51 protein-coding genes (2 of these 51 only partly in view) are annotated in these 56,551 nt (G+C 71.1%); 24 read left to right on the forward strand and 27 right to left on the reverse strand.

All coding sequences use genetic code 11. The annotated features are described in order from the left end of the window. Positions 1-321, reverse strand: partial view of an O-antigen ligase family protein gene (locus RIF65_RS08405; RefSeq protein WP_309065075.1) — the beginning only. The gene continues 984 nt to the left of window position 1, outside the view; only the first 321 of its 1,305 coding nucleotides appear in the window; its start codon is at positions 319-321; the stop codon falls past the left edge of the window. Then, positions 318-1,736 carry an O-antigen ligase family protein gene (locus RIF65_RS08410; protein ID WP_309065077.1) on the reverse strand — a complete coding sequence of 473 codons (1,419 nt, stop codon included), beginning with the start codon at positions 1,734-1,736 and terminating at the stop codon, positions 318-320. The genes RIF65_RS08405 and RIF65_RS08410 overlap by 4 nt, the downstream gene beginning before the upstream one ends. An 83-nt stretch (positions 1,737-1,819) precedes the next feature. On the opposite strand from RIF65_RS08410, the gene manA reads away from it, so the two are divergent. The 4 genes from manA to RIF65_RS08430 all read left to right on the forward strand — a co-directional run bounded on the left by manA (position 1,820) and on the right by RIF65_RS08430 (position 7,885). Beyond that, on the forward strand, positions 1,820-2,935 hold the full coding sequence (gene manA / locus RIF65_RS08415) for a mannose-6-phosphate isomerase, class I (RefSeq protein WP_309065078.1): 1,116 nt from the start codon (positions 1,820-1,822) through the stop codon (positions 2,933-2,935). Between the two features lie 144 nt (positions 2,936-3,079). Next, the gene (locus tag RIF65_RS08420; RefSeq protein ID WP_309065079.1) at positions 3,080-3,394 is read left to right on the forward strand and encodes a WhiB family transcriptional regulator; all 315 of its coding nucleotides are present in this window, start codon (positions 3,080-3,082) and stop codon (positions 3,392-3,394) included. A gap of 73 nt (positions 3,395-3,467) precedes the next feature. Then, positions 3,468-6,509, forward strand: a complete 3,042-nt coding sequence (locus RIF65_RS08425) for a glycosyltransferase (RefSeq protein ID WP_309065080.1) — start codon at positions 3,468-3,470, stop codon at positions 6,507-6,509. Continuing rightward, complete coding sequence (locus RIF65_RS08430; RefSeq protein WP_309065081.1) at positions 6,506-7,885, forward strand: DUF5719 family protein; 1,380 nt, start codon at positions 6,506-6,508, stop codon at positions 7,883-7,885. Before RIF65_RS08425 ends, RIF65_RS08430 begins: the two co-directional genes overlap by 4 nt. 6 nt (positions 7,886-7,891) lie before the next feature. Here the strand turns inward: RIF65_RS08430 and RIF65_RS08435 are convergent, their stop codons facing one another. After that, complete coding sequence (locus RIF65_RS08435) at positions 7,892-8,323, reverse strand: hypothetical protein (protein WP_309065082.1); 432 nt, start codon at positions 8,321-8,323, stop codon at positions 7,892-7,894. A 217-nt stretch (positions 8,324-8,540) separates the two neighbouring features. Here RIF65_RS08435 and RIF65_RS08440 point away from each other — a divergent pair, with 217 nt between their 5' ends. Further along, positions 8,541-8,747 carry a DUF3499 family protein gene (locus tag RIF65_RS08440; RefSeq protein ID WP_309065083.1) on the forward strand — a complete coding sequence of 69 codons (207 nt, stop codon included), beginning with the start codon at positions 8,541-8,543 and terminating at the stop codon, positions 8,745-8,747. Between the two features lie 49 nt (positions 8,748-8,796). Here the strand turns inward: RIF65_RS08440 and RIF65_RS08445 are convergent, their stop codons facing one another. Continuing rightward, on the reverse strand, positions 8,797-9,606 hold the full coding sequence (locus RIF65_RS08445; protein WP_309065084.1) for an RDD family protein: 810 nt from the start codon (positions 9,604-9,606) through the stop codon (positions 8,797-8,799). Between the two features lie 16 nt (positions 9,607-9,622). Between RIF65_RS08445 and RIF65_RS08450 the strand changes: the two genes are divergently transcribed. Then, positions 9,623-10,612, forward strand: a complete 990-nt coding sequence (locus RIF65_RS08450; RefSeq protein WP_309065085.1) for a stage II sporulation protein M — start codon at positions 9,623-9,625, stop codon at positions 10,610-10,612. A gap of 16 nt (positions 10,613-10,628) precedes the next feature. On the opposite strand, the gene RIF65_RS08455 is transcribed toward RIF65_RS08450, so the two are convergent. From RIF65_RS08455 to RIF65_RS08490, 8 genes are all read right to left on the reverse strand, one after another. Then, positions 10,629-11,405 carry an aquaporin gene (locus RIF65_RS08455; RefSeq protein WP_309065086.1) on the reverse strand — a complete coding sequence of 259 codons (777 nt, stop codon included), beginning with the start codon at positions 11,403-11,405 and terminating at the stop codon, positions 10,629-10,631. Between the two features lie 154 nt (positions 11,406-11,559). Beyond that, positions 11,560-13,056, reverse strand: a complete 1,497-nt coding sequence (locus RIF65_RS08460; RefSeq protein ID WP_309065087.1) for a catalase — start codon at positions 13,054-13,056, stop codon at positions 11,560-11,562. Continuing rightward, a complete protein-coding gene (locus RIF65_RS08465; protein ID WP_309065088.1) occupies positions 13,049-13,483 on the reverse strand; it encodes a Fur family transcriptional regulator in 435 nt (144 codons plus the stop codon). The genes RIF65_RS08460 and RIF65_RS08465 overlap by 8 nt, the downstream gene beginning before the upstream one ends. Positions 13,484-13,540: 57 nt before the next feature. Continuing rightward, entirely contained in the window at positions 13,541-14,848 is a 1,308-nt protein-coding gene (locus tag RIF65_RS08470) for a DUF58 domain-containing protein (RefSeq protein ID WP_309065089.1), read from the reverse strand. Then, on the reverse strand, positions 14,849-15,772 hold the full coding sequence (locus RIF65_RS08475; RefSeq protein ID WP_309065293.1) for an AAA family ATPase: 924 nt from the start codon (positions 15,770-15,772) through the stop codon (positions 14,849-14,851). 53 nt (positions 15,773-15,825) lie between these two features. Then, complete coding sequence (locus RIF65_RS08480; RefSeq protein WP_309065090.1) at positions 15,826-17,061, reverse strand: DUF4350 domain-containing protein; 1,236 nt, start codon at positions 17,059-17,061, stop codon at positions 15,826-15,828. Then, positions 17,058-17,726, reverse strand: a complete 669-nt coding sequence (locus tag RIF65_RS08485) for a DUF4129 domain-containing protein (RefSeq protein ID WP_309065091.1) — start codon at positions 17,724-17,726, stop codon at positions 17,058-17,060. Before RIF65_RS08485 ends, RIF65_RS08480 begins: the two co-directional genes overlap by 4 nt. Continuing rightward, positions 17,723-19,081, reverse strand: a complete 1,359-nt coding sequence (locus RIF65_RS08490; RefSeq protein WP_309065092.1) for a glycerophosphoryl diester phosphodiesterase membrane domain-containing protein — start codon at positions 19,079-19,081, stop codon at positions 17,723-17,725. Before RIF65_RS08490 ends, RIF65_RS08485 begins: the two co-directional genes overlap by 4 nt. 166 nt (positions 19,082-19,247) lie before the next feature. Between RIF65_RS08490 and mtrA the strand changes: the two genes are divergently transcribed. From mtrA to hpf, 5 genes are all read left to right on the forward strand, one after another. After that, on the forward strand, positions 19,248-19,928 hold the full coding sequence (gene mtrA / locus RIF65_RS08495; RefSeq protein ID WP_309065093.1) for an MtrAB system response regulator MtrA: 681 nt from the start codon (positions 19,248-19,250) through the stop codon (positions 19,926-19,928). Between the two features lie 9 nt (positions 19,929-19,937). Next, positions 19,938-21,638, forward strand: coding sequence for an MtrAB system histidine kinase MtrB (mtrB, locus tag RIF65_RS08500; protein ID WP_309065094.1), 1,701 nt, complete (start codon positions 19,938-19,940; stop codon positions 21,636-21,638). Beyond that, on the forward strand, positions 21,635-23,371 hold the full coding sequence (locus RIF65_RS08505) for an LpqB family beta-propeller domain-containing protein (protein WP_309065095.1): 1,737 nt from the start codon (positions 21,635-21,637) through the stop codon (positions 23,369-23,371). Before mtrB ends, RIF65_RS08505 begins: the two co-directional genes overlap by 4 nt. Positions 23,372-23,580: 209 nt before the next feature. Beyond that, positions 23,581-24,237 carry a ComF family protein gene (locus RIF65_RS08510; RefSeq protein WP_309065096.1) on the forward strand — a complete coding sequence of 219 codons (657 nt, stop codon included), beginning with the start codon at positions 23,581-23,583 and terminating at the stop codon, positions 24,235-24,237. A gap of 98 nt (positions 24,238-24,335) precedes the next feature. Further along, positions 24,336-25,001: a ribosome hibernation-promoting factor, HPF/YfiA family gene (gene hpf / locus RIF65_RS08515; RefSeq protein WP_309065097.1), complete on the forward strand. Its 666-nt coding sequence runs from the start codon at positions 24,336-24,338 to the stop codon at positions 24,999-25,001. A 60-nt stretch (positions 25,002-25,061) separates the two neighbouring features. On the opposite strand, the gene RIF65_RS08520 is transcribed toward hpf, so the two are convergent. Next, positions 25,062-26,381: a hypothetical protein gene (locus RIF65_RS08520; protein ID WP_309065098.1), complete on the reverse strand. Its 1,320-nt coding sequence runs from the start codon at positions 26,379-26,381 to the stop codon at positions 25,062-25,064. Positions 26,382-26,473: 92 nt separating this feature from the next. Beyond that, positions 26,474-27,106, reverse strand: a complete 633-nt coding sequence (locus tag RIF65_RS08525) for a PadR family transcriptional regulator (protein ID WP_309065099.1) — start codon at positions 27,104-27,106, stop codon at positions 26,474-26,476. Positions 27,107-27,299: 193 nt separating this feature from the next. On the opposite strand from RIF65_RS08525, the gene secA reads away from it, so the two are divergent. Continuing rightward, positions 27,300-30,095 (forward strand): preprotein translocase subunit SecA, encoded by a 2,796-nt coding sequence (gene secA, locus RIF65_RS08530; protein WP_309065100.1) that lies wholly within the window; start codon positions 27,300-27,302, stop codon positions 30,093-30,095. Between the two features lie 58 nt (positions 30,096-30,153). Here the strand turns inward: secA and RIF65_RS08535 are convergent, their stop codons facing one another. From RIF65_RS08535 to RIF65_RS08555, 5 genes are read right to left on the reverse strand one after another with little or no spacing between them, the layout of a single operon-like run. Then, positions 30,154-31,755: a hypothetical protein gene (locus RIF65_RS08535; protein WP_309065101.1), complete on the reverse strand. Its 1,602-nt coding sequence runs from the start codon at positions 31,753-31,755 to the stop codon at positions 30,154-30,156. Then, positions 31,752-33,176, reverse strand: a complete 1,425-nt coding sequence (locus tag RIF65_RS08540; RefSeq protein ID WP_309065102.1) for a DUF1116 domain-containing protein — start codon at positions 33,174-33,176, stop codon at positions 31,752-31,754. The genes RIF65_RS08535 and RIF65_RS08540 overlap by 4 nt, the downstream gene beginning before the upstream one ends. Then, positions 33,176-34,723, reverse strand: a complete 1,548-nt coding sequence (gene fdrA, locus RIF65_RS08545) for an acyl-CoA synthetase FdrA (protein ID WP_309065103.1) — start codon at positions 34,721-34,723, stop codon at positions 33,176-33,178. The genes RIF65_RS08540 and fdrA overlap by 1 nt, the downstream gene beginning before the upstream one ends. Positions 34,724-34,749: 26 nt before the next feature. Next, positions 34,750-35,379 (reverse strand): ankyrin repeat domain-containing protein, encoded by a 630-nt coding sequence (locus RIF65_RS08550; protein ID WP_309065104.1) that lies wholly within the window; start codon positions 35,377-35,379, stop codon positions 34,750-34,752. Between the two features lie 14 nt (positions 35,380-35,393). Continuing rightward, entirely contained in the window at positions 35,394-36,293 is a 900-nt protein-coding gene (locus RIF65_RS08555; protein ID WP_309065105.1) for a DUF2877 domain-containing protein, read from the reverse strand. A 146-nt stretch (positions 36,294-36,439) separates the two neighbouring features. Between RIF65_RS08555 and RIF65_RS08560 the strand changes: the two genes are divergently transcribed. Genes RIF65_RS08560 through RIF65_RS08570 form a run of 3 tightly spaced genes read left to right on the forward strand, consistent with a single transcriptional unit; the run spans position 36,440 to position 39,396 of the window. Then, a complete protein-coding gene (locus tag RIF65_RS08560; protein WP_309065106.1) occupies positions 36,440-37,429 on the forward strand; it encodes a carbamate kinase in 990 nt (329 codons plus the stop codon). Positions 37,430-37,464: 35 nt separating this feature from the next. After that, positions 37,465-38,163, forward strand: coding sequence for a GntR family transcriptional regulator (locus RIF65_RS08565; RefSeq protein WP_309065107.1), 699 nt, complete (start codon positions 37,465-37,467; stop codon positions 38,161-38,163). Between the two features lie 9 nt (positions 38,164-38,172). Beyond that, positions 38,173-39,396, forward strand: coding sequence for a pyridoxal phosphate-dependent aminotransferase (locus RIF65_RS08570; RefSeq protein WP_309065108.1), 1,224 nt, complete (start codon positions 38,173-38,175; stop codon positions 39,394-39,396). Here RIF65_RS08570 and RIF65_RS08575 read toward each other — a convergent pair. Beyond that, positions 39,320-40,543 (reverse strand): AAA family ATPase, encoded by a 1,224-nt coding sequence (locus tag RIF65_RS08575; RefSeq protein ID WP_309065109.1) that lies wholly within the window; start codon positions 40,541-40,543, stop codon positions 39,320-39,322. The two genes, RIF65_RS08570 and RIF65_RS08575, sit on opposite strands and share 77 nt — an antisense overlap. Beyond that, on the reverse strand, positions 40,540-41,154 hold the full coding sequence (locus tag RIF65_RS08580; RefSeq protein ID WP_309065110.1) for an SAF domain-containing protein: 615 nt from the start codon (positions 41,152-41,154) through the stop codon (positions 40,540-40,542). The genes RIF65_RS08575 and RIF65_RS08580 overlap by 4 nt, the downstream gene beginning before the upstream one ends. A 97-nt stretch (positions 41,155-41,251) precedes the next feature. Between RIF65_RS08580 and RIF65_RS08585 the strand changes: the two genes are divergently transcribed. Further along, the gene (locus RIF65_RS08585) at positions 41,252-41,530 is read left to right on the forward strand and encodes a helix-turn-helix domain-containing protein (RefSeq protein WP_309065111.1); all 279 of its coding nucleotides are present in this window, start codon (positions 41,252-41,254) and stop codon (positions 41,528-41,530) included. A 5-nt stretch (positions 41,531-41,535) separates the two neighbouring features. Here RIF65_RS08585 and RIF65_RS08590 read toward each other — a convergent pair whose 3' ends face one another. After that, positions 41,536-42,132: a hypothetical protein gene (locus RIF65_RS08590; protein ID WP_309065112.1), complete on the reverse strand. Its 597-nt coding sequence runs from the start codon at positions 42,130-42,132 to the stop codon at positions 41,536-41,538. A gap of 155 nt (positions 42,133-42,287) precedes the next feature. Here RIF65_RS08590 and RIF65_RS08595 point away from each other — a divergent pair, with 155 nt between their 5' ends. Continuing rightward, the gene (locus RIF65_RS08595; RefSeq protein WP_309065294.1) at positions 42,288-42,671 is read left to right on the forward strand and encodes an Rv3235 family protein; all 384 of its coding nucleotides are present in this window, start codon (positions 42,288-42,290) and stop codon (positions 42,669-42,671) included. A gap of 48 nt (positions 42,672-42,719) precedes the next feature. Next, entirely contained in the window at positions 42,720-44,192 is a 1,473-nt protein-coding gene (locus RIF65_RS08600) for a sensor histidine kinase (protein ID WP_309065113.1), read from the forward strand. Between the two features lie 122 nt (positions 44,193-44,314). On the opposite strand, the gene RIF65_RS08605 is transcribed toward RIF65_RS08600, so the two are convergent. Next, positions 44,315-44,563: a WhiB family transcriptional regulator gene (locus RIF65_RS08605; protein ID WP_071641453.1), complete on the reverse strand. Its 249-nt coding sequence runs from the start codon at positions 44,561-44,563 to the stop codon at positions 44,315-44,317. Positions 44,564-44,764: 201 nt separating this feature from the next. Here RIF65_RS08605 and RIF65_RS08610 point away from each other — a divergent pair, with 201 nt between their 5' ends. Next, a complete protein-coding gene (locus RIF65_RS08610) occupies positions 44,765-45,163 on the forward strand; it encodes a hypothetical protein (RefSeq protein WP_309065114.1) in 399 nt (132 codons plus the stop codon). 51 nt (positions 45,164-45,214) lie between these two features. Here RIF65_RS08610 and bcp read toward each other — a convergent pair whose 3' ends face one another. The 3 genes from bcp to aroA are packed head-to-tail and all read right to left on the reverse strand — an operon-like array spanning position 45,215 to position 48,066. Further along, positions 45,215-45,691, reverse strand: coding sequence for a thioredoxin-dependent thiol peroxidase (gene bcp, locus RIF65_RS08615; RefSeq protein ID WP_309065115.1), 477 nt, complete (start codon positions 45,689-45,691; stop codon positions 45,215-45,217). A gap of 9 nt (positions 45,692-45,700) precedes the next feature. After that, a complete protein-coding gene (rsgA, locus tag RIF65_RS08620) occupies positions 45,701-46,744 on the reverse strand; it encodes a ribosome small subunit-dependent GTPase A (protein ID WP_309065116.1) in 1,044 nt (347 codons plus the stop codon). Further along, entirely contained in the window at positions 46,741-48,066 is a 1,326-nt protein-coding gene (gene aroA / locus RIF65_RS08625; RefSeq protein ID WP_309065117.1) for a 3-phosphoshikimate 1-carboxyvinyltransferase, read from the reverse strand. Before aroA ends, rsgA begins: the two co-directional genes overlap by 4 nt. 51 nt (positions 48,067-48,117) lie before the next feature. On the opposite strand from aroA, the gene RIF65_RS08630 reads away from it, so the two are divergent. From RIF65_RS08630 to RIF65_RS08640, 3 genes are read left to right on the forward strand one after another with little or no spacing between them, the layout of a single operon-like run. Next, complete coding sequence (locus tag RIF65_RS08630; RefSeq protein WP_309065118.1) at positions 48,118-48,768, forward strand: sigma-70 family RNA polymerase sigma factor; 651 nt, start codon at positions 48,118-48,120, stop codon at positions 48,766-48,768. Beyond that, complete coding sequence (locus tag RIF65_RS08635; RefSeq protein ID WP_309065119.1) at positions 48,765-49,010, forward strand: zf-HC2 domain-containing protein; 246 nt, start codon at positions 48,765-48,767, stop codon at positions 49,008-49,010. The genes RIF65_RS08630 and RIF65_RS08635 overlap by 4 nt, the downstream gene beginning before the upstream one ends. Positions 49,011-49,063: 53 nt before the next feature. After that, complete coding sequence (locus tag RIF65_RS08640) at positions 49,064-50,356, forward strand: GNAT family N-acetyltransferase (protein WP_309065120.1); 1,293 nt, start codon at positions 49,064-49,066, stop codon at positions 50,354-50,356. 68 nt (positions 50,357-50,424) lie between these two features. On the opposite strand, the gene RIF65_RS08645 is transcribed toward RIF65_RS08640, so the two are convergent. Next, on the reverse strand, positions 50,425-54,075 hold the full coding sequence (locus RIF65_RS08645) for a multifunctional oxoglutarate decarboxylase/oxoglutarate dehydrogenase thiamine pyrophosphate-binding subunit/dihydrolipoyllysine-residue succinyltransferase subunit (RefSeq protein WP_309065121.1): 3,651 nt from the start codon (positions 54,073-54,075) through the stop codon (positions 50,425-50,427). Between the two features lie 161 nt (positions 54,076-54,236). Here RIF65_RS08645 and RIF65_RS08650 point away from each other — a divergent pair, with 161 nt between their 5' ends. Both RIF65_RS08650 and RIF65_RS08655 read left to right on the forward strand, forming a co-directional pair. Further along, positions 54,237-55,697, forward strand: a complete 1,461-nt coding sequence (locus tag RIF65_RS08650) for a GuaB1 family IMP dehydrogenase-related protein (RefSeq protein ID WP_309065122.1) — start codon at positions 54,237-54,239, stop codon at positions 55,695-55,697. A 265-nt stretch (positions 55,698-55,962) separates the two neighbouring features. Further along, a protein-coding gene (locus RIF65_RS08655) for a hypothetical protein (protein WP_309065123.1) crosses the window boundary here: on the forward strand, positions 55,963-56,551 show its 5' portion. 395 nt of this gene lie beyond the right edge of the window; the window shows 589 of its 984 coding nt (coding positions 1-589); the start codon lies at positions 55,963-55,965; its stop codon lies beyond the right edge, outside the window.

Here is a 56,551-nt window from a genome sequence, read left to right on the forward strand (position 1 = left end):
CGCGTACCCGAACAGGGTCGCCCAGCCGGCGAGGGTGTGCGCACGGTCGGTGGTCCACAGCACGCTGATGAGGGCGAGGGCCAGGAAGGCGAGCAGCGACGACGGCGCGAAGCGCAGCGGCGACAGCTCCTCGCGCCGCGCGGCGAGCACCGCGAGGCCGGTCACTGCCAGCGCGGCGACGATCGTGGCGAGTGTCACCCGCGAGGTCAGCCGCTCGATGAGGAACGACGAGAAGGTCGCCGTGAGCGCCGCCAGAGTGTAGGCACGGGCGAACTCGGCGGACTGCAGGCCGGCAGCGAGCCGTCGGCGCCGTGAGGTCATGGCACCCGCCGCGCCCGCGGGCCGTGCGTGATCAGGGGCGTGCGCTCGCCGACGCCGACACCGATCAGGGGGACGGCTTTGATCTTGAAGGACAGCAGCACCAGCAGCATCCAGCCCCACAACATCAGCGGAGCGGATTCGGCTAGCCCCTCGACGAGCAGCACCGCGACCAGAAGGAGGGGGAGCAGGGCGAGGGGGGAGTAGGGGCGGCGGTCGTCGAGGTCCCATCGGGGCCGGTCGACGGCGAAGAACCACGCCCGCCAGGTGAGCGCCAGCCACGCCACTGCCAGCACGACGACACCGATCGTGCCCAGCTGCAGGAACGCGTCCAACCACATGTTGTGCGCGTGGAACACGCTCAGCCCGTGGTCGACGATCCAGCCGTCGAACGCCGGATCCCACGGGACCCACGGCGACGAGAAGCCGTTGCCGGCGAACGGGCGCTGGATCGCGCGCTGCCAGACCGCGTCCCAGATCTCGAGACGGCCCGTGAGGTCGGACCCCTTGCCGAGTAGCGCGAGCAGCCGATCCCGCAGCAGCAGCGCGGTGAGGATGCCGGCGGCGGCGACCGCGCCGAACACCAGGTAGACAGTCCGGCGCTGCGCAGGGGTCGTGGTGCCGCGCATGATGAGCGCCGCCGCGAGCACCGCCGCCACCACGAGCGCGCTGAGATACACCGTCGCCGAGGCGGCCTTGAACAGCAGCACCACCGCGACCAGCGCCCACACGATCAGGGCGCCGCGCCTGCGCACCCCCGCCGCGTAGAGCACGCCGAACACGATCAGCGCGAACAGGCACAGGATCGCCAGCGTGTGCGCGTTGCCGACGATCCCCTGGATGCGGCCGTCCTCGAACAGGTTGCCGCGCACCCAGTACAGGTGCGGGTCGATCTTCCCCTCCGGCACGTCGACGAAGTTCGGCAGGACGGGATGCCGGACGATCAGCGCGACCCACAGCTCGATCGCGAGCGACAGGCCGAGGACGACCTTCATGGTGGACGACAGCGCGCGGGCGATCTCCTGCCACGTCAGCATGGTCGCCACGAACAGCGCGTTGACCGTCACGGTCGCCAGCAGCACCCACGTCAGCATCGTGGCGCCCGGCCAGCGCGACCACAGCACCGACAGCAGCGCGAGCGCGACGTACGTCATCGCCGCCCAGGGCAGGCGCCGCCACGGGAACCGGGTCGGCCGCTCCTGCGCGATCGCGGTCACCCAGATCGCCAGCACGCCGAGCGTCAGCACGCCGAGCACCACCGCAGCGCCGGTGACACCGAGCAGGTTGTACACGGCGGTGTGCGCGAACACGCCGAACATGGTGAGCACGCTGTAGGCGCGCACGAGAAGGTGGCCGGTCGCCTCGCGCGCGGGGGCGACAGGCGGGGCGGCCACCGGATGCTTGGTGTACACGGCCATCGGCATCAGGCTACCGTGATCGGGCTCGCCGCCGGCGGTGTCATGCACGCTCGCCGCCCCGGGGGCGGCTCTAGGCTGAGGGCATGCTGCTCGCTCTCTCGAACACGCCCCGCGACTACGCCTGGGGGTCGACCACGCTGCTCGCCGAGCTCGAGGGCCGCGCACCGTCCGGCGCCCCCGAAGCTGAGGTCTGGTTCGGCGATCACCCGGGCGACCCCGCCGACGTGGCGGGCTCCGGAACGCTCGACGCCATCACCGGCGGCACCCTGCCGTACCTGCTCAAGCTGCTCGCGGCGACATCACCGCTCTCCATCCAGGTGCACCCCACCCGCGAGCAGGCCGCCGCCGGCTTCGCCAGGGAGACCGGCCTCGACCCCGCCGACCCCAGCCGCAACTACCGCGACGACAACCACAAGCCCGAGCTGATCGTCGCGCTGAGCGAGCGCTTCGAAGCACTCAGCGGCCTCCGCCCGGTGGCGGACACACTGCGCCTTCTCGACGCGCTCCCCGCGACTTCCGGCGTGCGCGCACTGCGCGAGCGACTCACCGGCGACGGCGACGTGCTGCGCGACACGATCGGCTGGGCGCTGTCGGGCGAGGCGCCGGTGGACGACATCGTCGCCGCGCTCGCCGCGGCGGAATCCGACGAGTTCGCCGACACGCTGAACGGGGTGCGCGGCATCGCGGAGCGGTACCCCGGCGACGGCGGTGTCGTGGTCGCGCTGCTGATGAACTTCCTCGTGCTGCGCCGCGGCGAGGGCGTGTTCCTCCGCGCCGGTCTGCTGCACGCCTACGTCTCCGGGCTCGGGGTGGAGATCATGGCGGCGAGCGACAACGTGCTGCGCGGCGGTCTGACCCCCAAGCACATCGACGTCGCCGAGCTGCTCGCCGTGCTCGACACCACGCCGGGGCCGGTGCCGGTGCTGCGCCCCGCCGCCGAGGGACCCGTCACGACCTACGACGTCCCGATCCCGGACTTCGCCCTGCGTCGCGTGCAGCTGGACGGGCGCGTCGAGGTGCGCGTCAACGGCCCCGCGATGGTGCTCGCCACCGTCGGTGACGTCACGGTCTCCAGCGCGGACGCCGACCTGCGCGTTCCGGTGGGGACCGCCGCCTTCGCGAGTGCCGACGAGACCCTCCTCACGCTGGACGGCAGGGGAGAGGCGTTCGTCGCGGAGCCGGGTGCGCAACGCGACTGAGCGGCGCGACACGCCGGAGTGACCCCAAGAACCTTAAACGGCCTCTTGAGGGTTTACGATCTCGCGACTTGACCCCAGCGAATGACACGGGTGTAATTAGTCAAGCGCAGCCCGAGGGGGGCAAGGCGGGGTAGGGAGTTTGAGATGACGGGTTACCGTTCAGACGTTCCCGAGAACTGGTTCGTCGATCCGGTCAATCTCGGCGTGCCGGGCGTACGCCGAGCCGACGCCGACGAGGACAACGCACTCGCATGGCAGGCCGACGCGCTGTGCGCGCAGACCGACCCCGAGGCGTTCTTCCCCGAGAAGGGCGGTTCGACGCGCGACGCGAAGCGGATCTGCACGTCGTGCGATGTCCGCGGCGAATGCCTCGAGTACGCACTGGCGAACGACGAGCGCTTCGGCATCTGGGGCGGCCTCAGCGAGCGCGAGCGTCGCAAGCTCAAGCGTCGCGCCTGAGGGCTCGGCTTCGCGGGCGCGCCGGTCGCGCTGACCCGGGCATCGCCACGGCCTGCATAGGCTGACTGTCGTCATGCCAGCTCGAGTCCATGCCGTCGTCGTCGCGCGATCCGGCCACACCGCCACCGCTCAGCTCACCCGCACGCTCGAGGCTCTGCGCGCGCAGACCCTGCCGCCCGCCGCGGTGACCGTGGTCGTCGCCGGCAACGCGGCCTCGGTGCGCGGACTGCCCGGCATCGGCCGCATCGTCGAGGGCATCATCGAGGCCCGCACCAGCACCACCTTCGCCGAAGCGGTCGCCCTCGCCCAGCCGCGGGTGTCACCGGGCAGCGCCGTCTGGCTGCTCGCGCAGGACACCGTCCCTGAGCCGGAGGCCCTGCAACTGCTCGCCGGCGCGCTGGAGCGCTCCCCCTCCGCCGCGATCTCCGCGCCGAAACTCGTCCGCGACGACGACGAGCGGGAGATCGTGTCGCTCGGCGTGAGCATGAGCACGCTCGGTCGCACCGTCGAGCTCGCCGCCCACGAGCTGGACCAGGGGCAGCACGATGCCACCGAGGACGCTCTCGGCGCCGACGTGCGCGGAATGCTCGTCCGCGGTGAGGCGCCGACAGTGCTGCGGCCCGACCCGGCCCTCGGCGGCGCCGATGAAGGACTCGACCTGGGCGTCCGTGCCCGGTTGGGCGGCGCCCGCGTGGTGCTCGTCCCACAGGCCAGGATCGCCGTGACATCCGATGGCCCCGCGGCGCTGCCGAAGCGCGTCGCGGCGAGGGCGTGGGTCACTCGACGGGCGCAGCTGCACCGTCGACTCGCGTACGCCCCCGCGGCGCTCGTGCCGCTGCACTGGCTGAGCCTGCTGCCCTTGGCACTGTGGCGGTCGATCACCCATCTGGTCGGCAAGCGCCCCGCCGAGGTCGCCCCGGAATGGGGTGCTGCGATCGCCGCGATGCTGAACATCGGCGGGCTGGTGCGTGCCCGCCGCGCCATCCGTGAGTTCCACACCGCCTCCTGGTCGAGCATCGCGCCGTTGCGCGTCTCCCGCACTCAGCTGCGACAGCGGCTCGACGACGGCCACGGCAGCGAGCGCGGCGCGGTCAGCGAACTGCACTTCTTCGGCGGGGGTGGGGCGTGGGCCGTGCTGGCCGCTCTGGTGGTGAGCATCGCCTGCTTCACGAAGCTGCTCGCCTGGCCGGCGCTCGGTGGTGGCGCGCTCCTGCCTATGCGGCAGACGATCGGCGCGCTGTGGGCGGACGCCACCTGGGGACTCCGAGGGCTCGGCGAGGATCTCGTCGGACCCGCGGACCCCTTCGCGGCGGTCCTCGCCGTGCTCGGCACCCTGTGGCCCGGCGCCCCGTCGTTCGCGCTGATCCTGCTGTGGCTCGGTGCGCTCCCGCTCGCAGTGCTCGGCGGCTGGTTCGCCGCCACCCGCGTCACTGATCGCGCCGGTCTGCGGATCCTCGGCGGTGTGCTGTGGGCGCTCGCGCCGACATTCCTCACCGCGCTCGTACAGGGCCGGCCGGCCGCGGTGATCCTGCACCTGCTGCTGCCGTGGGTGTTCCACACCGCCGCGGTAGCACACCGCTCCTGGGGCGCCGCGGGCGCGGCATCCGTGCTCACCGCCGGCGCACTCGCCTGCGCTCCCTCCCTCGCCCCGGCGTTCGTGCTGCTGTGTGCGGTGGCGCTCGTCATCGCCCTGGTCAGCGGCCGGGTGCGCGGTGCGGTCCGGGTGATCTGGCTGCTCATCCCGAGCGTCGCGCTGTTCGCTCCGCTGATCTGGTGGCAGCTCCGACACGGTGAGCCGTGGGCCCTGCTCGCCGACCCCGGCGCGATCCGGCCGCTCGGGCAGGCGGGAGCGGATGCCGCGGGGCGCACCCTCCTCGCCACCGGCTTCCCGTCGCCCGACCGGGCCGGCTGGGAGTGGTTCGCGGCCGCGTTCTCGCCGTGGACGCCGCTGCTGGTCGCGCCGGTGGCGGTCCTCGCCCTGGCGGCTGCGCTGTCCCCGCGCTGGCGGGCCGGGTACGCCCTGCTGCTGGTCGCGTTCAGCGGTCTGGCCACCTCGGTGCTCGCGGTGGGCGTCGTCGTCTCCTTCTGGCAGGGCGCAGGTGTGCCGCTGTGGCCGGGTACCGGGCTCAGCCTGGCGTGGCTCGGCGTGGTCGGCGCGGCGCTGGTGACCCTCGACACGATCGTCGCCGTGCCGCGCGTGCGGACCGTGGCGGCGGCCACCGCCGGTCTGGCGCTCGCCGTGGTCGCGCTGCCCTCCTTCCTCGCCGTGCACACCGCGCACACCGCGTTGGGGAACGGTCCGGAGAGCACCCTGCCCGCTCTGGTGGCCGCTCAGGCCGACGGTGATGCCGACCGAGGCACGCTCGTCGTCACTCCGCTCAACGACGGCTCCCTCGCCGTCGAGCTGGTGTGGGGGCCGAGCGCCACGCTCGGGGCTCAGACCACGATGCTGAGCACCGCCACCCGGCATCCGGACGACGGCCTCGCGGAGAACGCCGTCGACCTCATCTCGGCGCGGGACTTCGACGCGTCCGCCGCGCTCGCCGAGCGCGGCGTCGGCTTCGTGCTGCTCGCCCGCACCGTCGGCGAACAGGACAGGGCCCGCAGCATGCGGGAGGCAGCGATCACCGCCGTCGATCAGCGCACCGGCTTCGTCAAAGCGGGCGAGACCGAGCGCGGCATGCTGTGGCGCATCGAGGGCGACGTCGCACCGCGCGGTGAGCTGACCGCCGCGCAGGAGGCGACCAGCCGGTTGGTCAGCACCCTGCAGATCATCGTGGTGCTGGCCGCCGTCCTGCTCTCCATCCCCACCCGCGCCTCACGTCGCGCCGCCCGGTCGCGCTCCCGGATCGTGGGACGCGCCGCCGAGGAGCCGATGGTGCTGCCGCGGCGGCGCGACCGCGCCGGTCTCGGGGAGGAACACGAGGAGCTCGTTTCGGATGCCGGTGAGCATCCGCCCGAGGACGTCCAGCGCACCGAACCACGACCGCCCGGACCGGAGGCCGAGTCCTCGTCCGCCGCACCGGCACCGGGCGACGAGCATCAGGACACGCAGCACGACGCGCGTGAAGCTTCACATCACGGAGCCGACGCCACGCAGGAGGGACACCGATGAAGCAGCGGACCATCCGGCTGGCGGCGACCGGCTCCCGGATCGCCGTCGGCGCCGCCATCGCGGCGGCGTGCGTCGTCGGAGTGACCGGTGCCGCCGCAGCACCATGGCCGACCGTCCAGACAGAGCCGGCGTACAGCACCGTCGCCCCGGTCCCCGGGGACACCGTGCTGGTGTGCAACGGTTCGTTCCGAGCGCTCGGACGCGACTCCATGCGCGCCGAGCTCATGATCTCGGCCGCCGCCCCGCAGGTGCGCGTCGACGCCGCCGCCGCGCAGCCCGAGTCCGCTGATCTCGCCATGCCCGAGCTGGAGGGCGGAACCGGGGCGCGCGTGCTCACCGGCGTCGTGCAGGGCCGGACCGCACCGCAGTTCGCGGCCGTCGAATCCGTCACCCTCGACGACGAGGATCTGCGCGGACTGGCGGCGGCGCCGTGCCGGGAGCCGTCCACGCGATCGTGGCTGGTCGGCGGCGACGTCTCCACCGGTGCCTCCGACGTCATCGTGCTGTCCAACCCCGGCGACGTCCCCGCCACGGTCCAGCTCGACGTGTACGGCGAGGCGCGGGCGGCCTCCACGGTCATCGTGCCTGCCAAGACGCAGATGGGTGTGCCACTGGCATCCGTCGCTTCGGGTCAGCAGCACCCCGTCGTCGAAGTGAACGCCGAGGGCGCACCGGTGCGGGCGACCCTGCAGTCGGGGCTGGTCCGCACCCTGGAGCCGGTCGGCATCGACATCCAGGACGGCGTCGGCGGCGCGCAGAACAGCCACACCCTGGTAGGCGTGCAGGTCGCCCCCATCACCGAGGGCGACGACGCCACCGGGGCCGTCGTGCGACTGCTGGCGCCGGAGGCCGACACCGAGGCGACGGTGCGCGTGCGCGCGGTGGGGACGACATCCGTGCTGGACGAGTACACCGTGCCGCTCGTGACCGGCACGCCGGTGGAGATCGCGCTCACCGGTCTCTCCGACGGCGCGTACGACGTGCAGGTCGACGCCGCGGCGCCAGTGGTGGCGGCAGCCCGGCAGATGGTGCGCTCAGGAGCGGTGGCCGACTTCGCGTGGATGACCCCGGCGCCGCAGATCGCCGCGCCGACGATGTTCTCCGTGCCCGGCGATGATCCGGCCACGCTGTATCTGCGCAACACCTCAGACGAAGGCGTGACGATCACGCTGGAAGGGCAGGGTGGACGTCGCCTCCAGCTCGGTGCGGGCGGTTCGGCGTCCCTGCCGGTCTCCGCGGGCGGCTACACGCTCACACCGTCAGGGCCCGTGCACGCCGCGATCGGCATCCGCGGGGCGGACGACGAGGCGATCGTGGCCGGATGGCCGCTGTGGGCGTCGGCCGCCACTCAGCAGCCGATCGTGGTGCGACGCTGACGCGGTTCAGTAATCGGGAGCGTCCGGACCGAGCTCCCACGGCTCACGACCGACGTACTCGGCGGCGGCGTGGAACACCGCGCTCTCGATCGCGACGCGTCGGTGGGCGGCGTCGTCATGCCCCTTCGGCAGCAGCCGCTCTATCGGCACGCGGTACAGCGACACGCGCCGTTCGTTGTGATCCACCCGCCACTTCGGGATCCCGTCGCCGCGGTCGTGCAGCGGCATCGCGGCGATCTCGAACCGCACGTCACGCAATTCCTCCCAGGTGCTGCGCAGGTACTCGACCGCGCTGCCGACGGTGAGCTCGAAGCGGTCCAGCCGCCCGTCCAGCGGAGGCAGGGGAGGCCGCACGACCTCGCTGCGACCCAGGCGACCGTGCCGCCCGTGCCGGGCGGGTCGCGGTGCCGCGGGGCGGGAGGGACTGCGACGGGCCATGCTCAAAGTCTAGGTGCTGATCTCCGCTCGTTGGCCGGGTGGTGCGGGGTTCGAGTGAAGGAGATCGCCCGAAACGAAGGGCCGGTTCCCGGCATCCGCTCCTTCGTTTCCTGCCATCTCCTTCAGCTCGGTCGTCGCGGATCTCGGGGCACCCCAACATCGGCCCGCGCCGCGCGGCATCGGGATGCCGTCGCCGACCGCGCCTACGCTGGAGACGATGGACGAACGACTGTGCTCCAAGGTGACCTGCGCGCGCGAAGCGGTCGCGACGCTGACCTACGACTACGACGGCCAGATGGCCGCCCTCGGACCGCTGGGCCCCGCCGGTCACCCGCACGCGCACGACCTGTGCGCACAGCACGCGGACCGGCTCTCCGTGCCCGCCGGCTGGCTGGTCGTCCGCCACGAGGCGCTGCGCGGCTGACGTCCTTCTGACCGGGCGAATCCCTCGTTCGAGGCCGTCCGGGTGACGTTCAGACCCGGACGCGCCGCCCGGAGAGCCGCTCTGCGCGGTCGTCGGCGTTGGCGAGCGCGCGCTTCTCCCGCTCGCGGCGCAACGCCGTGACGCCGAGCAGCAACTCCTCGGGCGAGACCGGGGGCAGCGGCGACACGAAGGCACTGGCCTCGGTGGCGAGCTCCTGCGCGACCCGCACCCTGGCGGCCGGGGACAGCCGCGGAGCGTTGACGAGGAACTGGGACACGCGGCGGGCGAGGCGATCGGGCAGCCTGGCCACGTCGGCGATGCGCGCCCACTCCGTCAGCGATGGCGGCAGATAGGGCAGGTGCTGCTCGAGCCGCGGCGTGCGCACGCGCTGCGCGTAGGTGCCGGCCACCAGATCGCCCAGTCGCTGCGACCGGGCGGTGAGAGCGCCCGCGATCACCGCGGCGCCGCCGAACGTCAGGTAGACCTCCAGCACGCCCAGCAGCCCGCGGATGAAGCTGTGTCGGAACGTGATGGCGCCGCCGTCCACGCGGACGATGCGGCCGCCGACGATGAGCTTCCCGACGCTGCGTCCACGCGTGGCCATCTCCACGGTCACCGGCAGCACCAGGAAGCTCAGCACCATGGCGACGACCGTGAGGATGCGCCCCAGGTGCTCGGACATCAGGTTCATGTTCGACAGCCACAGCTGCACGAAGACGAAGGCGAAGAACACCGCGAAGCTGATCAGCATGTCCACCAGCGCGCCGGCGGCGCGCAGCACGAAGCCGACCGGCTGCACATCGATCGCCACGGCCTCACCGGAGAGGATCTCCTGCTCGTCGGCGATCGGCATGGACATGAGTACAGTAAATCAGGTGGACGCCGATGCTCTGAGCGATGCGCGCCGCTCGGAATGGGAGCGGCTGGATGCGCTCAGTCGCGCCCGCCACCTCGACGGTGCCGGCGTGGACGAACTGATCCTGCGCTATCGAGCGGCCTCCGCCGACCTCGCGGAGCTGAAGACGTCCGTCGGCGACACGCCCCAGGGCGCCTATCTCTCCACGATCCTCGCGGCGGCGCGTTTGCGCCTAACCGGCGCCGGCGACAACCTGATGGCGCAGACCACGCGGTTCTTCGCGCTGCAGTTGCCCGCCGCGCTGTTCCGGGTCCGCCGCACCACCGGGATCATCGCGGCGGCGTTCATCCTCATCTGGGTGCTGAGCGCCGCTTGGATCGCCGCCGACCCGGGCCGGATCGCCGCGCTGGGCCCGCCCGACGTGCTGCAGCAGTACGCCGAGGAGGACTTCGTCGACTACTACGAGCCGGCGGCGTCGTTCGCCGGGATGGTGTGGACGAACAACGCCTGGCTGGCCATGCAGTGCGTGCTGTTCGGAGTCACCGGGATCTGGCCGGTCTGGCTGCTCATGCAGAACGCGCTCGGTCTGGGCGTGGCGACGTCGGTGATGTCGGCGTACGGGCACCTCGACACGATGATCCTGCACATCCTGCCGCACGGGCTGCTGGAGATGACCAGCATCTTCGTCGCCGGTGCGGCCGGTCTGCACCTGTTCTGGGCGTGGGTGGCTCCCGGTCACCGCACCAGGGGGCAGGCGCTCGCCTCCGAGGGGCGGGCCCTCGCGACGATCGCCATCGGACTGGTGTTCGCCCTGGCGCTGTCGGGCCTCGTCGAGGGGTTCGTGACGGGATCGGCGCTGCCGTGGCCGGTGAAGATCGGCATCGGCGCCGCCGCTCTCGCGGTGTTCCTGTTCTACATGCTCGTCACGGGCCGGCGCGCCGTGCGCCGAGGCGAGACGGGCGATCTGGTCGAGTACGAGGCGGGCACGCCCACGCTCACCGCCGGCTGAGTCGACGCGACGCGGCTCACAGCCCGGGGCGGGGCACCTCCGCGCCGGCGACGCCGTCGAACAGGGCGCGGTACGCCACGCCGGCCAGCATCGCGCCGGCGATCGGGAACACGATGAAGACCCACACCTGAGCCAGCGGCTCGATGCCGCCGTAGATGGCCGTGGCGATCGAACGCGCCGGGTTCGCCGCGCCGTTGTCCACCGGAATGCTCACGAGGTGGATGAGCGTCAGCGTCAGGGCGATCACCGCGCCGGCGAACGGGGTTCCCCGCTCGGGATGGGTGGCCCCGAGGAACACCAGCAGCAGGAAGCCCGTCAGGATCACCTCGACGATGATGGCGGCGAGGACTCCGAACCCGCCGGGGGAGAGGGCGCCCCACCCGCTGCTCGCGAAGCCCGCGTCCTGCACGGTCGTGACCCATGTCTCCGGGCCGAACATGCCGATCAGGGTGAGGACGGTGGTCGCCACCACCGCGCCCGCCAGCTGGGCGACGATGTAGGGCAGCACGCCGCGCCACGGCATCCGCCCCGCCGCGGCGAGCCCGAGGGTGACGGCGGGGTTGAAGTGGCCGCCGGAGAGCGGGCCGAAGGCGTACATCGCGATCAGCAGCGCCAGTCCGAATCCCAGCGCGACCGCAACGTGAACAGACGCCGCGGAACCCGGGTCGGTGAAGAGCTCACCCGCGAACAGTGCGGTGCCGATCCCGCCGAACACCAGCAGGAACGCGCCGAATCCCTCGGCCGCGAGCTGGGCACCGAGCGACGGGGTCGAGGGCGTGGTGGGGTCGGTCATCGGATCGTTCCTTCGGGCGGGAAGCGGTGCGGTGCGGGTGAATCACATTCTCGCACTGCCGCGACGTCGGACACTGCCGGGCCGTGCGACACGCAGAGGCGCCCTCCGTCCCGTTCGACGGGGGCGGAGGGCGCCTCGTGGCGTCACCGTCGGGTCACTCGCCGACGCCGACCGGCTCCGGCTCGCCGAGCGGCGCGCCGGCCAGGGCCCGCAGCTGCGCGCCGAGGTCCTGGTCGACCTGCGTCCAGTACCAGAAGAAGCGCTCCTGGATGGCGGGGACGGTCAGCGCGTTGTACTGGCCCACGAGGGTCTGCACGAAGCGGGCGCGCTGCTCGTCGTCGAAGACCTCGCGGTACAGGATGCCGGCCTGACCGAAGTCGCTGTCGTCCGCACGCAGCGTGTAAGCGGCGCGCACCAGCTCGCCGTCGGACTCCCAGCTGGCCTCCACGCCGAGCAGCGGGTCGGCCTCGGGGCCGCCGGCCGCGCCGTAGGAGTTCGGCGTGTACACGCGGTGCTCGGCCGGGTTGAAGTGGTACTGCATCTGGCCCTCGTGCATGTAGTTGCGCACCTCGGCCGCGTGCGGCTGGTTGACCGGCAGCTGGTTGTAGTTCGCGCCGATGCGGTAGCGCTGCGCGTCACCGTACGAGAACACGCGCGCCATCAGCATCTTGTCCGGCGAGATGCCGGTGCCGGGAACCTGGTTGGCGGGCGAGAACGCGGCCTGCTCGATCTCCGCGAAGAAGTTCTGCGGGTTGCGGTTCAGCGTGAACGTGCCGACCTTGATGCGCGGGTAGTCCGACTTCGGCCACACCTTGGTGAGGTCGAACGGGTTGTAGCGGTAGGTCTTGGCCTCCTCGTAGGGCATGACCTGCACGTACACGTCCCACTTCGGGAAGTCGCCGCGCTCGATCGCCTCGTACAGATCGCGGCGGTAGTAGTCCGCGTCGGCACCGGCGATGCGCTCGGCCTCGTCGGCGTCCATGCGCTCCACGCCCTGGTGGGACAGGAAGTGGTACTTCACCCAGAACCGCTCGCCGGCGGCGTTCACCCACTGGTAGGTGTGCGAGCCGTAGCCGTTCAGGTGGCGCCAGCTGCGCGACAGGCCGCGGTCGCCCATCACGTAGGTGACCTGGTGGGCGGTCTCGGGCGACAGGGTCCAGAAGTCCCACTGCATGTCGGCGTTGCGCAGGCCCGAGGCGCCGAGGCGCTTCTGGGAGTGGATGAAGTCGGGGAACTTCATCGCGTCGCGCAGGAAGAAGGTGGGGGTGTTGTTCCCCACGATGTCGAGGTTGCCCTCCGTGGTGTAGAAGCGCAACGCGAAACCGCGCACGTCGCGCCAGGTGTCGGGAGAGCCCTGCTCGCCGGCGACGGAGGAGAACCGCAGCAGCGTCTCGCTCTTCGCGCCGGGCTGGAACACGGCGGCCCGGGTGTAGGCCGAGACGTCCTCGGTCACCTCGAACTCGCCGAACGCGCCACCACCCTTGGCGTGCGGGTTGCGCTCCGGGACGCGCTCGCGGTTGAACGAGGCGAGCTTCTCGACCAGGTAGCGGTCGTGCAGAGCGGTGATGCCGTCGGCGCCGACGGTGAGCGAGTGCGCATCGCTCGCCACCGGGGTTCCGGTCTGTGTCGTGGTTGCGGGCTTGTCAGCCATTGCCATTCCTTTCGCATTCGGGACAGAGGGCTCGATAGATGACCGCGGCTTCGAGGATGCGCATGCCGTGGTCGCCGGACGGATGCAGACACGGGGCGGCGCCCACGGCGCAGGCCACGTCCTCGACGCGACCGCACCGCACGCACTGCACGTGATGATGGTTGTCGTCGGCGTGCTGCATCTCATACAGCGCGCTGCCGACGTCCGGAAGATTGACCCGGCGCACCACGCCTGCTGCCGTGAGATCGCCGAGGATGCTGTGCACTGTGGCCAGGGCGATCCCCGGGACGCCGTCGCGCACCCGCCGGTACACCGCATCGGCCGATGCGTGCGGAGCCGCCTGCAGCGCATCGATGACGGCGATCCGCTGCGCGGTGACGCGCAGGCCCGCGGCGTGCAGGCGCTCGGAGACGGCGTGGGGGGTCATGACGCCAGCCTAGCTAATCCTGAGTCATTCGTGAAAACGAATCGCTCAGGAAAGGAGTCAGAGCCGGCCCGCCGCCTTCAGTTCGAGGTAGCGGTCCGCGATCCGCGGGGGCAGTTGCTCCGGGTCGGCCGCGATGGCCTCGCCGCCGGCGCGCCGCACGGCGTCTGCGACGATCTGCGCGTCGCGCATCGTGCGTTCGGCGGCCGCGGCGAGGTACACGTCCATGCGGGAACCCCGGCGCCGCGCCAGCTGCTCGATGCTGTCGTCGGTGCTCGAGCCCACCAGCACCGTGGTGGCACGCGAGGCGTCCGGGAAGGCGCCGAGGAAGCCGCGTGCGGACTCGGCGGCGTCCTGCGCAGTGAGCACCACGATGAGCGACGGACGGGTGGTCAGGGTGCGCACGGCCGCGAACGCGCCGGCCCAGTCGGTGTCGACGAGCCGGGCGTGCACGGGGGCCATCGCGTCGGTCAGTGCGGGCAGGAGTGCTGCCCCGTCGACGCCCGTCACCCGCGCCCTGGCGATGCGGTCGTACATCAGCAGGTGGACGTGATCCCCCGCGCGCGCGGCGAGCGCCGCCAGCAGCAGGGCGGCCTCCAGAGACGCGTCCAGACGCGTGCTGTCGCCGACGCGCGCGGCCGCCGTGCGGCCGGTGTCGATCAGGATCACCACGTGGCGGTCGCGTTCAGGGCGCCAGGTGCGCAACATGGTCGTGCCCGCTCGCGCAGTGGCGCGCCAGTCGATCGAGCGCACATCGTCACCGCGCACGTACTCGCGCAGCGAGTCGAACTCCGTGCCCTGCCCCCTGACCTGGATGGATGTGTTGCCGTCCAGCTCGCGCAGGCGGGCGAGTCGTGACGGCAGGTGCTTGCGGGAGGTGAACGCCGGCAGCAGCCGAAGGGCACCGCGCACTGTGTGCGTGGCCTGGCGTCCGGCGAGACCCAGCGGACCGCGCGAGCGGATCACCACGAACTCGCTGACGAGCTCGCCGCGGCGCCGGGGGAGCAGCGGGATGCGCACCCGGCGCCGCTCGCCGGGCGGGATGCTGATCCGCGGCCGCTCGGCCGGCGCGCCGGCGGTCGGCTGCCAGGCGTCGCGGAGCCGGCCGTGCAGGGCCCGACGGCCGGTGTTCTGCACGGCGACGGACACCGTCACCTGTTCGCCGAGCCTGGCGCGGGCCGGCACCTGCCTGGTGACGACGACCGCGCGCGGGCCGGCGGCCAGGGCGACGTCCACCGCGACGAGGGCGATGCACAGCAGCAGCCAGGCGCCGAAGACCGCCCAGGCCGACATGCCGAGCGCGCTGAGCAGCACGACCGGCACGACGCCGAGCCCGACCAGCAGCGCGGGGAGCGCGGTGAGGAACATTCAGATCGGGACCCTGGTCTGCTGCACCACCGACTGCAGCACGGCGTCGGCCGACACGCCCTCCATCTGCGCATCAGGACGCAGCTGCAGGCGATGCCGCCACACCGGCATGAGCATCATCTGGACGTGATCGGGCGTGACGGCGGACGAGGAGTTCAGCCACGCCCACGCCTTCGCCGCGCCGAGCAGCGCGGTCGACGCGCGCGGGCTCGCCCCCAGCTCCACCGACGGCGACTGGCGGGTGGCCCGCGCGAGGTCGACCACGTATCCGAGCACGTCGTCGGTGACCTGGACGCGCGCGACGGCATCCTGAGCCGCGCGGATCTCCTCCGGGTTCACCACCGGATTCACGCCGGTGAGCGCGCGCGGTGAGAACCCCTCGGCGTGCAGCCGGAGCACCGACACCTCGGCGTCGCGCTCCGGCATCCCGACGACCAGCTTCATCAGGAACCGGTCCAGCTGCGCCTCCGGCAGCGTGTACGTGCCCTCGTGCTCCACCGGGTTCTGCGTCGCGGCGACCAGGAACGGCTCGGGCAGCGGGCGGCTGGTGCCGTCCGCCGACACCTGCCGTTCCTCCATCGCTTCGAGCAGCGCGGCCTGGGTCTTGGGCGGGGTGCGGTTGATCTCGTCGGCGAGCAGGATGTTGGTGAACACCGGCCCTGCGCGGAACTCGAACTCCCCGGTGCGGGCGTCGTAGACGAGCGAGCCGGTGACGTCGCCCGGCATCAGGTCCGGTGTGAACTGGACACGCTTGGTGTCCAGCCCGATCGCCCTGGCGAAGCTGCGCACGACGAGAGTCTTGGCGACCCCGGGCACGCCCTCGAGCAGCACGTGCCCGCGGGCGAGCAGGGCGACGAGCAGGCCGGTCACGGTGCCGGCCTGGCCGATGACGGCCTTGTCGACCTCGGCCCGCACACGGTGCATGGCCTGGCGCAGGGCGGCGTCGTCGATCGCGGCTGGTGCGGTGGTCTCGGTCGTCACGGGACGTTCCTTTCGATGTGGACGGCGTTCTCAACGGCCGCTTCGAGTTCGGCGAGCTTGCGTGCCAGATCGACGAGATCGCGATCGGTGGCGGGCGGGGGGCCGCCGAGAAGCTCGTACAGCGATCCACGCGGCACGCGCAGGCGATCGGATGCCGCATCGGCGACCTCCCTGACGCCGGCGCGGACGCTCAGCCCGAGCCGGCGCGACAGGCGCGACACCGTGCCCTCGCGGATGGCCGCACCGGCGTGCGCAGCATCCGCCGCCTTCGCGGTCAGGCGTGCACGCCCCTGCATGGTCTCCGAGGCGCGCACGGTGACCGGGAGGGATTCGGCCACGAGCGGGCCGAACCGGCGCCCGCGCCAGCACGCGGCGGCGATGCCGGCGAGCATCAGGAGCAGGATGGCCGGGGTCACCCATTCGGGCGTGAGAGAGCCGAGCGTGTCCTCCTGCTGACCGGTGATGTCGCTGTCCTGGAACGAGGGGACGTACCAGATCACGCGGTCGGTCTGTGCGAGCAGAGCCAGCCCGAGGGCGGCGTTGCCGTCTTCGGCGAGCGCGGCGTTCGAGAAGAGACGGGAGCCCTCGACCAGCGTGACCAGACGGCCGTCGCGCTCGGCGCGCAGCACCGCCGCGTCCCCCGAGCCGTCGCGGAAGCAGCCGTCGACGCCCGCGTCGGGACGGAACAGGCGATCCGCCTCGATGGTCCCCACCCTGGCGAACTCGCTGACGGTGCACCCCGCCTCGACTCGCCCGCCCCCGGGGTCGGCGGGGTCGCCGAGGTCGAGCAGACGCAGCATCCGCGAGCTGCTGGTGAGCAGGACGACGCGGTCGGCGCTGCCCACCAGCCCCTCTGCGGCCGCGTCGGTGAGGGTGAACGGATCGGTCAGCACGAGGGTCGTGTCGTCGTCGACCCCGGCGGCGGCTTCGGCACGGCTGCCGGTGACGCTGACCTCCACGCCCTGCTGGCGCGTCAGCTCGGCGAGGGCCTTGCCGCCGGCGGGCGCGACGCTGTCGGGGTGCAGCGCGCCGGTCAGGTCGGGCTGCGTGGCGACGAACCGCAGCGACAGCAGCGAGACCCCGAGCAGCAGTGCGGCCACGAACACCCACCCGAGGACCTTGCCCAGTCGCCGCGGCCGGGGAGCGGCGGTGGAGGACGGCCCGCGATCGGCCGCGTCGTCGGTCTCGGGGCGCTCGCGCTGCGGGGTCGCGGGTACCAGCAAGGATGTCATGCCGGCACCCCCTGCAGGTCGGGCGCAGCGGATGCCAGCAGGGGAGCAGCACCGCGGAGGGCATCGTCGGTCGCAGCGAGAGCGCGGTACCCGGTCTCGGTGGCGGGCACGCGCAGGTAGCGGACGGAGTCGAACATCACCGCGGCGTCGTGCAGGCGGTCGGCGAAACCCGGGAACGGCACGGCCGCCTCGCGGGCGATGCCCTGGGCGGTGGCGCCCGGCGCCGGGTCGATGAGGTCGCGCTCGAGCAGGTCGCGGGCGAGGCCGCGGAAGCGCAGCACCACGGCTTCGTCCCAGTCCCCCTCACGCGCGCGCTTCTCGGCGTCGGCGCGCAGCTGCGCGGCCGTGCGCTCGTCGCGCACACCGAGCAGGTCGCGATGCCTCCGTACGGCGCGCGACGCGCGCGGCCGCCCCCACACCAGCAACGCCACGATGAGCGTCGCGACGACCACGATGACGATCAGCGTGGTGGCGAAAGGTGCGATGGTGCCGGTGCCCTCGCGGTCGAACAGCTCGAGGAACCAGCGGAACACGTCGGCCATCAGGTTGTCGAACCAGGTCGGCTTCGCCGCCTGATAGGCGGGTTTCGCGAGCTCCTGCTCCGCCCATTCGCGCGCCTCATCCCCGTCGGGGATGAACACGTCGGCCGGGAGGAGCAGGCTCACTGCGACCCGCCGGGTGGGGCCCAGGGGCTCTGCGAGGACGGTGGCATCACCTCGGGCCGGGGCGGCGGTCCAACGGGCGCCGGCGGGACCGGGGGAGTGGCGTAGCCGGGCGCCGGAGGGGTGTGGCCGGGCTGCGCGGGCGGGTACGGCTGCGCAGGCGGGTACCCCTGCGCGGCGGGCGGGTACGCGGGCGGGTACGGCTGCGCGGCGGGCTGGTAGCCGGGCGCGGGCGGGTGCGGCTGCGGCGGGCCCGCCGGGCGGATCGGCGCCTGGACGGGCGGAGGCGCGCTGGAGACGGCGCGTGCGGGGTCGACAGCGAACGGATCGCCGAGCTGCTCGTCCGGGACGCCGAGCGGGCTGCGTTCCACGTGCGCGATGAGGGTCTGGTCGAGCCCCTCGTACCGCATCCGGCTGTCCAGATAGATGAGGGTGGCGGCGGTGCCCTGCACCACCAGCGTGATGGCCTGCACGGCCAGCACGAGCACCTGTGGGAGCACGGTGGCGGCGATGAACCCGACGACCGCGGTCGGCTCCTGATCGGCGGTCGGGGCGATGATGCCGCCGAGGATGCCGGAGAGGATGGTGCCGGGCAGGCTGACCACCTGAGTGGCGAGCCCCATGATCATCCCGACCAGGAACATCACGCCGAGCGCAGGCCAGAACCGTCCGCGGGTGAGCCGCCAGGAGCGCACGATGGCGCCGCGGAGCGTGGCGCGTTCCAGCACCAGCGACGACGGCACGAGAAGCAGCTTGGTGCCCAGCCAGACCGTCAGCGGGATGCTGCCGAGTACGAGAAGCAGGGCGAGGATCACGGCGATGCCGATCGACGCCTCGTCGAAGCCGGATCCCGCCATGATGCCGAACACGACGCCGAACACCAGCGCCAGGGCACCGAGGACCACGAGCGCCTGCAGCAGCGCCCACGCCCACAGTCGCCAGAAGGCCGGACGCACCCGCCCCCACAGCAGTCGCAGGGGCGCCTTGCGGCCGACCGCGGCGAACGCCACGTCGGCGGCGACGAGACCCTGCACCACGGCGGTGAAGGCGACGCTCGCCAGGGCGAGCGCCACCCCGACGATCACGTTGATCGCGATGGTGCCGGCCAGCACCGGACCGTAGTCGGGCGACCCGATCGGCACCGTCTGCAACCGGCCCAGGGTGAGCGCGAGGGCGAGGATCATCAGCCCGACGGTGGCGAACATCACCCCGAGCTGTACGGCGACGGCGAACCCGAAGAGCACCTTGGGGTTGTGGCGCAGCGCGCTGAACGCGCGGCCGAGCAGCATCCCGAATGTCATCGGATGCAGCGGGATCGCACCCCTCCTCGGGGCCGGTGTCCAGCTCTGACCGCTCACGCGCACTCCCTCCGCTGTGCCCTCCCCATCGTGGCACATCGACGTCACGGCGCCGACCGGTCCTGCTTCCCTGGCTGCGGGCGATTTCTCAAGTAGGCTGAAACGAGTTGCGATCGGGCTGGGTCTCGCCGGTCGCTGCGGAACGAAAGATGGGGCTGGGCTGAAGATGACCTCACGGATCCTCGTGGTCGACGACGACACGGCTCTGGCCGAGATGATCGGCATCGTGTTGCGCACCGAGGGGTTCGAGGCGCTGTTCTGCGCCGACGGCGCCCAGGCGGTGGAGGAGTGGCGTTCCTCCCGTCCCGATCTGGTGCTGCTCGACCTCATGCTCCCCGGCATGGACGGGATCGAGATCTGCACCCGCATCCGTGCCGAGTCGGGCGTGCCGATCATCATGCTCACGGCCCGCAGCGACACGGCCGACGTGGTGCGCGGCCTGGAAGTGGGCGCCGACGACTACATCGTCAAGCCGTTCAACCCCAAGGAGCTGGTCGCCCGGATCCGCACGCGCCTGCGTCCGGCGCCGCAGACCGGCACGGAGGTGCTCAGGGTCGGGGACCTCACCATCGACGTCGACGCGCACGAGGTGCGTCGCGGCACCACGCCGATCGCGCTGACCCCGCTGGAGTTCCAGCTGCTGGTGGCACTGGCGTCCAAGCCGCAGCAGGTGTTCTCCCGCGAGATGCTGCTCGAACAGGTGTGGGGCTACCACTACAAGGCGGACACCCGTCTGGTGAACGTGCACGTGCAGCGACTGCGGGCGAAGGTCGAGCTCGACCCCGACAACCCGCGCATCGTGATGACCGTCCGCGGCGTCGGCTACCGTGCCGGGAGCGCCGGCTAGGAGCCCGCGATGATCGCCACGAACGCCGCCGCGGTGCCGAGGGCGCTGTGGCGGGAGCCACGGCGGTGGCCCGACACCCTCGCCGCCGTCTGGACGCGGTCCATGCGGTTCCGCACCATCGCGATCACGCTGCTGCTGACCTCGCTCGCCATTCTCATCACGTGCGTGACCATGGCGCTGGTGATCCGCAGCGACCTGTTCGAGTCCCGCAAGGACGAGGCGCTGGGCAACGCCAAGGGGACGGTCTCGCAGGCGCAGCGGGTGCTGGACTCCGCCGATGTCGGCGACGACCGCACCGCCATGCTCACGCTGTGGCGCTCGGTGCAGGAGGAGCTCGGCCGGGGTGCATCCTCCCGGATGATCGCCGGATTCCCCGCCGAGCTGTACGACGCCGGGTTCGCCCCTCCGGGCTTCGCCAACCAGCTCACCGCCGAGCAGCTCAGCAGCGGGTTGCGGGCGCGCGTGCAGAGCATGAGCGACCGGCAGGCCTGGCAGTCCATCTCCCTGCCGCAGCCCGACGGCCGGGACGCGCCGGGCATCGTGGTCGGACAGCAGCTGCTGGTGCCCGACGTGGGGGTGTACGAGGTGTACATCGCCTACGACCTGTCCGATGCGGAGGAGACGCTGCTGTTCGTCCAGCGCACCCTGTGGCTTGCGGGCATCGCGCTGGTCGCGATCGTCGCCGTGATCTCCTGGCTGGTGCTGCGCTCGGTGTCGTCGCCGATCATCGAGGCGGCGGAGACCAGCGCTCGCCTCGCCGCGGGAGACCTGGAGGTGCGGCTGCCGGTACGAGGTGAGGACGAGCTGGCCACGCTGGGGCGCTCGTTCAACGCCATGGCCGACAGCATCGAGGCGCAGATCAAGGAGCTGGCGGAGCTGTCCCTGGTGCAGCAGCGGTTCGTGTCCGACGTGTCTCACGAGTTGCGCACCCCGCTGACCACCATCCGGCTCGCCGCAGAGATGATCAACGATCAGCGGGACGGGTTCGACCCGACCACCGCCCGCACCGCCGAGCTGCTGCACACCCAGGTGCAGCGCTTCGAGACCCTGCTCGCCGACCTGCTGGAGATCAGCCGGTACGACGCCGGCTCCGTGCAGCTCGAGGTGGAGGCGACCAGCCTCGCCCAGTTGGCCGAGGAGGTGGTCGAGCAGCTGCGGCCGCTGGCCGCCACGCACGACACCGAGCTGCGCTTCGTCGCCCCCGGCGGGTACTCACCAGTGGACATGGACCCGCGGCGGGTGCGCCGGGTGCTGCGCAACCTGATCGGCAACGCGATCGAGCACGGCGAAGGGCATCCGATCGTCATCACGGTGGACAGCAACCAGCACGCCGTGGCCGTGGGCGTGCGCGACTTCGGGATGGGCATGCGCCCGGAAGAGGCGGAGCGGGTGTTCGACCGGTTCTGGCGCGCCGACCCCTCGCGACGCCGGACCATCGGCGGAACCGGGCTGGGCTTGTCGATCGCGCTCGGCGACGCCCGGCTGCACGGCGGAACGCTCGAGGTGTGGTCGGAGCTGGGGGCCGGGTCGCACTTCGTGCTCACCATTCCGCGCACTCCCGACGGTGTCGACGGCGCCGGGCCGGTGCCACTCGAACCGCAGGACACCCTGGGCGGCATCGGCGGGATCGCGGGCGTCACCGAGCCGATCCGCGTGCCGCCGGATGTGGACGCCGCGCGGACGGCATCCGGAGAGGAGGACGACGCATGAGACTCTCTCGCGCACTCAGGGCCGTGCTCGTGGCCGCGACCGCGCTGTCGCTGGTCGCCTGCGCCGGGCTGCCCACCTCCGGACCCGTGAACGTCGGCCTCGCCCTTGGCGACGATGGCGACGTGCCCGACTTCGCCCAGCTCGCCTCAGGGCCGATGCCGGGGGCGAACCCGCGCGAGATCGTGTCCGGCTTCCTGTTGGCGGCCATCACCCCCGCCGACGACTGGGCCACCGCCCGCGAGTTCCTCACCGAGGATCTGCGGGACGACTGGAAGCCGCAGGCCGGTGTGACGATCGACAGCACCGTCTCGTCGCGGGTGATCGATGCCGACGTCGACGAGGAGAGCGAGGAGGCGGAGGACGCGACCGCCGCCGCGGTGCGCGTGCAGCTGGATCAGGTCGCCGAGCTGGACGGCACCGGCGCCTACAGCGAGGCGACCGGCACTGCCAGGACGGCGTTCCGCCTGGTGCGTGAGAAGGGCGGCGAGTGGCGGATCTCCGAAGCCCAGGACGGCATCGTGCTCGATGCCGACAGCTTCAGTCGGGCGTACAAGAAGCACGCCCTGCAGTACTTCGATCAGAGCTGGACCCACCTCGTGCCGGACGTGCGGTGGTTCCCGGCGGCGTGGCCGACGGCCGCCGACGCCAGACGCGGCTCCATGGCGACGGTCATCACTCGGGCTCTGGTGGCCGGTGAGCCGAGCCCGTGGCTCGCTCCGGCCGTCCGCAGCGCGTTCGTCGGCGACGTCGCGCTGGCGCGCGACGCGGTGCCGGTGGACTCCTCGCAGGTCGCGGAGGTGGCGCTCACCCGCGCGGCGCTGTCGGCCTCCGGGCAGGCGCTGGCACGGATGCGCACCCAGCTGGAGGCCAGCCTCGCCGGACTCGGTGTCTCCGAGGTCAGGTTCACCGTCGACGGCACGACCCTCGAGGCCAACCGGGTCGCGCTCGACCCGCCGGCCGACAGCGGGGTCCTGGTGCTCACCGACGACACCTTCGGCAGCACCCGAGGGGTCGAGGTGTCGCCGCTGTCCGGCATCACCGCGCAGATCGCGAAGATCACCGAGCCGATCGCGGCAATCGACGTCGCCGCCGACGGCGGCATGGCGGCCGTGCAGTTGACCGACGGCAGAGTGCTCGCGGTCAGCGACGGTGACACGGTGGTGCTCGACGAGCGCGCCGGGCTGGTCGCGCCGTCCGTCGACCTGTTCGGGTTCACCTGGTCGGTGCCGCGCGACCGGCCGTCCGAGCTCAGCGCCTGGAACCGGGAGGTGGAGGCGAACCGGGTGGCGCAGGCATGGCCGGATGCCGGATCGATCAGCCACCTGCGGGTGTCGTCGGACGGCGCCAGAGTCGCCGCGGTGCTCTCCGAGGGCGGTCAGCGCCGACTGGTCGTCGCCGCCGTCATCCGCGGTGAGGACGGGGTGCCCAGCCAGCTGGGCGAGGTGCGGGACGTCGCCAGGATCGCCGGCACGGTGCAGGGCCTGGCCTGGCAGGGAGTGGATGCGCTCCTCGTGCTGTCCGCCGCCACCGATCCGCTCCTGACCACGCACATCGTGGGCGGCCCGGCTACGGCGATCACGGCTCCGGACGGAGCGCTCGCCATCAACGGCGCCCGCTCGGCCGACGGGGTGCGGGTCCTCGGATCGGACGGTGTGCTGTACGCCCAGCGCGGATCGTCCTGGCAGGAGTGGCTCACCGGCGTGCGCGTCCTCGCCACCCGCGCCGGCTACTGACCCGCGCCCCGGCTCGCGGCCCCGCTCGCGGCCCCGCGGACGAGACTTATCTTTCGGCATGAGACAGGGCCGTAGATGTCATGTCTCACGCAGAAAGATAAGTCTCGCGAGGGGGGTTGTTCCTGCACAGAGCGGATGCTGCAGCGGGTTGTGCACAGCGGCCGGGCCGACGGCCCGACCGGGAACGCCGCATCCGGCATCCTCGGGGGATGCTCTCCGACTCCGCCGCCGTCATCGGGCGGGAGATCCTGGCGTTCCTGCTGGCCGCCGCCTGCCCCGGCTGCGACCGGCCGGGCACGCTGCTGTGCGACGGATGCCTGCTGCGCCTCGCCCCGGTGAACCTGCGGTCGACCACACCCGGCGGTCTGCCCGTTGTCGCGGCGCTGTCGTACGAGGGCGTCGCAGCGCGCTGCATCCGGCGACTGAAGGAGGAGGGCGCCACGCTGCTGGCGCATCCGCTGGGCGAGGCGCTCGCGCAGGCGAGCCGCGAGGCGGGCGCTGCGGGACGAACCATTGTCCCGGTGCCCACCACCGGCTCCGCCTTCCGCCGTCGCGGCTACCGGGTTCCCGAGGTGCTCGCGCGGCGCGCGGGACTGACCCCGAGGCGGCTGCTCGCCCCCGCCCGCGGCACGGCCGATCAGCGGGCGCTGGGCCGGGAGGAACGGGCGAGCAACGTGGCAGGAAGCATGCGGGCGACGGGCGGCGCGACCGGCGTGGGGGAGGTCCTGATCGTCGACGACGTGGTCACCACGGGCGCCACGTTGGACGAGGCGGCACGCGCGTTGCGCGCCGCCGGGATGCGCCCGGTCGGCGCTTTGGCGCTCGCTGCGACGCCGCGCAGGAGACACTCGGGAAACACGGGCTGAACGGGTAGTGACATCGGGGCATCCGGCGACTACGGTAGGGCATCACAAGGCGACCACGGTCCGCCCTTGGCCGGGAGGACCGGGACAAGGAGGCAGTGATGGAAACGAGCATCGTCGGCGTCGGAGTGAGCATCTCCGACCGGTTCCGCTCGGTTGTCGAGGAGAAGGTGGCGCGCATCCAGACGCTCGCGCCGCGCGCCCTCCGACTCGAGGTCAAGGTCACCCACCGCGCCTACCGCAACGGCCGCGTGCCGGACGAGACCGTGGAGCTCACGCTCCTCGGCAAGGGCCCGGTCGTGCGTGCGGAGGCCGTCGACGCGGACAAGTTCACCGCGCTGGATCTCGCCCTCGACAAGCTCGCCGAGCAGCTGCGCCGTGCGAAGGAGAAGAGGATCGACGGACGGCACCATCCCCGGGGCGCGCACTTCGAGAAGGGCAGCGGATCGCTGGCCGGCATCGACGTGCAGCCGGCGTCCGTGGACGTGCTGCAAGCCGTCGCGACCGGCGCCATCCCTGTCCAGCAGGAGGAAGAGGAGCAGTACTCGCCGGTCGTCATCCGCACCAAGACCTTCGAGCCGGAGTGGATGACCGTCGAAGAGGCCGTCGACCGCATGGAGCTGGTCGGACACGACTTCTTCCTGTTCGTCGATGCGCGCACCGACCACCCGAGCGTCGTGTACCGCCGCAAGGGATGGGACTACGGTGTGATCTCCCTCACCACGCAGGCGCCGCCCGACGAGGAGGACGAGGCTCTGGCATCCTGAACGCGAAGAGGCGCCCTTCCCCGCGGGGAGGGCGCCTCTTCCATGTCCGGAGCGGGCGGGTCAGTCGAAGAACCCGTCCAGCAGGCTGCCGATCACGAGGCCGCCGAGCACACCGGAGACGATGTCGCCGCCGCCAGGTCCGCGCCGGCCGCCGCCCCAGCCGTCGCCGCCCCAGCCCGGGTCGCGCGGTCGGGAGGAGTCGATGTCGCGCTGGGCGAGCTGCAGCGCCTCGGATGCCAGCTGCGCGACGCGCCGCGCGGCGTGCAGCGCGTCCTCGCGGGTGTCCTCGGCGGGCAGCAGCGCGGGCACGTCCACGCGCAGTCGCTCGGCCTCGGCGAGCCGGGTGCGGGCGTCGGCGCCGATCCACCCACGGTGGCCGGCGATCAGTCCGCGGGCGACTCCGAGCTGACGGTCCGCGTCATCGAGGGCGTGCTGCACCTGCGCGATCGAGGGGAGCGGATGCTCGGCGCGGTAGCGTGCCTTGGCGACCGCCTGATCGAGCGCGCTGTTCGCGGTGCGCAGCCGGGTGAGTTCGGCGAACGGATCGTTCGGGGTGCCGGGAGGCGCCAGCTCCGCCAGCGCGGACTCCAGCTCGGCGAGGGCGGCCGTGACCTCCGGCGTCTGCGGCACGGCGCGGGCGGCGACGACGTCGCCGCGGGAGTCGGCCACCACATCGGCCAGCGTGGACTCGGCGCGCAGCGCCTGGATCTCGAAGTCCTCGACCGCGTCGATCAGCGCCTCGGCCCGCCGCACCGCCTCGGTCGCGGTCTCCAGCGCCAGGTTGGCCTCCTCGTTCCGCCGGGCGGCGCGGCGGCGCTCGGACACGTCGGCGCTGTGCGTGGCGAACGCGATGAGCTGTTCGGCTTCGTCGGCAGACGACGCGATGCGGTGCATCGCCGAGTCGGCGTAGCGGCTGGACAGCCGCTCGATGGTGGTGCGGGCGTGCGGGATGCGGCCGGCGAGGGACTCGGCGTCCCGCCGGACCTGGGCGATGATCTCCGGAGCGCGGCGCACCTTGGCCACGGTCTCGGCGAGCTCGCCGGTCTTCTCGTCCAGCAGGTTCTCGGCCCACTCGCACAGCTGCACGATGCGCGCGTTGCGGGTGCGCAGCTCCTCGACGGTGTCCGGGATCTCGTCGTGGTTCAGCTGGTGCAGTTGGAACGCCTCCCGCAGGTGCGTGCGAACCGCGTCGAGGGCCGCCTTCAGATCCGCGGTGAGCGACTCGCCCAGTTCCGCCTGGGCGAAGGCCAGTTCGTCCGTGGTGGTGCGGATGCGCTCGTCCGCCCCGACGAGCGCCTGCTCTGCGCGTCGGGCGAGGTCGGCGTCCTGCGCCGCGAGCTCCTCTTGATCACGTTTGCGTCTGCCCCAGAATCCGGCCATGGGACGATCCTACGGTCGTCGCCGTCCGGCGCGCCTGAGGTCGGGTGCGCCTTCGGCGAACGCCCAGCGGGCGCGGGCACCCGCCCCGAGCCTCAGACGGTGGCGACCCCGGCGGCGACCCGCTTCGCGGGCCGTCCCCGCTTCGGCCGCTCGGCAGTGAGGGCGAGGCCCATGGCGTGCCGTGGGTGCCGCAACAGACGGTGCTCGATGTGATCCAGCCAGCGCAGTTCCGCCTCAGCGGCGAAGATCATCGAGTCGACGACCACAGACCGCGCGAACTCCTCGGCGGTCGCGTCCTCGCGATCCGGATCCGCGCCGTCGGGGCGTCCGGGTCGGGCGGCGCGCAGCGATTCCAGCCGTCGTAGCGAGGCCGCACGCTGTGTGCGGATCGCCTCCGCCGCGTCGACACCGGGGAGCGTCGCGGCGACCGCCAACTTGATCGCGAGCTCGTCGCGCGTACCGCGCTCTCGTTCGACGGGGAGACTCAGCCAACGCGCCACCTCTCCGGATCCGGCGTCGGTGATGCGCCAGTACACGTGACCCTGGGCGTCGGGTTCGCCTCTGGCGACAAGACCGTCGCGTTCCAGGCGCTCCAGAGTGTTGTAGATCTGACCCACGTTCAGGGGCCACACCGATCCGGTGCGCCGGTCGAACTCGGCGCGCAGCTGGTACCCGTAGCAGGCACCCTGATCGAGGATCGCCAGGATCGTCTGGCGTACGGACATGGGAGCTCCTGCGGGTTTCCGGGTAATTGATTTCCCAGCATAGGACGTGTCCCGCTCGCCTCGCGGCGGGCCGTGCGGTTTCGCGCCAGGGCGGCGCGCGGTTCAGGGCATGCCGAGGTCACGGGCCGGTAACATGGCACGGTATGCCCGGCCCGACTCAACGGCGGGCGAGACCCACACAAGGGAGACATCCGTGGCGAATCCTCTCGAGAAGCTGCTGCGCGCGGGCGAAGGACGCATCCTCCGCCGCCTCAGGCAGGTCGTGAAGGCCGTGAACGCGCTGGAAGAGGACTTCGAGAAGCTCACCGACGAGGATCTCCGCAACGAGACCGCCGAGCTGCGCGCCCGCTTCGACAAGGGCGAGACCCTCGACCAGCTGATGCCGGAGGCGTTCGCGGCCGTCCGCGAGGCGGCCAGGCGCACCCTCGGCATGCGCGCCTACGACGTGCAGATCATGGGTGGTGCCGCGCTGCACTTCGGCAACATCGCCGAGATGAAGACCGGTGAGGGCAAGACGCTCGTCGCCACGTTCCCGGCATACCTGAACGCGATCGCCGGCAAGGGCGTGCACGTCATCACCGTGAACGACTTCCTCGCCTCGTACCAGTCCGAACTGATGGGCCGCGTCTACCGCGCACTCGGCATGACGACCGGCACGATCGTGTCGGGGCAGAACCCCGAGGTGCGCCGTGCCCAGTACGCCGCCGACATCACCTACGGCACGAACAACGAGTTCGGGTTCGATTACCTGCGCGACAACATGGCGTGGCGCAAGGAGGATCTCGTCCAGCGCGAGCACTTCTTCGCGATCGTCGACGAGGTGGACTCGATCCTCATCGACGAGGCACGCACGCCGCTGATCATCTCGGGCCCGTCGTCCGGCGAGGCGAACCGCTGGTTCACCGAGTTCGCGAAGATCGCGCGCACGCTCGAACCCGGAGTCGACTACGAGGTCGACGAGAAGAAGCGCACCGTCGGCGTGCTGGAGCCGGGTATCGAGAAGGTCGAGGACTACCTCGGCATCGACAACCTGTACGAGTCGGCGAACACCCCGCTGATCTCGTTCCTCAACAACTCGATCAAGGCTCTCGCGCTGTTCAAGCGCGACACCGACTACGTCGTCATGAACGACGAGGTGATGATCGTCGACGAGCACACCGGACGCATCCTGGTCGGCCGGCGCTACAACGAGGGCATCCACCAGGCGATCGAGGCGAAGGAGGGCGTGCCCGTCAAGGCGGAGAATCAGACCCTCGCGACCGTCACGCTGCAGAACTACTTCCGCCTGTACGAGAAGCTCGCCGGCATGACCGGTACGGCCGAGACCGAGGCCGCCGAGTTCATGTCGACCTACAAGCTCGGCGTGGTGCCCATCCCCACCAACCGGCCGATGATCCGCAAGGACCAGCCCGACCTGGTCTACAAGAACGAGCAGGCAAAGTTCACGCAGGTGGTCGAGGACATCGCCGAGCGGCATGCGAAGGGCCAGCCCGTGCTGGTCGGCACCGTCAGCGTCGAGAAGAGCGAGTACCTGTCGCGGCTGCTCGCCAAGAAGGGCATCAAGCACGAGGTCCTGAACGCCAAGAACCACGCGCGCGAGGCCGAGATCGTCGCCCGCGCCGGAAAGCTCGGCGCGGTGACCGTCGCCACCAACATGGCCGGTCGTGGAACCGACATCATGCTCGGCGGCAACGCGGAGTTCCTCGCGGTGCAGGAACTCAAGGCGAAGGGCCTGGACCCGGAGGAGACCCCCGAGGAGTACGAGGTCGCGTGGGACGAGACCTACGAGGCCATGAAGAAGCAGGTCGCCGAGGAGGCCGAGAAGGTCATCGAGGCCGGCGGTCTCTACGTGCTCGGCACCGAGCGGCACGAGTCGCGCCGCATCGACAACCAGCTCCGGGGGCGTTCCGGTCGTCAGGGTGACCCCGGTGAGAGCCGCTTCTACCTGAGCCTCACCGACGACCTCATGCGGCTGTTCCAGTCCGGCGCCGCGGAGGCCATTCTCGCGCGCACCAACTTCCCGGACGACGTGCCGATCGAGTCCACCCTGGTCAGCAGGGCGATCCGCAGCGCGCAGGCGCAGGTCGAGGCGCGCAACGCCGAGATGCGCAAGAACGTGCTGAAGTACGACGACGTTCTCAACCGGCAGCGCGAGGCGATCTACGCCGACCGCCGTCACATCCTGCACGGCGACGACATCGCCGACCGGGTGCGTCACTTCATCGAGGACGCGATCGGCGGCATCGTCGACGACCACACCGCAGAGGGGCACGCCGACAGCTGGGACTTCGACGCGCTGTGGGCGGAGCTGAAGACCCTGTACCCGGTCGGCGTCACGATCGACGAGGTCGTCGCCGAGGCCGGCGACCGCAAGGGCGGCATCACCGCCGAGGCGCTCAAGCGCGAGCTGCTGTCCGACGCGCTGATCGCGTACGAGCGCCGCGAGGAGGCGCTCGGCGAGGCGGCCACCCGTGAGCTCGAGCGACGAGTGGTGCTGCAGGTGCTGGACCGTCGCTGGCGCGACCACCTGTACGAGATGGACTACCTGAAGGATGGCATCGGCCTGCGCGCGATGGCGCAGCGCGACCCGCTGATCGAGTACCAGCGCGAGGGCTACGCGATGTTCCAGTCGATGATGGGCCAGATCAAGGAGGAGTCGGTCGGCTACCTGTACAACCTCGAGGTCGAGGTGCGCCGTGCCGGGTCGGACCAGGCGCAGGTGGAGGCCAAGGGTCTCGCGGATGCGCAGCCCGAGCAGAAGCTGGAGTACTCCGCGCCCAACGACGCCGGCGACGTGGAGGTGCGCAACGAGCGCGGTCAGGTGCAGCAGGCGGCTACCGCTCGCCTGCGCCAGGCGGCATCCGCGGCACAGACTCCCGCAGCGGAGGAGGGCGCCCGAGGTGCCTTCGGCCAGCGGACGGATGCCGGTGGCGAGGCGCAGGGCGGCAACCGCCAGCAGCGCCGCGCGCAGGAGCGCAAGAAGAAGTAACCGCACGACGTGAAGAAGGCCGGACCCCCGAGAGGATCCGGCCTTCTTCACGTTGCGGTCAGAGCGAGGCGACGGTGATCTCGTCCGATGCGGAGAACACCGCCCTGTCCCGGGTGACCCGGTCCTGGAACCACTTCGCCAGGAACAGCGCGGCCACCATCAGGTAGGCGACCGCGAACATCACCTGGGAGTCGCCGAGACCCTGGCTGAGATCGGCGAGCCGGGGGACCGGGGCGTGGATGACGCCGAAGAACGACACCACGGCGGCGATCACACCCACCACCGCGCCGCTGACGGCCCTGTTGCGGATGGCGAACACCGCGATCATGCCCCACAGCAGCGACGACAACGGGGCGCCGTTGCCGAGGTGGCTGATCCCGGTGTAGTACGTCCCCGCCGCGTTCAGGGTCTGCGCGCCCACCTCACCGGCGTTGGTGCCGACCGACTTCAGCACGTTGTTCACCAGGCTGTTCGCCCAGCTGGCGATCCACGGGAACAGCGCGATGAACACCACAGGCATCTCCACCTTCGGCGTCTCCCGCACCGCCTGACCGGCCGTGACGACACCGATGTAGATGAGGATCGGCGCGATCGCGGCCAGCGGCACGATCGACAGCATCACCGCGCTGAGGCCGAACAGTCCCATCAGGAACATCGTGATGCCGTTCAGCATGGTGTAGCCGATGCCCGCACCCATCTCCTTGTACGCGGTGTGACCGATGTACACGGTGACCGGGTACGGGTTGCCCATGAGGGCGCCGATCATGGTGGCGGAGCCGTTCACGAGCATCACCGGGCGCGCCCGGTACGAGTCGCCGGCGGCCTCTGCGGCCTCGATGTTCTCCAGGTCGAACACGTAGTTCGCCAGGGCCAGCGGCACTGCGGATGCCAGGTAGGGCGCCGAGTGCCCGAGACCCTCGAGGAAGCTGCCCACAGAGACCTGCGGCGGGTTGAAGCCCGCGTTCGCCAGAGCCGTCTGCACCGCTTCGGGGCTCTGCAGCCCGAACAGCCAGGCGGCCGCGCTGCCGACGATGAGAAGCAGCAGGCCCGTCGGGACCTTCCCCAGGAACGGCACGCGACCGAACCAGTTCATGAACACCAGCACCAGCACGATGAACGCGACGACGGGGAACTGGAAGCTCTGCAGCATCGGGTTCATCGCGAGCAGCAGCAGGCCGAGGCCGGCGAGGCACGCCAGCAGGACCGAACGCGGCACGGTGCGCCGCAGCACGTCGCCGAAGAACGATCCGACGAACAGCATCATGCCCTCGAGGAAGCCCCAGACCAGACCGACGCCGACGGCCAGCTCGGCATCCTGCGTGGTGGAGTACACCGGCAGGATCACCAGGAACGTAACAGTGAAGATCGACGGGGCGCTCGGGCCGGACGGAAGCGCCACGACATCGCCGCGGCCCTCCTTGGCTGCCAGTCGCCGCGCGAACCACACGTACATCGACGAGGTGATCAGGATCGCCAGGCCGAACGCCGGGGCGATGCGCCCCACCACGATCTCGGACGGCAGGCCCGCCATCGTGAGCAGCGCCGTGAAGGTGATGATGTTGGTCAGGTTGTTGGTGAACAGCGCGAAGAACGCCGCGATGTCACCCTTCTTCCACCACTTCAGCTGGGTGCCCGTGGCGGTGGGCGCGACGGCGGTCATGCCTTCACCGCGTCCGCGAGGGCGCGCAGCGCCTTCTGGAATGCCTCGACGGGCGGGTAGGTGATGCCAGCGCCGATCATGCCGATGCCGGGATCCTTGTGCGCGATCGCCGTGTTGATGACGGGCAGGATGCCGGTCTCCATGACCTTCCGCACGTCGATGCCGGTCGGAACGCCCATGAAGTCCAGCGCCGGGATGGTGATGTTCGGGTTGTTGCCGGTGGTGATCGCGTTCATCGTCCGGGAGTAGCCCATCGCCTCGTCCACCGTGCCGCCGACCAGCGCGACGATGGCGGGTGCCGCCGCCATCGCGAAGCCGCCGATGCCGAAGGTCTCGGTGATCGCCGAGTCGCCCATGTCGAGCCCGGAGTCGGCCGGGGTGTACCCGGCGAACATCGGACCGACGACCTGCTGGGCGGGGCCCGTGAACCACTGGCCGCCGGTCCCTGATACCCGGATGCCGAACTCGACGCCGTTACGCGCCATGGTGGTGACCACGGTGGAGTTCTCGATGCCGTTCGCGGCGTCCAGCGCCGCCTTCGCGGTGACCATCCAGGTGGGGCCGGAGAAGTAGTCCGAGGAGGCGACGAAGTCGAACACCTCGCGCTTCTCCTTGGTGGAGAAGTCGGTCTCGAGGATGTACGGCGCGAGCGCCTGGATCAGCAGCGTGGTGCCGGCGACGTTGCGGTTGTGCGCCTCGTCACCCATGTGCAGGGCCTGCGACAGCATCAGCCGCAGGTCGATGCCGTCTGTGTTCAGCGCCATCGCGGCCGACAGGATCGGGCCGAACACGTCCCGCATCCAGTTCAGACGGTCGATGACCGACTGGTCGTTCGCGCCGAACCGGAGGATCTTCGACAGCTGCTCCGACAGGTTCGTGTAGGCGGTGTTGCCGTGGGTACGGTTGGTGACTTTGTGCACCCACATGCTGGCGCTGGTGACACCGGCCATGGAGCCGACGGACTGGTGCTCGTGGCACGGCGAGAAGGTGATCTCACCCGACGATGCCAGCTCGAACGCCTCCTCGAGGTCCTTGGCGAGGCCCTCGAACACCAGCGCGCCGGTGACGGCGCCCTTCATGGGGCCGGACATCCGGGGGAACTCGATCGGCGGGCCGGCGTGCAGGATGGTGGTCCTGGTCATGCCCGGCACGGTGTCGATCGCCTGACCGAAGCCCTCCAGGAACGGCTGCGCGGTCAGGATGCGCTCCAGCGCGACCTGGTTGGCGGCGTCGATCTTCGCGGCGATCTCGGGGTCCTCGAGGCGGCTGAGTGCCGCGATCACCTCTGGGTCGCCGCCGCCGGGCGGTGCCCAGTCCATCAGGACGGGCGAGACGCCCTGCGCCTGCAGGTCCTCGGCGAACATGTCCAGGCCGAGGTTCACCGGCCGCAGGTCGGACGTGAACAGGTCGTTGACGCTCATCAGTTGTCACCCTTCGCGACGAATTCCCGGGCGAGCAGCCCCAGGTTGGTGGAGGAGGAGGCGATAGTCACGCCGGCGGCCTCGAGCTTGGCGATCTGCTCGGCCACCGACGGCGTGTCCAGGTCCGTGCCGAGCACGTAGCCGAGGATCTCGAGGTGCTGGCCGCGGGCGGCGGCCTTGGCCTTGGCCTCCTCGATGGCGGGGACGGTCACGCCGACCGGGTCCTCGTGGGAGCCGTACCCGACGATGAAGTCCATCGCGATGACGCCGACTTCGGGGTCGTCCGCCTCCTCGACCAGGCGCTGCAGGCGCAGCGACGGGTCGATCATGGGGTGCGGTCGGCCATCGGTGAAGTCGTCGTCGCCCATGTCCAGGTAGGTGTGCTCCCGGGAGGGGTCGGTCGCCTTCAGCAGGTAGGCGGCGTCCTTCTGGATGTTCGAGTACACGTTGTCGTACTTGGCGAGCGCCGCGAACATCGCCTCGTCGCACAGCGTGCCACCGCAGAACAGGCCGCGGACGTACTTCTGCTCCGGGGCGAGCTTGGCCCGGACCTCGGCGATGAGCGGCAGGTTGAGCGGGTGCAGGTCGAGCGTGGACTCGTCCACGCCGGTGGCGAGCACGGCCGCGAGAGCGGCCGGCTTGGTGCCGGAGACCAGCTTGACGTTGTCGTACCCGGACTCGGTGCGGTCGGAGCCCAGGAAGGTCACGATGACCGGCTTCGACGCGGATCCCGCGACCGCCAGCACCTTGTCGGCGACCTCCTCGGCCGGGGGCTTCGAGACGACGACGATGACCTCGGTGCCGGGGTCGGCGTCCAGGGCGCGGATGCCGTCGATCATTGAGATGCCACCGACCTCGGTGGACAGGTCGCGGCCGCCGGTGCCGATGAGCTGCGAGATGCCGCCGCCGAAGTCGTGGATGCGCACCGACAGCTCCTGGCTGCCGGTGCCGGAGGCCCCGACGATGCCGATCGTGCCGCGGCGCACCGCGTTGGCGAACGCCAGGCCGGTGCCGTTGATGATCGCGGTTCCGCAGTCGGGGCCCATCACGAGCAGGCCCTTCTCGTGGGCGAGCCGCTTCAGCGACACCTCGTCCTCGACCGGGACGTTGTCGGAGAAGATCATCACGTGCTTGCCGGCGTTCAACGCCTTGCGCGCCTCCCGTGCCGCGAACGCCCCGTTCACCGAGATGAGCACGAGGTTGCTGTCCGGCGCTTCGGAGAACGCGCCGTCCAGGGTGCGGTATCGCACACTCGCGGCTCCGGCCGGCCCCGCGCTCTTGCGGGCGAGGATGTCCTCGATCCCGGCGATGGCGTCGTCCAGGCGGGCGTCTTCCACGTCGACGACGATCATGAGGTCGCTGGGGCGAGCCTCCTCGATCGCGGGGTCGACGATGTCGAGGTTCGCCAGCACCTCCTTGTTCATCGGGGTCGCCATGGCGATGAACGCCTGGGAGACGCCCTCGATCCCGTTCGCCTTGGTGCTCATCGACATGAGCGAGACGGAATCGAGGTAGGTGTTCTTCCTGATGTCGATGTGCCGTGTCATCAGTGTCCTTTCGGGCCGGGTGGGGGTCAGAGGTAGCGCTCGATGATGGCGACGATCTCGTCGAAGCCCCGCTTGCGGGCGAGCTCGATCGGGGGGACGCCCCACTCGTCGGTCATGCCGGGCTTGGCGCCGTGCTGCAGCAGCAGCTCCACGGTCTGCTGGCGGACCGGGCCGCCGTCCCCGAGGATGATCGCCTCGATGAGCGCCGTCCAGCCCAGCGTGTTCGTCAGGTTGACGTTGATGTTGGTGTTCTCGAGCAGGTAGCGCACGATCTCGAGGTGGCCCTTCTCCGCGGCCGGCGTGAGGCCGTTGCCGCCGAAACGGGTGAGCCGCTTCAGGTCCGCGCCGGCCTCCACCATGGTCTTCACCAGCTCGAAGTCGTTGAAGATGCAGCCGTGGATGAACGGGTTGAAGCAGGTCTGATCCTGCGCGTCGATGTCCACGCCCTCCGCGATGAGCGCCCGCACCACGTCCAGGTGCCCTCCGCGTGCGGCGCGGAGGATCGCGGTGGCCTCCTCGCGGTCGACGGCGTTCTTGTCCGCGCCGTCGGCCAGGGCGGCGCGCACGCCGTCCAGATCGCCGGCCGCTGCCGCCTCCAAGTACCGCTCGTCGGCGGTCGCGCCGGTCTCCTGCACTCGGGTCAGGGCGTCGGTCATGTCGTTCTCCTTGTTCATTCGTGGACGGGGTCGTGGGGCGACGGGCGCAGCGCGTGCTCGACCGTCAGAGCGAGGCGGATGCCGGTGAGCAGGTCCTCCCCGGAGGTGTGCCCGATCTCGCGGACGCGTGCGATCGCCGCGCCGGCGGCGGGGGTGTCGCGGCGGCTGAGCGCGTGAGCGAGGTCGTGCATGCGCTGCCGTGAGCGCCCGTGCAGCGCGTGGTTCAGCGTCACCGCGCTGAGGAGCGTGGTGCGCTGCCCGGCACCGGCGATCGCGGCACGAAGCGTGTCGAGGCGCGCGCCGAGCCGCATCCCCGGCTGGGCCGCGAGGAACGTCGCCCCGGTGAGGATGTCGTCGCCGGCCGGCGTCAGTCCCTCGCCGAGCCCGATCAGCGCGTGCGCGGCGGTGCTCACCGTCCGGTCGTCGCCGCGCAGAAGCGTGCGTTGGAAGGTCTCCGCCCGTCCGCGCAGCAGCGCGGCGCTGGCGCGGCCGAACGGCGTCACCGGCTGGGGCGCGGATGCCGGGAGCAGCCGCAGCGCGCGGGCGATGTCGGCGCGGGACAGCGCGGAGAGATCGGCCGGCTCCGGGTGCCAGGCCGTTGCGCTCGTGACGTCGATCAGGCAGTTCCGGAGCACGAGGCCGCCCGGTCGGACGAGGACCGGGTCGGCGGGGGAGGCGCTCACGTCACGCGGGAAGGGGACGCGGATGCTGGCGGGCGCATCGTCCAGCGAATCGTCGATCACGGCGACCAGGTCGGCGCCGATGCGGACGTTGAGGACTCGCGCGTGCACGGAGTGGACGTGCGGACCGGGGACGCCGGGGGACGCGGGACGCGCCGCGCGTGAGAGCGTCTCCTCAAGCGCAGCATCCCAGCTGGTCGCGCGTACGGCGACCGGGGTTGCGACGGGGGTCATCGTCTTCTCTCCGTGCATCCGGGCCGCCACGGGTCGAGCGGCACGAATGGCTGTGACTTTTCAGGATCAGGTATACCATCTGTCGTAATGGAATACCATTCCTTCATCTGGTACACCAGATCTTCCGACCCGAACAAGGAGAACACATGCGCGTCGTAGTGGCACTCGGAGGCAACGCCCTCGCACGCCGGGGCGAGCCGATGACCGCCGAATACCTGCGGGCGAACGTCAAGTCCACCTGCGAGGCGCTGGCGAAGCTCGCCCGTGACAACGAGATGGTCATCACCCACGGTAACGGTCCGCAGGTGGGTCTGCTCGCACTGCAGAACCTGGCCTATCAGGACGTGGCGGCCTACCCGCTCGACATCCTCGGCGCCGAGACGCAGGGCATGATCGGCTACGTCGTGCAGCAGGAGCTCTCCAACGCGCTCGGAGGCGAGCGCGAGGTCGCGGCGGTCATCACCACTACCGTCGTCGACGAGTCCGACCCGGCGTTCGACCGTCCGACCAAGCTGATCGGACCCCAGTACTCCGCCCACGACGCTGCCGAGGCGGCGGCCGAGTACCGCTGGACGATCGCGAAGGACGGCCAGGCGTTCCGCCGGGTGGTGCCCTCGCCGAACCCGATCTCCATCGTCCAGGCGCCGCTCATCCGGAGGCTGCTCGAGGACGGCAGCCTGGCGGTGTGCGTCGGCGGCGGGGGCGTGCCGGTGCGCGAGGACTCCAAGGGGCGCCACATCGGCGTGCAGGCCGTGGTGGACAAGGACCTCGCGAGCGCCGCGCTCGCCGCCGACATCCAGGCCGACACACTGATCATGCTGACCGACGGAGACTACGTCAGTGAGAACTGGGGCACTCCCGAGCAGCGTGACATCCACACCGCCTCCGCCGACGCCGTCGCCGCGATGAAGTTCGCGGAGGGCTCGATGCAGCCGAAGATCGACGCGGCGATCCGCGTGGCGCGCGCCGGCGGACGCGCGCTGATCGGTCCCCTCGACCGTCTGGACGACCTGCTCGCCCGGCGTGTGGGCACGGAGATCGTGCCGGAGCTCGCCGAGGGCGTCATCTGGGTGGAATCCGTGCCCGCCGAGAAGCCGGCTCCCGCCGACAAGCCGGTTCCGGCCGGGAAGGGCTGACCGGCGGCGCCGGAGCGCAGTGCGAGAATGAGCCTGTGAGCAGATCAGAGGACCGCGGGCTGGAATCGACCAGGGTCGCATCGGCGTTGCGCGACGCGATCCTGGACGGCACCCGCGAACCGGGCAGCCGGCTGATCGAGCGCGACCTGGCGGCGGAGTACGGCGTGAGCCGTGTGCCGGTGCGTGACGCCCTGAAGCTGCTGGAGGGGGAGGGGCTGATCGAGCTGCGCCCCCGCACCTGGGCGGTGGTGCGCGAGTTCACGCCCGCCGATCTCGCCGACCTGGACGAGGTGCGGCAGGTGCTGGAACCGATGGCGTTCCGCCTGGCTGCGGAGCGTCACCGTCGCGACGGCCTCGAGCGGCTGCGGACCGTGCTGGAGAACGAGCGCGAGAGCGCCCGGTCGGCGAACAGCATCGGCTCCAGGCGCGCCGCGGCCGACTTCCACGAGATCGTCGTGGAGCTCGCCGAGAACGGGCTGCTGCGGGAACTGATGAACACGATCCGCAGCCGCCTGCGCTGGGCGCTGTCCCAGCACGACGACCTGCAGCACATCGCCGAGGAGCACGTGGCGCTGTTCGAGGCGATCCGTGATCGTGACGGAGACCGGGCGGCCGCTCTCGCCTACGCGCACGTCGACAGCAGTCGGCAGCAGCGGGCCGCGCACGCGGAAGCGCTGCGCACCGGCGCGCTGCCGGTGGTGACTCCGCGCGAAGACGCGAGCATCGGGCGGTAATCTTCAGGGATGACTCCTCGCACCCTCGACCAGTCCTCCAAGCTCAAGAACGTCCTGTACGAGATCCGGGGCAAGGCACTGGTCGAGGCCGCACGTCTGGAGGCCGAGGGGCACCAGATCCTCAAGCTGAACACGGGCAACCCGGCGATCTTCGGGTTCGAAGCCCCGCACCAGATCGTGCACGACATGCTCGCAGCTCTCCCCTCCGCGCACGGCTACAGCGACAGCAAGGGCATCATCTCCGCGCGCAGGGCCGTGGTCAGCCGTTATGAGCAGATCGAGGACTTTCCGCGCTTCGACCCCGACGACGTGTATCTGGGCAACGGGGTGTCCGAACTGATCACGATGGTCATGCAGGCGCTGCTGGACCAGGGCGACGAGGTGCTGATCCCTGCACCCGACTACCCGCTCTGGACGGCGATGACCTCGCTCGCCGGCGGCACGCCGGTGCACTACCTGTGCGACGAGAACACCGGCTGGCAGCCGGACCTCGACGACATCCGCTCCAAGGTCACGCCGCAGACCAAGGCGATCGTCATCATCAACCCGAACAACCCCACCGGGGCGGTGTACTCGAAGGAGGTCCTCGAGGGGCTGGTGCAGATCGCCAGAGAGAACCAGCTGCTGCTGCTCTCCGACGAGATCTACGACCGCATCGTGTTCGACGGCGCCGTGCACATCCCGACGGCGACGCTCGCTCCCGACTTGCTCTGCCTGACCTTCAACGGCCTCTCCAAGACCTACCGCGTGGCGGGCTACCGTTCCGGCTGGCTCGTCGTCACAGGGCCGACCGAACACGCCAAGGGGTTCATCGAAGGCATCACACTGCTCGCCTCCACCAGGCTCTGCCCGAACGTGCCGGCTCAGCACGCCGTGCAGGCGGCGCTGTCCGGGGTGCAGACCATCGACGCGCTGGTCGCCCCCTCCGGTCGGCTGCACGAGCAGCGCGACATCGCCTGGGAGGGGCTGGAGGCGATCCCCGGCGTCAGCTGCGTGAAGCCGACGGGGGCCCTCTACGCATTCCCCCGGCTGGACCCGGAGGTGCACGAGATCCACGACGACGAGCGCCTGGTGTACGACCTGCTGGTGTCGGAGAAGATCCTCCTGGTGCAGGGCACCGGCTTCAACTGGCCGACCCCCGACCACCTGCGCGTGGTCACGCTTCCCGAGGCGCGCGTGCTGAGCGAAGCCGTCGAGCGGCTCGGGAACTTCCTGGCGAGCTACCGGCAGTGAGCTCGGGTCGCGCTCCGAGGCCGGCCGCGACCCGCCGCACCGCGGCGACCAACGCCGAGCGAGGGGCGACGTCCGCGATCGGCCGGGCGTGCAGCGCGGCGGCATCCGCTCCTCGCTGATCGAACGGGACGAAGGCGACGTCGTCGATGCCGGCGAACCTCTCCAGGGTGCGCCGGATCTGTCCCCTGGCGTCGATTCCCAGCGGGCCGGGGCGGACGCGGTTCGCGACGACGGTCACCGGGGTCGTGCCGATGAGATGCCGGAGCTCGGCGTGGCCGCGCAGGAACCGGCTGGCGCCGAGCGGGTCGGCGGAGAGCACCGCGACCACGGCGTCCGCCTCCAGCAGGGCGGCGGCGGTCGCGGCGTGGCGCAGCGGCGCGCCGGGGTCGAGCGCGTCCTCGTCCTCGTCGAACTCGGCCGCGACGTCGACCACGGTCTCATCCACCCAGGTCCGGCACGCGGAGAGAGTTCCCCGCAGCCGGGCGGCGGCCAGTTCGGGCCACCGGCTCGGACGGTTCAAACCGGTGAGGACCTCGACCGTGCCTGCAGAGGTCTCCACGGGGGTGGACAGCCTGGCCAGCTCCGCGGTATCCAGACTGCCCAGGCCGGCGCGGCGGCACGCGGCGGCAAGGCCGGGCGCATCCTCCGCGAGACCCAGCTGCAGCGCCAGCGACGGCGCCACGCTGTCGGCGTCGACGAGCGCGGTGCGCCGCCCGGCACGGGCGAGCTCCACGGCCAGCTGCACGGCGAGCGTCGATCGGCCGGGCGCACCGGCCGGACCCCACACCGCGATCACACGGGCGGGAGCGGCGGACGGAGCGGCCGGGGCGGCCTGAGCGAGCGTGGCGAGGATCCGCCACGCCGGCGTGTCGAGGGGGAGTGGCTCGGCCAGTCCGAACCGTGCGGCGAGCCGCGAGTCGCCCGGACCGATCGGCACGACCCGTACGCCGGCGCGGTCGCAGCGGCGGACGAAGGCGGGATCCAGCACGTCCCGTGACGCGGCGAGGAGCACGGCGTCCACCCCGACCAGGTCGGCGCCGGCGAGCTCATCCGGGGTCAGCGTCAGGACCGTCGCGCCCTCGAGCTCGAGATCGGCCGCGACCGCCACACCCTCCTGCGGCGGGAGGGCCACGATCACCGTCGTCACGACCCCGCCCCCGCCGGCACGATCGAGAGGGCGGCGCCTCCCGTGATCGCCGCCAGCACGTCGGCGACGTCCGCGCGATCGATGACCAGCTCCACGTCGACCTCCGCCTGGCTCAGCATCCCCTCACTCTCGGCGACCGTCGCGACGACGGCATCCGCAATGAGGATCCGCGGTGCGTCGAACGAGCGGCCGTCCTCGAGCAGCGGGGCGTGCCACAGCTCGACCACCGTCCCGGCATCCACCCCGGCCGGCAGGGCGGTGCTCGCCACCACCACCGTCGTCCTGCCCGCCTCCTCCGCGGTGCCGGTCGCGGTGCGCGGAACGAGCTCGCCCTTCGGCACGGTGCGGGTCGCGACCATCCCGGCATCGAGATCCTGCGGAGCCAGGTAGGAGTCGGTCAGCGCGCCCAGACCCACCTCCACCACCTGGAAGTCGGCCGAACTGATCTCCTCGCCGGGCACCAGCGTGCGCGTGGTCTGCAGCACGGGCGTCGTCTGCCGTGACGACGAGACCAGCAGCCACACTCCGGCGACGGAAAGGATCACGAGCACGACGCCCACCAGGAAGCGGACATCGCCGAACCAGGCGCGGCGGGTACGGGGCGGCATCATGCTGCCATCGTCACAGATCCGCGACCCGCGGCAGGAAAGTTATCCACAGGGAGGATTCGCAGGGGCGCGTTCGGCGTCGGCAGGGGAGAATGAATGCATGCCAGACGCATCCGCCCCTGCTCCGCGCTTCCTGGCACCCGCGCAGGTCGCCGAGCTGCTCAGCATCGAGGTCGACGAGGTGATCGCCCTCGTGCAGGAGGGGCGGCTGCGCGGCTCCCAGCTCGGCTCGCCGCCGCGCTGGCGCGTCGAGGAGGCCAGCCTGGCCGAGTACCTGGCGGAGCAGTCGGAGCAGTCCCGCCGGATGGCGCTGTGGCGTCAGGCCAACGAGGCCAGCTTCCCCGAGCTGTGGGGCACCACGCCGTACCGCAGCAGCTGACCGGGTCAGAGCAGCTCGGCGGAGCCCGACTCGGGGCGCACCCACGCGACGGTCTCGAACGGGATCATCCGGAACCCCCTCACCGTGCGCGCCAGCCGCGCCTCGCCTGGCTCGTGCAGAGCGAGATCGAGATGGTCGGCGCTCGCCCTGTCGATCGTGCCGTGCAGCGGTGCGTCATCGACGCCGCCGACCCGGACGGGCATCCGCCGGCGCGCCAGGTCGCGCAGGACGAACCCGAACGACATCCGCTCCCGCAACCCTGGTTCGGCTCCCGCATCGGCGAGACTGGCGAGCAGCATCCCGTGGTCCACGCCGATCGCTGCGACCGCGTGCAGCGGCACGATGGACAGCGGTGCGGCGCCGGCGATCGTGACGCCGATCCAGTCGGCGCCGAGCGCGCGCAGCACGGCATCCCACCTCTCACCACCGCGCAACGACAGCCGCAGGCGCCCCTGCGCGGGCAGCAGCGTGCGCAGCCGGTCGCGCAGGGCGAGCTTGGCGATGCGCAGCCGCTCGGACTCCGCGTCGAGGGCGGCGCGCTCGGCCTCCCACTCGGCGGCGAGCTGGCCCTCCAGGTCGTCGAACAGATGCTCCCAGGACACCCCACCGAGGGTAGGGGAGCGCGGCGGATCCCGCGCCGAGTTATCCACAGATCGCCCCGGTACCCTTCCGCTGTCCGGCGCCTCGTGCTGTACTGCTGAGAACTTCGCAGGCTGCTGATGCGGACGAACACCGGGGGGATCTGGGAATGACATCGATGCTGAGTGAGTTCTTCGCGCCTCAGCCCACGCCCGCGGCGCAACTGCCCGATCCCGAACCGCTGCTGCGCAGCCTCACCCAGGGGGCGCTCGAGGTTCTCGCCGGCGTGCGGGAGGTCGACCAGCTGGCCAGGTGGTTCACCGAGGACGCATTCCGTGCGCTGATGACCCGCGCCAACCTGTCGGCCCGGGCGCGCAGCGCGCGCGGGGTCGCCCCGGCGCGGCCGAACTTCCGCATCCTGTCGATCCGGCACTCCGCGCCGGCCGACGGCGTGGTAGAGGCGGTCATCGTGGTCGCCGGGCCCGGGCGCACGCGCGCCGTGGCGATCCGTCTGGAGGGGCTGGACGGGCGCTGGCGGGCCAGCTCGCTGGCCGTCCTCTGACGCGTCACCACACGCGGATGCCGGGGCGCGCACCTCTAGGCTGGTGGGGTGTCAACGCTCAGTGATCTCGTCCACGCCCAGGGACGTCTGAACGACGCCGACGTCGAATGGCTCCACCGTCTCGCCGGGGACGGGCAGTTGCTCGCCGACCTGGCGTCGGCCGACATCGTGATGTGGGTGGAGTCCGCCGACGGCTCGTTCATCGCCGTCACGCACTCCCGCCCGAGCGGTGCCGCCACGCTGTTCTACCGGGACATCGTGGGCGAGAAGGTACGTCCGCAGTGGCGCACCCAGGTGCACTCCGCCTTCGAGAGCGGCGAGATCGTCGACTCGTCGTCGCCGGACTGGTTCGAGGAGACGCCCACTCGGGTGCGGGCGGTGCCGATCGTGCGGAACCAGGGCGAGCGCACCGTGCTGGGCGTGCTCACCAGGCACACTAACCTCGGTGAGGCGCGGATGCCGTCGCGTCAGCAGATCAGCTTCGACGAGTGCGCGAACGACCTGTTCCGCATGATCGCGTCCGGCGAGTTCCCCGACCTCTCCGCGCCGACCGCCCCGCGGCGCGGTGCGCCGCGCGCCGCCGACGGCCTGATCCGGATCGACGTCGACGGGATCACCACGTTCGCCAGCCCGAACGCACTGTCGGCATTCAACCGGATGGGCTTCGACGACGAGCTGGAGGGGGAGTCGCTGGCCGAGGTCACCACGCGCATCGTGCCCCCGTCACGGCAGGTCGACGAGTCGCTCCCGGTCGTGGTCACCGGTCGCGCCCCGTGGCGCACCGACATGGAGGCCCGCGGGGTCACCGTCTCGCTGCGGGCGATCCCGCTGAAGGACCACGGAACGCGCATCGGGGCCATCCTGCTGTGCCGGGACGTGTCGGAACTGCGCCACCAGGAGCAGGAGCTCATCACCAAGGACGCCACGATCCGTGAGATCCACCACCGGGTCAAGAACAACCTGCAGACGGTGGCGTCGCTGCTGCGCATCCAGGCCCGCCGCACCCACTCCGACGAGGCACGGGACGCGCTCACCCAGGCGATGCGCCGGGTCGAGTCCATCGCGGTGGTGCACGACACGCTGGCCAGCGGCCTGGCCCAGACCGTCGACTTCGACGAGGTGTTCGACCGGGTGCTGAAGCTGGTCGCCGAGGTGGCGGCCGCGCCGAACACCAGGGCGCGCACGCAGCGCGAGGGGCGGTTCGGCGTGCTGCCGAGCGAGTACGCCACACCGCTGGCGTTGGCGCTGACGGAGGTGGTGACGAACGCCGTGGAGCACGGTCTCGCCGGTCAGGAGGGCGTCGTCACGATCGAGGCGTTCCGCACCGAGGAGAACCTGCGCGTGATCGTCAGCGACACCGGCCACGGTCTGCCCGAGGGGCGGGTGGGTCAGGGTCTGGGAACGCAGATCGTCCGCACCCTCATCCAGGGCGAGCTGGGCGGCACGATCGACTGGAAGGGCCAGGACGGCGAGGGGACCCAGGTCACCATCGTCATCCCGCTGCGCTGGATCACGAAATGACCCGCTGACGGAACCTCCATTAACGGGTTTGGGGCGGATTTTCGCGTTTGGGGCGGCGGAGAACCGCCCCAAACGCGAAAATCCGCCCCAAACGCACGGAAGAAGGGGACCGACCGGGGAAGTCAGCCGGCGCGGCGCGCGCGGGCAGCGCGGCGCTTCAGAGCGCGGCGCTCATCCTCGGAGAGACCGCCCCAGACGCCGGAGTCCTGGCCGGACTCGAGCGCGTACTGCAGGCAGATCTCCGTCACGGTGCACGTGGCGCAGACGGCCTTCGCCTTCTCGATCTGGTCGACGGCCGGTCCGGTGTTCCCGACAGGGAAGAACAGCTCGGGGTCGACGGTCAGGCAGGCCGCTTTGTCGCGCCAGTCCATAAAGGCTCCTCAATAGATGGGTTCGGTGTGGGTGGTCGCCTTCGCGACACTCGAATTCGGGGAGGGATCGGGGTTCCGCTACCCTGGTGATGCGAGCGATCGCTCGCCCCACTCCGATGTGGGAGCACATGGCCTTGACCATTGTGTTACAGAAACAGTCTGAAATCAAGGGTTTTCCGACATCCCTTGGGAGGAGTGCGCGTGCGTCCGTCCCGCCCCGCGATGGCAGCAGCCGTCGTCCTCGGCCTGGAGGCCGCCGCGTTGACGGGCATCGCGCTGCTGGAGCTGTTCGCGCTCGTCACCGGCGACGTCTCGTCGACGCCCGCCGGCCTGGCGCTCATCGTCCTCACCCTGCTGGGCGCCGCCGCGCTGGCCGCCTTCGCGATCGGCACGCTGCGCCGCACCTCGTGGGCGCGCTCCGGGGGAATCGTCTTCCAGGTGCTGGCCGTCGCGCTGGGGTTGGCGTCGCTCACCATCCAGCCGGTGTCCTGGCCGTTCACCGTGGGCGTCGGCGTCACGGGATTGGTTGGGCTGATCCTGCTGATCGCCGCCGTCCGCCGCGACGGGGCGACCGACCCCCGCCTCCGCCGCGAGGACTGAGCCGGGAAGCCTCCGCCGCGAGGCCGGCGCCGCGAGGACCGCGCCGGCGGCTCAGGCGGCCAGACCGAGTGTCTTGCGCAGCCGCGCGACGTGCCCGGTCGCCTTCACGTTGTACTGGGCGTGCGTGATGACGCCGTCCTCGTCGAGCACGAACGTCGAGCGGATGACGCCCTCGATGACCTTGCCGTAGTTCATCTTCTCGCCCCACACGCCGTAGGCGGAATGCACCGCGTGGTCGGGATCGCTGAGCAGGGTGAACGTGAGCCCATCGCGCTCCCGGAACTCGGCGAGCTTGGCCGGCTCGTCGCGCGAGACGCCCACCACGCGGTAGCCGGCACCCTGCAGCGAGGCGATGCTGTCGCGGAAGTCGCACGCCTGCGTGGTGCAACCGGGGGTCATCGCCGCCGGGTAGAAGTACAGGATCGTCTTCTGTCCTCGCAGATCGGCGAGGCTGACCCGCTCGCCGTCCTGGTCGAGAAGGGTGAAGTCGGGGGCAGCGGTTCCGGGTTCCAGGCGCACGTTCGTCACGCCACCAGCCTAGCCGCCGAAGGTCTGCAGCAGCCGCTGCAGCGACTCCAGCCGGGCGGCGCCGGTCCGTCCGAGCCGGCCGTCGGCGGCGGCCTCGTTCAGCGCGCAGTCGCTCGCATCGGGCAGGTGCGTGCAGCCGCGCGGGCAGTCCTCGGCGATCTCGGCGAGCTCGGTGTACGCGGCGAGGATGTTCGCGGGATCGACGTGCCCGAGCCCGAACGACCGCACACCGGGGGTGTCGATCACCCAGCCGGTGCCGTGCTCGCCTCGGTAGCGCAGCGAGACCGTCGAGGACGAGGTGTGCCGTCCACGGCCGGTGACCTCGTTCACGTGCCCCGTCGCCCGCCCCGCCCCCGGCACGAGCGCGTTCACCAGCGTGGACTTGCCCACCCCCGAGTGCCCCACGAACACGGTGGAGTGTCCCACCAGCGCCTCGCCGATCTCCGCCACGGGCATCCGGCCGCGTGCGCTGGTGAACACCCGCAGGTCGAGTCCGTCGAAGTGCGACAGGAACGCGGCGGGGTCGGCGAGGTCGGTCTTGGTGACGACGAGCAGGGGCCGGATGCCGGCATCCAGAGCGGCGACGAGGTAGCGGTCGACGAGTCGGGCGCGCGGCTCGGGGTCGGCGGCGGCGACCACGATCAGCATCTGGTCGGCGTTGGCGACGATGACCCGCTCCACCTGGTCGGTGTCGTCGGCGCTGCGCCGCAGCAGCGAGGTGCGCTCCACGATCCCGACGATCCGTGCGAGCGTCCCCTCCGCGCCCGACGTGTCGCCCACCACCCGGGCACGATCGCCGGTGACGATCGGCGTGCGGCGCAGTTCGCGGGCACGGGTCGCGGTCACCGTCCGCTCGTCGGGGGTGTCCTCGCCGACCAGCACGCTGTACCGGCCGCGGTCGACACCCAGCACGCGCGCGATCACGGCATCCTCGTGCGCGGGGCGGCGCTTGGTGCGGGGCCGGTTCGCCTTCGGGTTGGGACGGGTGCGGATGCTGCTCTCGTCGTACTCGGCGAAGTCGTCGTCCTCGTCGTCGTCGCCCAGCCAGCTCACGACGCAGCGCCTCCCAGCATCCGCTCCCACAGCTGCACGAACTCGGGCAGCGTCTTCGCGGTGGTGCCGATGTCGTCGATCTCGACGCCGTCCACGCGCAGGCCGATCAGCGCGCCCGTGGTCGCCATCCGGTGGTCGTGGTGCGCCGGCCACGCGCCGCCGCTCAGCGGACGCGGCAGCACCCGCAGCCCATCGGGCAGCTCCTCCGCCTCGCCGCCCAGACCGCGGATGCCGGAGACGAGCGCGGCGATCCGGTCGGTCTCGTGACGGCGGATGTGACCCACGCCGCGGATCGTCGTGGGGGCGTCGGCGAAGACCGCCAGCCCGACGATCGTCGGCGTGAGCTCGCTCGCGGCGGACAGGTCGAGATCCAGACCGCGGATGCGGTCGCCGGCGCGCACAGTGAGGGCGCCGCCGTGGCGCGAAGTGTGCGCACCCATCGCCTGCAGGATCTCCGGCAGCAGTGCACCGGGCTGGGTGGAGTGCAGCGGCCATCCGGTGACCGTCACCTCGCCGCCGGTGACGAGCGCCGCGGCCAGGAACGGGGCGGCGTTGGACAGGTCCGGTTCGATCGCGACGTCCTTGGCGCGCGGCACACCGGCCTCGACCAGCCATTCGCCCACGCCGGGCCGCTCGATGCGGATGCCGCGGCGGCTGAGCGCCTCGATGGTCATGTCGATGTGCGGCAGGCTGGGCAGGTGCTCGCCGGTGTGCACGAGGTGCAGGCCGACGTCGAAGCGAGGCGCGGCGAGCAGCAGGCCCGAGACGAACTGGCTGGAGCCGGAGGCGTCGATCTCGACGCGCCCGCCGCGGATGTGCCCGTGGCCGCGGATCGTGAACGGCAGCGACCAGGTGCCCTCGTCGTCCACGTCCACCCCGAGATCCCGCAACGCGGTGATCATCGCGCCCATCGGCCTGTGCAGTGCAGTCTCATGGGCGGTGAGGTGGATGTCCTGCGGGGCGAGGCCCGCCAGCGGCGCGACGAAGCGCATCACCGTCCCGGCCTGACCGCAGTCGATGGTGACCCCGCCGCGCAACGGGGCGGGAGTGACCACCAGGTCGGGGCCGAACTCGCCATCCGACGGGGCCTCCTCGATCTGTGCGCCCAGCAACCGCAGGGCCTCGATCATGTGACGGGAGTCGTCGGAGTGCAGCGGGCGGATCAGGCGCCCGGGGCCGTCGGCGATCGCGGCGATCATCAGCTCGCGGTTCGTCAGGGACTTGGACCCGGGGATCGACACCGTGGCGTGCAGCGGCGCGTCGGCCAGCGGCGCGCGGTAGGCGCCGCGGACGGGGGAGGGGGAATACCGTGGAGCGCTCATCGGTTCCTACCCTAGTGAAGCCGCCTTCGAAGCGGTGAGAGGGAGACACGGATGCCGGCCACGCTGACACGCGAGGACATCGACATCACCGGCCTAGACTGGCCCGTGATGGACGACACAGCATCTGGTGACCCTCGACGCGACTTCGAGGAGCAGGCGATCCCCTTCATGGATCAGCTCTACGCGGCGGCGATGCGCATGACGCGCAATCCCGCCGACGCGGCCGATCTCGTGCAGGAGACGTTCGTGAAGGCGTACGGGTCGTGGGCCACGTTCACGCAGGGCACCAACCTGAAGGCGTGGCTGTACCGCATCCTCACCAACACGTACATCAACATCTATCGCAAGAAGCAGCGCGAACCGTTCCAGGGCACGATCGACGAGCTCGAGGACTGGCAGCTGGGCGGGGCCGAGTCGACCACCGCTTCGCACAGCCGTTCGGCCGAGGCGGAGGCGATCGACCGGATGCCGGCCTCGGTCGTCAAGGACGCGCTGCAGGAGGTGCCGGAGGACTTCCGCCTCGCGGTCTACCTCGCCGACGTCGAGGGATTCTCCTATCAGGAGATCGCCGACATCATGAAGACCCCCATCGGCACCGTGATGAGCCGCCTGCATCGTGGCCGGCGGATGCTGCGGGAGCTGCTGGCCGACTACGCCGCGGAGCGAGGGATCACCGCGGCAGAACCGAGGAGTACGAAATGAGCGACTGCGGCTGCGAGAAGGCGCGCCGGGACCTGGAGGAGTACCTCCGCAACGAGGTGTGCAACACCGAGCACACCGACATCCGGGAGCACCTGGAGAACTGCCCGTCCTGCAAGGACGAGGCACTCGTGGCGAGGACCCTCACCGAGGTCGTGGCGCGCGCCTGCAAGGAGACCGCGCCCGAGACGCTGCGCGACCAGGTGCTGGCACGGCTGCGTGCCGTGCAGGCCGCCGCGCACTGACCGACTCCGCCGGGGTCGCGGGGCGCGTCCGCGCCCGCCCCTAGGCTGGAGCCATGATCGACGCCCGCGCCCTCCCGACCGACCCGCGATCCACGGCCCGTCTGGCGGATGCCGGTTTCGACTACCGCACGGTCGACATGACCGATCCGGCGCAGGCCGTGCCGTTCTCCAGGGCCGTCACCCGGGGATTCCTCGGCGACGAGCCGACGGATGCCGCCCTGTCGGAGACCGTGCTCAGCATGTCGGCGCGCCGATGCATCGGTGTGTTCCGCCAGGGTGCTGCGTCCGACGAACTGCCCGTCGGCACCATCGACGGCTGGGTCACTCCACTGACCATCCCGGGCGGGGAGATCCCGATGTGGGCGATCAGTGGCGTGACGGTCGCCGCGACGCATCGTCGTCGCGGCATCGCGCGCAACATGCTCGAGGGTGAGCTGCGCACCGCGGCCGCCGCCGGCGTCCCCGTCGCCGGCCTGACGGTGTCGGAGGCCACCATCTATTCGCGCTACGGCTTCGGCCACGCCGTGCCGATGGCGAACGTCCGGGTGGACACGCGACGCGCCGGCTGGGTCGCACCCGACTCGCCCGGCACGGTCGAGTACATCGAACGCGAACAGCTCGCCCGCGATCTGGAGCAGGTGCACGAGCGGTCCCGGCGCGTCCGGTCGGGGCAGATCCCGGGCTGGGCCGGGAGGTGGCGTCGCATGGCGGGGCTCAGCGAAGCGGACACCAAGGCCGCTGCTGTGCGCGGGGTGCGCTACATCGACGCCCAGGGCGAAGTGCGCGGCGCGCTGGCCTACACTCTCGAGGAGCACAAGGACGAGTTCCGCGCCGCGATGCACATCCGCCACCTCGGCGCGGAGACCGACGAAGCGCTGCGCGCGCTGTGGGGGTTCGTCGTGCACCACGACCTGGTGACGTCCGCCGACGTGGACCTGCGACCCGTGGACGACCCGCTGCCGTGGCTGGTCGCCGATCACCGTGCCGTGACCGTCACCGTGCACGATCACGGCTGGCTGCGCATACTGGACGTCCCGGCGGCGCTGTCGGCGCGCAGCTACCGGCATCCGCTCGACATCGTCATCCGCGTCGACGACGCGCTCGGCTTCGCCGACGGGACCTGGCGGCTCACCGTCGACGAGAACGGCAGCGCGTCGGTGGCGGCAACGGAGGACGCGCCGCACTTGCGGATGGGCGTCGTGGAGCTGTCCTCCCTGTACGCCGGGGGAGTGCGGGCGACACAGCTCGCCGCGGCCGGCCGGATCCTGGGGGACGCCGCGGTGCTGGCATCCGTCGACGACGCCCTCCGCACCGCCCAGGCGGCTGCGCTCGGCATCTGGTACTGATCCGACCCGTCAGCACGACGAAGCCCCACCCGCCTTCCTCGGCGCGGGTGGGGCTTCGTGATGTGACGTCAGAGAGTGAGGGCGCGCTTGAGCAGGTCCGCCTGCTCGACCGCGTGCACCTTCGACGAGCCGGTGGCCGGAGAGGCGGATGCCGAACGCGCGACGGCACGGAACCGCCGGTCGCCGGGGACGTCGGCGAACGCGAGGGCCAGGAACGGCCAGGCTCCCTGGTTCTCCGGCTCCTCCTGCACCCAGACCAGCTCGGCGTTCGGGTACGAATCCGTGATCGCCTTCAGGCCGTCGATGGGTGTCGGGTACAGCTGCTCGAGCCGCACCAGCGCGATCTCCGGGTTCGGGTTCTTCTCCAGCTCGTTGCGCAGGTCCCAGTGGATCTTGCCGGAGTGCACCAGCACCCGCTTGACCGCCGCGCGGTCCAGGCCGCGGTCGTCGTCGAGCACCGGCTCGAAACGGCCCTGCGTGAAGTCCTCCACCGCGCTGGTCGCGCCACGCAGCCGGAGCATGGCCTTCGGCGTGAACACGATGAGCGGCTTGCGCGGACGCGCGTACGCCTGGCGACGCAGCAGGTGGAAGTGCGACGCCGGGGTGGACGGGCGGGCGACGATCATGTTCTCCTGCGCGCACAGCTGGAGGAAACGCTCCATCCGTGCGGAGGAGTGGTCGGGGCCCTGACCCTCGTAGCCGTGCGGCAGCAGCATCACGACACCGGACTGCTGCCCCCACTTCTGCTCGGCCGCGGAGATGTACTCGTCGATCACCGACTGGGCGCCGTTCGCGAAGTCGCCGAACTGGGCCTCCCAGAGCACGAGCGCCTCGGTGTTCTCGACGGAGTAGCCGTACTCGAAGGCGAGAGCGGCGTACTCGCTGAGCAGCGAGTCGTACACGAAGAATCGTCCCTGGTTGTCGGACAGGTTCGACAGCGGGAGCCACTCCTGACCGTTCTTGCGGTCGTGCAGCACGGCATGGCGCTGCACGAACGTGCCACGGCGGGAGTCCTGCCCCGCGAGGCGGACCGGCGTGCCCTCCACCAGCAGCGAACCGAACGCGAGCAGCTCTCCGAAGCCCCAGTCGATGCCGCCGTTGCGGCTCATCTCGACGCGCTTGTCGAGCTGCTGCTGCAGCTTCGGGTGCACGGTGAAGCCGTCCGGCTTGTTGGCGTGGGCGTCGCCGATGAGATGCACCACCTCGAGGGGGACGCCGGTGACCTCCGGCTCGCCGATCTGGTCGTCGACGGGCGTCAGCTCCGGAGCGATCGGGGTGGCGCCGGTCTCGGCGGCGTGCGTCTCGGCGAACGCGATCTCCAGGCGGTTCTGGAAGTCGGCCTTCGCCTGCTCGTACTCCTCCTCGGTGATGTCGCCTCGTCCGACCAGCGCCTCGGTGTAGAGCTTGCGCACCGAACGCTTGGCCTGGATGAGGTCGGTCATCAGCGGCTGGGTCATCGACGGGTCGTCGCCCTCGTTGTGCCCGCGGCGACGGTAGCAGACCAGGTCGATGACCACGTCGCGGTGGAAGCGCTCGCGGTACTCGAACGCGAGCTGCGCCACGTGGATGACCGACTCGGGGTCGTCGCCGTTCACGTGGAAGATCGGCGCCTGGATGGTCTTGGCCACGTCGGTGGCGTACACCGAGGTGCGCGAATCCGTCGGCAGGGTGGTGAAGCCGACCTGGTTGTTGACCACCACGTGCACGGTGCCGCCGGTGCGGTAGCCGCGCAGCTGCGACATCTGCAGCGTCTCGACCACGACGCCCTGGCCCGCGAACGCGGCGTCGCCGTGCACCAGGATGGGCAGCCACGAGAAGGTGCCGATGGGCTTGCGGTCCTGCTTGGCACGGACGATGCCCTCGAGCACGCCGTCCACGGTCTCCAGGTGTGACGGGTTGGCGGCCAGGTAGACGGGAAGCTCGGCGCCGTTCTCGGCGACAAATGTGCCCTGGGTGCCCAGGTGGTACTTCACGTCGCCCGACCCGCGCTGGTTCCCAGGGGTCATCGAGCCCTCGAACTCGCGGAACACCTGTCCGTAGGTCTTGCCGGCGATGTTGGTCAGCACGTTGAGCCGGCCGCGATGGGCCATGCCGATGGCGGCGCCGTCCAGGCCTGCGGATGCCGCGCCCTGCAGGATCTCGTCGAGCAGCGGGATGAGCGACTCGCCGCCCTCGAGCGAGAAGCGCTTCTGCCCGACGAACTTCGTCTGCAGGAACGTCTCGAACGCCTCGGCCTCGTTCAGTTTGCGCAGCACCCGCAGTTGCTCGTCGTGGCCCGGCTTGACGTACTTGACCTCGACCTTCTCCTGGAACCAGCGGCGCTGCTCCGGGTCCTGGATGTGCATGTACTCGATGCCGAGGGTGCGGCAGTACGAGTCACGCAGCACGCCCAGGATGTCGCGCAGCTTCATGAGACGCTTGCCGCCGAAGCCGTTCGTCACGAACTCGCGGTCCAGGTCCCAGAACGTCAGCCCGTGGCTCTCGATCTCGAGGTCGGGGTGCGAGCGCTGCACGTACTCCAGCGGGTCGATGTCGGCCATCAGGTGCCCGCGCACGCGGTACGAATTGATGAGCTCCTGCACGCGGGCGGTCTTGTCGATGCGCTCGGCGAGGTCGACGGCGATGTCGGCGTTCCAGCGGATCGGCTGGTACGGGATGCGCAGCGCGGCGAAGATGTCGTCGTAGAAGCCGCGCTCGCCGATGAGCAGCTCGTGCACCTTCTTCAGGAACTCGCCCGATCCGGCGCCCTGGATGACCCGGTGGTCGTAGGTGCTGGTGAGCGTGATCGTCTTGCCGATGCCGAGGGCGGTGAGCGTCTTCTGGCTGGAGCCCTGGAACTCGGCAGGGTACTCCAGCGCGCCGGCACCGATGATGCAGCCCTGGCCCTTCATCAGACGGGGGACCGAGTGCACGGTGCCGATGCCGCCGGGGTTGGTCAGCGACACAGTGGTGCCCTGGAAGTCCGCGGCGGTGAGCTTGTTGCCGCGCGCCCTGGTGACCAGATCCTCGTAGGCGGACAGGTACTCGTTGAAGGTCATGGTGTCGGCCCGCTTGATGCTGGGTACAAGCAGGGCACGCGTGCCGTCGGGCTTGGGGATGTCGATCGCGATGCCGAGGTTGACGTGGGCGGGGGCGACGACGGAGGGCTTGCCGTCGATCTCCGCGTAGAACACGTTCTGGCTGGGGAACTCCTTGAGCGTCTGGATGAGCGCCCAGCCGATCAGGTGCGTGAAGCTGACCTTGCCGCCGCGGGTGCGAGCCATGTGGTTGTTGATGACGATGCGGTTGTCGATCATCAGCTTGGCCGGGATGGTGCGCACGCTGGTCGCGGTGGGGACCGTGAGCGACTCGTCCATGTTCGCCGCGAGAGTCTTCGGCATGCCGCGCAGGACGGTGACCTTGTCCTCGTCGACGGGGGCGGCGTCCTCCTTCGCGGCGGGCTTCGGGGCCTGCGCCGGGATCGGGGCCTGCACAGCGGGCTTCGCGGTGGTGCGTGCGACCGGTTGAGTGCCGATGACGGGGATGGGGGCGGTCATCGGGTGCGCCGGCGACTGAGCGGCGGAACCGGCGGGATCGGGCTGGTACTGCTCCAGGACCGGCCACCACTCCTTGTCGACGGAGTCGCGGTCCTTCTTGAACTGCTCGTAGAGCTCGTCCACGAGCCACGAATTGGCTCCGAACCCCCCGTCGCCCCCGACGCCGGTCACCTGGTTCGACACGCTCGATCGCCCTCTTTCATCGCTGAATCTGTGTGCAGCGACGCGAACACGCGAGGCGTGATCGGGTCGCACACGTTCCGGGGTTCAAGCCTAATGCCATTCGCACCCGAAACGCCCGAGGTCCCCGCCGCGCGCGACCGCCCCGGGAGTACCTTTGGCGCATGGAGTTCTCCGGCGAACGACCCCTGGTGGATCTGACCTATTCGGACGTCTTCCTCGTGCCCCGGCGCTCGGCCGTGACCAGCCGGCTGCAGGTGGACCTGACACCCGGGGACGGCACCCCCGCCACTATCCCGCTGGTGGCGGCGAACATGAACTCGGTGACCGGTCCCCGCCTGGCCGCCACTCTGGCGCGACGCGGTGGACTGGGGGTGCTGCCGCAGGACCTGCCGCTGCAGCAGCTGGACGCCGCGATCCGGTGGGTCAAGGAGCAGCCGGTGCGCTGGGACACCCCTGTGGTCCTGTCGCCCGTGGCCACCGCCGCCGACGCGCTGCGCCTGCTGCCCGCCACCGAGGGACATGGCGTCGTGGTGAGCACCGCGGGCCCGTCGGCTCCGATCCGGCGTGAGGACGTCGCCGGCATCGTGCCGGCCGCGCGGCTGGCATCCGCTCTTCCGGACGCCGTCCTCGGCGACCTGGTGCGCGAGCACTCTCCCGCGATCGACGCCGAGGAGATCGCCGACGGGCGCGCGGCGTTCGACGCCATCGACGCGGCCGACGTCGAGATGGTGCTCGTCGTCGAGCACGACCGCCTGGTCGGCACGCTCTCGCGCCGCACCGCGCTGCGGGCGAACCTGTACCGCCCCGCGGTCGACGGCTTGGGCCGGCTGGCGGTCGGTGCCGCCGTGGGGATCAACGGTGACGTCGCAGGAAAGGCGAAGGCGCTCGCGGCGGCGGGAGTGGACGTGCTCGTCGTGGACACCGCGCACGGCCACCAGGAGGGGATGCTCCGGGCGCTCGAAGCGGTCGCCGGCCTGGGACTCGGCATCCCGATCGTGGCAGGCAACGTCGTCACCGCCGACGGCGTGCGCGATCTCGTCGCCGCGGGCGCCACCATCGTCAAGGTCGGTGTGGGGCCGGGCGCGATGTGCACCACGCGCATGATGACGGCCGTCGGCCGTCCGCAGTTCTCCGCCGTGCTGGAGACCGCCGAGGCGGCGCGCGAGCTCGGTGCGCACGTGTGGGCGGACGGGGGAGTGCGCTATCCGCGCGACGTCGCGCTCGCGCTCGCCGCGGGTGCGGCATCCGTCATGATCGGCTCCTGGTTCGCCGGCACGATCGAGGCGCCGGGCGAGCTGGAGCGCGACGAGGACGGCCGGCTGTACAAGGAGTCGTGGGGGATGGCGTCCACCAAGGCGGTGCAGGCGCGCTTCGGCCGACTGGACGCGTACGAGCGGGCGCGCAAAGAGCTGTTCGCGGAGGGGATCTCCTCCTCCCGCATCTACCTGGACCCGCTGCGTCCAGGCGTCGAGGATCTGGTGGACATGATCACCTCCGGCATCCGCTCGTCGTTCACGTACGCCGGCGCCGGCACGGTGCCCGAATTCCACCAGCGCGCCCTGGTCGGGCTGCAGTCCGCGGCCGGGTACGAGGAGGGCAAGGCGCTGCCGGTCAGCTGGTAGTCCGTCGTCATGTGCGCGGCCGGTTGTGACATTGCGTGACCGGCCGCTGTCACGCGAGTGCGGCACTTTGTGGCATCCGCGCCATCGATCGATGTAGCGGATGCTGGATTCTGGCGCGGACGTGGTGGCTGGCGCGGGCGGGATGCCGGAAACTGGCGCGCACGTGGTGCGCCAATCGTTCTGCACAGACGCCGTCTTGGCCGGATCCGTCCACAATCGCCGCATTCGGCGAGTGAGCACCCCGCCCCCGCGTCAGGATGCCGGGATGAGCGCGGACCGACCATTCGACATCACCGTCAACCGAGTCAGAGACAGGGGAGGCGAGCCGCCCGACTACCGGAAAGTGCGGCGTGCCCTGGCGGAGGGAACCATCCACAGAATCGCGCCGGGCGCGTTCGTCCTCGCGCGATCCTGGGAGCAGCTGTCGCCGATGGAGCGGCACCGCGTCCGCGTCTTCGAAGCCGCGGACCGGTTGCGTGCGCCCGCGCTGATCTCGCACTTCGCGGCCGCCGCCGTGCACGGCATCGACATCCTCGGCCCCTGGCCGGAGCGCGTCGACGTGCGCGTGCCCCGGCGTGCGGGCGGACGATCATCCGGTCTGATCCGGCGGCACTGCCTGGGCGTCGACGAGGCGGATGCCGTCGACTGGCGGGGCCATCGCATCACCACGCCCGCACAGACGGCGGTCGACATCGCTGCGCTCAGCGATCACCTGCATGCAGTGGTGGTGTTCGATCAGGTCCTCTGGGCGCGCCGGCCGGGCGGACCGCTGGCCACTCTCGACGAGCTGTTCGCGCTCGTGGAGAGGCAGGTGTCGGCGAAGGGCTTCGCACGGATACGCCGCGCCCTGGCAT

Source organism: Microbacterium sp. (genome assembly GCF_031180975.1).
Taxonomy (GTDB): domain Bacteria; phylum Actinomycetota; class Actinomycetes; order Actinomycetales; family Microbacteriaceae; genus Microbacterium.

What these genes read in the sequence shown, in the direction of transcription:
- RIF65_RS08540 (WP_309065102.1), bottom strand. Translation starts at nt 33,176, where the DNA reads ATGAGCGTCAACGACCTGTTCACGTCCGACCTGCGGCCGGTGAACCTC.
- RIF65_RS08470 (WP_309065089.1), bottom strand. Translation starts at nt 14,848, where the DNA reads ATGTTCCTCACCGCGCTCCCCGCGCTGCTGGTCGGGCTCGGCGTCGTG.
- RIF65_RS08580 (WP_309065110.1), bottom strand. Translation starts at nt 41,154, where the DNA reads ATGATGCCGCCCCGTACCCGCCGCGCCTGGTTCGGCGATGTCCGCTTC.
- RIF65_RS08465 (WP_309065088.1), bottom strand. Translation starts at nt 13,483, where the DNA reads ATGACCCCCCACGCCGTCTCCGAGCGCCTGCACGCCGCGGGCCTGCGC.
- RIF65_RS08555 (WP_309065105.1), bottom strand. Translation starts at nt 36,293, where the DNA reads ATGACCCCCGTCGCAACCCCGGTCGCCGTACGCGCGACCAGCTGGGAT.
- RIF65_RS08435 (WP_309065082.1), bottom strand. Translation starts at nt 8,323, where the DNA reads ATGGCCCGTCGCAGTCCCTCCCGCCCCGCGGCACCGCGACCCGCCCGG.
- RIF65_RS08650 (WP_309065122.1), top strand. Translation starts at nt 54,237, where the DNA reads ATGGAGTTCTCCGGCGAACGACCCCTGGTGGATCTGACCTATTCGGAC.
- RIF65_RS08520 (WP_309065098.1), bottom strand. Translation starts at nt 26,381, where the DNA reads ATGGCCGGATTCTGGGGCAGACGCAAACGTGATCAAGAGGAGCTCGCG.
- RIF65_RS08550 (WP_309065104.1), bottom strand. Translation starts at nt 35,379, where the DNA reads ATGACCGACGCCCTGACCCGAGTGCAGGAGACCGGCGCGACCGCCGAC.
- RIF65_RS08455 (WP_309065086.1), bottom strand. Translation starts at nt 11,405, where the DNA reads ATGACCGACCCCACCACGCCCTCGACCCCGTCGCTCGGTGCCCAGCTC.
- mtrB (WP_309065094.1), top strand. Translation starts at nt 19,938, where the DNA reads ATGATCGCCACGAACGCCGCCGCGGTGCCGAGGGCGCTGTGGCGGGAG.
- manA (WP_309065078.1), top strand. Translation starts at nt 1,820, where the DNA reads ATGCTGCTCGCTCTCTCGAACACGCCCCGCGACTACGCCTGGGGGTCG.
- RIF65_RS08475 (WP_309065293.1), bottom strand. Translation starts at nt 15,772, where the DNA reads ATGCACCGTGTGCGGGCCGAGGTCGACAAGGCCGTCATCGGCCAGGCC.
- RIF65_RS08480 (WP_309065090.1), bottom strand. Translation starts at nt 17,061, where the DNA reads ATGACATCCTTGCTGGTACCCGCGACCCCGCAGCGCGAGCGCCCCGAG.
- RIF65_RS08460 (WP_309065087.1), bottom strand. Translation starts at nt 13,056, where the DNA reads ATGGCTGACAAGCCCGCAACCACGACACAGACCGGAACCCCGGTGGCG.
- mtrA (WP_309065093.1), top strand. Translation starts at nt 19,248, where the DNA reads ATGACCTCACGGATCCTCGTGGTCGACGACGACACGGCTCTGGCCGAG.
- RIF65_RS08410 (WP_309065077.1), bottom strand. Translation starts at nt 1,736, where the DNA reads ATGGCCGTGTACACCAAGCATCCGGTGGCCGCCCCGCCTGTCGCCCCC.
- RIF65_RS08525 (WP_309065099.1), bottom strand. Translation starts at nt 27,106, where the DNA reads ATGTCCGTACGCCAGACGATCCTGGCGATCCTCGATCAGGGTGCCTGC.
- RIF65_RS08635 (WP_309065119.1), top strand. Translation starts at nt 48,765, where the DNA reads ATGAGCGACTGCGGCTGCGAGAAGGCGCGCCGGGACCTGGAGGAGTAC.
- RIF65_RS08420 (WP_309065079.1), top strand. Translation starts at nt 3,080, where the DNA reads ATGACGGGTTACCGTTCAGACGTTCCCGAGAACTGGTTCGTCGATCCG.
- RIF65_RS08440 (WP_309065083.1), top strand. Translation starts at nt 8,541, where the DNA reads ATGGACGAACGACTGTGCTCCAAGGTGACCTGCGCGCGCGAAGCGGTC.
- RIF65_RS08430 (WP_309065081.1), top strand. Translation starts at nt 6,506, where the DNA reads ATGAAGCAGCGGACCATCCGGCTGGCGGCGACCGGCTCCCGGATCGCC.
- RIF65_RS08505 (WP_309065095.1), top strand. Translation starts at nt 21,635, where the DNA reads ATGAGACTCTCTCGCGCACTCAGGGCCGTGCTCGTGGCCGCGACCGCG.
- RIF65_RS08595 (WP_309065294.1), top strand. Translation starts at nt 42,288, where the DNA reads ATGCTGAGTGAGTTCTTCGCGCCTCAGCCCACGCCCGCGGCGCAACTG.
- hpf (WP_309065097.1), top strand. Translation starts at nt 24,336, where the DNA reads ATGGAAACGAGCATCGTCGGCGTCGGAGTGAGCATCTCCGACCGGTTC.
- RIF65_RS08630 (WP_309065118.1), top strand. Translation starts at nt 48,118, where the DNA reads ATGCCGGCCACGCTGACACGCGAGGACATCGACATCACCGGCCTAGAC.
- RIF65_RS08560 (WP_309065106.1), top strand. Translation starts at nt 36,440, where the DNA reads ATGCGCGTCGTAGTGGCACTCGGAGGCAACGCCCTCGCACGCCGGGGC.
- RIF65_RS08535 (WP_309065101.1), bottom strand. Translation starts at nt 31,755, where the DNA reads ATGACCGCCGTCGCGCCCACCGCCACGGGCACCCAGCTGAAGTGGTGG.
- RIF65_RS08585 (WP_309065111.1), top strand. Translation starts at nt 41,252, where the DNA reads ATGCCAGACGCATCCGCCCCTGCTCCGCGCTTCCTGGCACCCGCGCAG.
- RIF65_RS08445 (WP_309065084.1), bottom strand. Translation starts at nt 9,606, where the DNA reads ATGTCCATGCCGATCGCCGACGAGCAGGAGATCCTCTCCGGTGAGGCC.
- fdrA (WP_309065103.1), bottom strand. Translation starts at nt 34,723, where the DNA reads ATGACACGGCACATCGACATCAGGAAGAACACCTACCTCGATTCCGTC.
- aroA (WP_309065117.1), bottom strand. Translation starts at nt 48,066, where the DNA reads ATGAGCGCTCCACGGTATTCCCCCTCCCCCGTCCGCGGCGCCTACCGC.
- RIF65_RS08605 (WP_071641453.1), bottom strand. Translation starts at nt 44,563, where the DNA reads ATGGACTGGCGCGACAAAGCGGCCTGCCTGACCGTCGACCCCGAGCTG.
- RIF65_RS08510 (WP_309065096.1), top strand. Translation starts at nt 23,581, where the DNA reads ATGCTCTCCGACTCCGCCGCCGTCATCGGGCGGGAGATCCTGGCGTTC.
- RIF65_RS08570 (WP_309065108.1), top strand. Translation starts at nt 38,173, where the DNA reads ATGACTCCTCGCACCCTCGACCAGTCCTCCAAGCTCAAGAACGTCCTG.
- RIF65_RS08425 (WP_309065080.1), top strand. Translation starts at nt 3,468, where the DNA reads ATGCCAGCTCGAGTCCATGCCGTCGTCGTCGCGCGATCCGGCCACACC.
- RIF65_RS08640 (WP_309065120.1), top strand. Translation starts at nt 49,064, where the DNA reads ATGATCGACGCCCGCGCCCTCCCGACCGACCCGCGATCCACGGCCCGT.